The 51,217-nt window shown below is 73.1% G+C and carries 50 protein-coding genes and 1 pseudogene; 36 read left to right on the top strand and 15 right to left on the bottom strand.

Annotation, left to right across the window (positions count from 1 at the left end; genetic code table 11):
* The first annotated feature begins 27 nt into the window (after positions 1–27).
* From EAD98_RS16865 to EAD98_RS16765, 21 genes and pseudogenes are all read left to right on the top strand, one after another.
* Positions 28–1,746 carry a penicillin-binding protein 2 gene (locus EAD98_RS16865; RefSeq protein ID WP_233583858.1) on the top strand — a complete coding sequence of 573 codons (1,719 nt, stop codon included), beginning with the start codon at positions 28–30 and terminating at the stop codon, positions 1,744–1,746.
* A 52-nt stretch (positions 1,747–1,798) separates the two neighbouring features.
* Entirely contained in the window at positions 1,799–3,361 is a 1,563-nt protein-coding gene (locus tag EAD98_RS16860) for a UDP-N-acetylmuramoyl-L-alanyl-D-glutamate--2,6-diaminopimelate ligase (protein WP_199723437.1), read from the top strand.
* Positions 3,358–4,761, top strand: a complete 1,404-nt coding sequence (murF, locus tag EAD98_RS16855; protein ID WP_121655011.1) for a UDP-N-acetylmuramoyl-tripeptide--D-alanyl-D-alanine ligase — start codon at positions 3,358–3,360, stop codon at positions 4,759–4,761. Before EAD98_RS16860 ends, murF begins: the two co-directional genes overlap by 4 nt.
* On the top strand, positions 4,758–5,882 hold the full coding sequence (mraY, locus tag EAD98_RS16850) for a phospho-N-acetylmuramoyl-pentapeptide-transferase (protein WP_121655010.1): 1,125 nt from the start codon (positions 4,758–4,760) through the stop codon (positions 5,880–5,882). The genes murF and mraY overlap by 4 nt, the downstream gene beginning before the upstream one ends.
* 399 nt (positions 5,883–6,281) lie before the next feature.
* Complete coding sequence (locus EAD98_RS16845; protein ID WP_368666160.1) at positions 6,282–7,694, top strand: FtsW/RodA/SpoVE family cell cycle protein; 1,413 nt, start codon at positions 6,282–6,284, stop codon at positions 7,692–7,694.
* Positions 7,694–8,800 (top strand): undecaprenyldiphospho-muramoylpentapeptide beta-N-acetylglucosaminyltransferase, encoded by a 1,107-nt coding sequence (gene murG / locus EAD98_RS16840; RefSeq protein WP_121655009.1) that lies wholly within the window; start codon positions 7,694–7,696, stop codon positions 8,798–8,800. The genes EAD98_RS16845 and murG overlap by 1 nt, the downstream gene beginning before the upstream one ends.
* Positions 8,797–10,359: a UDP-N-acetylmuramate--L-alanine ligase gene (gene murC, locus EAD98_RS16835; RefSeq protein ID WP_121655008.1), complete on the top strand. Its 1,563-nt coding sequence runs from the start codon at positions 8,797–8,799 to the stop codon at positions 10,357–10,359. The genes murG and murC overlap by 4 nt, the downstream gene beginning before the upstream one ends.
* Positions 10,356–11,174, top strand: coding sequence for a cell division protein FtsQ/DivIB (locus EAD98_RS16830; protein WP_121655007.1), 819 nt, complete (start codon positions 10,356–10,358; stop codon positions 11,172–11,174). Before murC ends, EAD98_RS16830 begins: the two co-directional genes overlap by 4 nt.
* A 255-nt stretch (positions 11,175–11,429) precedes the next feature.
* Entirely contained in the window at positions 11,430–12,545 is a 1,116-nt protein-coding gene (gene ftsZ / locus EAD98_RS16825; RefSeq protein WP_089019751.1) for a cell division protein FtsZ, read from the top strand.
* A gap of 9 nt (positions 12,546–12,554) precedes the next feature.
* Positions 12,555–13,298 (top strand): YggS family pyridoxal phosphate-dependent enzyme, encoded by a 744-nt coding sequence (locus EAD98_RS16820; RefSeq protein ID WP_121655006.1) that lies wholly within the window; start codon positions 12,555–12,557, stop codon positions 13,296–13,298.
* Between the two features lie 191 nt (positions 13,299–13,489).
* Complete coding sequence (locus tag EAD98_RS16815) at positions 13,490–14,182, top strand: cell division protein SepF (RefSeq protein WP_121655005.1); 693 nt, start codon at positions 13,490–13,492, stop codon at positions 14,180–14,182.
* Positions 14,183–14,210: 28 nt separating this feature from the next.
* Positions 14,211–14,516, top strand: coding sequence for a YggT family protein (locus EAD98_RS16810; RefSeq protein ID WP_030334503.1), 306 nt, complete (start codon positions 14,211–14,213; stop codon positions 14,514–14,516).
* A 44-nt stretch (positions 14,517–14,560) separates the two neighbouring features.
* Entirely contained in the window at positions 14,561–15,364 is an 804-nt protein-coding gene (locus EAD98_RS16805) for a DivIVA domain-containing protein (RefSeq protein ID WP_074318798.1), read from the top strand.
* Between the two features lie 80 nt (positions 15,365–15,444).
* Positions 15,445–16,155, top strand: a complete 711-nt coding sequence (locus EAD98_RS16800) for a hypothetical protein (RefSeq protein ID WP_121655004.1) — start codon at positions 15,445–15,447, stop codon at positions 16,153–16,155.
* A 10-nt stretch (positions 16,156–16,165) separates the two neighbouring features.
* Complete coding sequence (locus tag EAD98_RS16795; protein WP_121655003.1) at positions 16,166–16,471, top strand: DUF167 domain-containing protein; 306 nt, start codon at positions 16,166–16,168, stop codon at positions 16,469–16,471.
* 49 nt (positions 16,472–16,520) lie between these two features.
* On the top strand, positions 16,521–18,020 hold the full coding sequence (locus EAD98_RS16790; RefSeq protein ID WP_121655002.1) for a potassium/proton antiporter: 1,500 nt from the start codon (positions 16,521–16,523) through the stop codon (positions 18,018–18,020).
* Positions 18,021–18,245: 225 nt separating this feature from the next.
* Positions 18,246–18,665, top strand: coding sequence for a TraR/DksA C4-type zinc finger protein (locus EAD98_RS16785; RefSeq protein ID WP_121655001.1), 420 nt, complete (start codon positions 18,246–18,248; stop codon positions 18,663–18,665).
* Between the two features lie 64 nt (positions 18,666–18,729).
* Complete coding sequence (gene lspA, locus EAD98_RS16780) at positions 18,730–19,344, top strand: signal peptidase II (protein ID WP_121655000.1); 615 nt, start codon at positions 18,730–18,732, stop codon at positions 19,342–19,344.
* A complete protein-coding gene (locus EAD98_RS16775; protein ID WP_121654999.1) occupies positions 19,341–20,285 on the top strand; it encodes an RluA family pseudouridine synthase in 945 nt (314 codons plus the stop codon). The genes lspA and EAD98_RS16775 overlap by 4 nt, the downstream gene beginning before the upstream one ends.
* A gap of 42 nt (positions 20,286–20,327) precedes the next feature.
* Positions 20,328–21,356 (top strand): hypothetical protein, encoded by a 1,029-nt coding sequence (locus EAD98_RS16770; RefSeq protein WP_121654998.1) that lies wholly within the window; start codon positions 20,328–20,330, stop codon positions 21,354–21,356.
* 74 nt (positions 21,357–21,430) lie between these two features.
* Positions 21,431–21,679, top strand: a pseudogene (locus EAD98_RS16765) (ATPase); the annotation flags it as partial.
* Positions 21,680–21,946: 267 nt separating this feature from the next.
* Here the strand turns inward: EAD98_RS16765 and lexA are convergent.
* Positions 21,947–22,732: a transcriptional repressor LexA gene (gene lexA, locus EAD98_RS16760; RefSeq protein ID WP_121654997.1), complete on the bottom strand. Its 786-nt coding sequence runs from the start codon at positions 22,730–22,732 to the stop codon at positions 21,947–21,949.
* A gap of 589 nt (positions 22,733–23,321) precedes the next feature.
* Between lexA and nrdR the strand changes: the two genes are divergently transcribed.
* The 3 genes from nrdR to EAD98_RS16745 all read left to right on the top strand — a co-directional run bounded on the left by nrdR (position 23,322) and on the right by EAD98_RS16745 (position 27,981).
* On the top strand, positions 23,322–23,828 hold the full coding sequence (gene nrdR, locus EAD98_RS16755) for a transcriptional regulator NrdR (protein WP_121654996.1): 507 nt from the start codon (positions 23,322–23,324) through the stop codon (positions 23,826–23,828).
* 63 nt (positions 23,829–23,891) lie between these two features.
* Entirely contained in the window at positions 23,892–26,783 is a 2,892-nt protein-coding gene (locus EAD98_RS16750; RefSeq protein ID WP_121654995.1) for a vitamin B12-dependent ribonucleotide reductase, read from the top strand.
* Positions 26,784–27,045: 262 nt separating this feature from the next.
* Positions 27,046–27,981, top strand: a complete 936-nt coding sequence (locus EAD98_RS16745) for a DUF2332 domain-containing protein (RefSeq protein ID WP_121654994.1) — start codon at positions 27,046–27,048, stop codon at positions 27,979–27,981.
* 30 nt (positions 27,982–28,011) lie between these two features.
* On the opposite strand, the gene EAD98_RS16740 is transcribed toward EAD98_RS16745, so the two are convergent.
* The 3 genes from EAD98_RS16740 to EAD98_RS16730 all read right to left on the bottom strand — a co-directional run bounded on the left by EAD98_RS16740 (position 28,012) and on the right by EAD98_RS16730 (position 31,523).
* Positions 28,012–28,947 carry a GNAT family N-acetyltransferase gene (locus tag EAD98_RS16740; protein ID WP_121654993.1) on the bottom strand — a complete coding sequence of 312 codons (936 nt, stop codon included), beginning with the start codon at positions 28,945–28,947 and terminating at the stop codon, positions 28,012–28,014.
* The gene (locus tag EAD98_RS16735; protein ID WP_121654992.1) at positions 28,944–29,924 is read right to left on the bottom strand and encodes a MerR family transcriptional regulator; all 981 of its coding nucleotides are present in this window, start codon (positions 29,922–29,924) and stop codon (positions 28,944–28,946) included. The genes EAD98_RS16740 and EAD98_RS16735 overlap by 4 nt, the downstream gene beginning before the upstream one ends.
* A gap of 303 nt (positions 29,925–30,227) precedes the next feature.
* Positions 30,228–31,523: an MFS transporter gene (locus tag EAD98_RS16730; RefSeq protein WP_158609809.1), complete on the bottom strand. Its 1,296-nt coding sequence runs from the start codon at positions 31,521–31,523 to the stop codon at positions 30,228–30,230.
* A 179-nt stretch (positions 31,524–31,702) separates the two neighbouring features.
* Between EAD98_RS16730 and EAD98_RS16725 the strand changes: the two genes are divergently transcribed.
* From EAD98_RS16725 to EAD98_RS16715, 3 genes are all read left to right on the top strand, one after another.
* Positions 31,703–32,692 (top strand): asparaginase, encoded by a 990-nt coding sequence (locus EAD98_RS16725; RefSeq protein ID WP_121654990.1) that lies wholly within the window; start codon positions 31,703–31,705, stop codon positions 32,690–32,692.
* A gap of 44 nt (positions 32,693–32,736) precedes the next feature.
* Positions 32,737–32,991 (top strand): DUF5522 domain-containing protein, encoded by a 255-nt coding sequence (locus EAD98_RS16720; RefSeq protein ID WP_121654989.1) that lies wholly within the window; start codon positions 32,737–32,739, stop codon positions 32,989–32,991.
* Positions 32,992–33,113: 122 nt separating this feature from the next.
* Positions 33,114–33,662: a hypothetical protein gene (locus tag EAD98_RS16715; protein WP_121654988.1), complete on the top strand. Its 549-nt coding sequence runs from the start codon at positions 33,114–33,116 to the stop codon at positions 33,660–33,662.
* A 33-nt stretch (positions 33,663–33,695) separates the two neighbouring features.
* Here the strand turns inward: EAD98_RS16715 and EAD98_RS16710 are convergent, their stop codons facing one another.
* Positions 33,696–34,385, bottom strand: coding sequence for a metal-dependent transcriptional regulator (locus EAD98_RS16710; protein WP_121654987.1), 690 nt, complete (start codon positions 34,383–34,385; stop codon positions 33,696–33,698).
* 100 nt (positions 34,386–34,485) lie between these two features.
* Here EAD98_RS16710 and EAD98_RS16705 point away from each other — a divergent pair, with 100 nt between their 5' ends.
* Genes EAD98_RS16705 through EAD98_RS16695 form a run of 3 tightly spaced genes read left to right on the top strand, consistent with a single transcriptional unit; the run spans position 34,486 to position 39,147 of the window.
* Complete coding sequence (locus EAD98_RS16705) at positions 34,486–35,346, top strand: sulfurtransferase (protein WP_121655017.1); 861 nt, start codon at positions 34,486–34,488, stop codon at positions 35,344–35,346.
* A 38-nt stretch (positions 35,347–35,384) separates the two neighbouring features.
* On the top strand, positions 35,385–36,566 hold the full coding sequence (locus tag EAD98_RS16700) for an acetoin utilization protein AcuC (RefSeq protein WP_121654986.1): 1,182 nt from the start codon (positions 35,385–35,387) through the stop codon (positions 36,564–36,566).
* Between the two features lie 25 nt (positions 36,567–36,591).
* The gene (locus EAD98_RS16695) at positions 36,592–39,147 is read left to right on the top strand and encodes a bifunctional GNAT family N-acetyltransferase/acetate--CoA ligase family protein (RefSeq protein WP_121654985.1); all 2,556 of its coding nucleotides are present in this window, start codon (positions 36,592–36,594) and stop codon (positions 39,145–39,147) included.
* Positions 39,148–39,157: 10 nt separating this feature from the next.
* Here the strand turns inward: EAD98_RS16695 and EAD98_RS16690 are convergent, their stop codons facing one another.
* From EAD98_RS16690 to sigB, 4 genes are all read right to left on the bottom strand, one after another.
* Positions 39,158–39,565: a VOC family protein gene (locus tag EAD98_RS16690; RefSeq protein ID WP_121654984.1), complete on the bottom strand. Its 408-nt coding sequence runs from the start codon at positions 39,563–39,565 to the stop codon at positions 39,158–39,160.
* Positions 39,562–40,068, bottom strand: a complete 507-nt coding sequence (locus EAD98_RS16685) for an SRPBCC family protein (protein WP_121654983.1) — start codon at positions 40,066–40,068, stop codon at positions 39,562–39,564. Before EAD98_RS16685 ends, EAD98_RS16690 begins: the two co-directional genes overlap by 4 nt.
* Complete coding sequence (locus EAD98_RS16680; protein WP_121654982.1) at positions 40,065–40,442, bottom strand: helix-turn-helix transcriptional regulator; 378 nt, start codon at positions 40,440–40,442, stop codon at positions 40,065–40,067. The genes EAD98_RS16685 and EAD98_RS16680 overlap by 4 nt, the downstream gene beginning before the upstream one ends.
* Positions 40,443–40,565: 123 nt before the next feature.
* Positions 40,566–41,582: an RNA polymerase sigma factor SigB gene (sigB, locus tag EAD98_RS16675; RefSeq protein WP_121654981.1), complete on the bottom strand. Its 1,017-nt coding sequence runs from the start codon at positions 41,580–41,582 to the stop codon at positions 40,566–40,568.
* A gap of 232 nt (positions 41,583–41,814) precedes the next feature.
* Between sigB and EAD98_RS16670 the strand changes: the two genes are divergently transcribed.
* A complete protein-coding gene (locus EAD98_RS16670; protein ID WP_121655016.1) occupies positions 41,815–42,603 on the top strand; it encodes a sporulation protein in 789 nt (262 codons plus the stop codon).
* A gap of 7 nt (positions 42,604–42,610) precedes the next feature.
* Here the strand turns inward: EAD98_RS16670 and dtd are convergent, their stop codons facing one another.
* Together dtd and EAD98_RS16660 are read right to left on the bottom strand one after the other, a co-directional pair.
* Positions 42,611–43,033: a D-aminoacyl-tRNA deacylase gene (gene dtd / locus EAD98_RS16665; protein ID WP_121654980.1), complete on the bottom strand. Its 423-nt coding sequence runs from the start codon at positions 43,031–43,033 to the stop codon at positions 42,611–42,613.
* The gene (locus EAD98_RS16660; protein WP_199723436.1) at positions 43,033–44,517 is read right to left on the bottom strand and encodes a methyltransferase; all 1,485 of its coding nucleotides are present in this window, start codon (positions 44,515–44,517) and stop codon (positions 43,033–43,035) included. The genes dtd and EAD98_RS16660 overlap by 1 nt, the downstream gene beginning before the upstream one ends.
* Positions 44,518–44,621: 104 nt before the next feature.
* Here EAD98_RS16660 and EAD98_RS16655 point away from each other — a divergent pair, with 104 nt between their 5' ends.
* Positions 44,622–45,200: an HhH-GPD-type base excision DNA repair protein gene (locus EAD98_RS16655; protein ID WP_121654979.1), complete on the top strand. Its 579-nt coding sequence runs from the start codon at positions 44,622–44,624 to the stop codon at positions 45,198–45,200.
* Positions 45,201–45,217: 17 nt separating this feature from the next.
* On the opposite strand, the gene EAD98_RS16650 is transcribed toward EAD98_RS16655, so the two are convergent.
* Together EAD98_RS16650 and EAD98_RS16645 are read right to left on the bottom strand one after the other, a co-directional pair.
* Positions 45,218–45,529, bottom strand: coding sequence for a hypothetical protein (locus EAD98_RS16650; RefSeq protein ID WP_074318058.1), 312 nt, complete (start codon positions 45,527–45,529; stop codon positions 45,218–45,220).
* A 13-nt stretch (positions 45,530–45,542) separates the two neighbouring features.
* Positions 45,543–45,830, bottom strand: coding sequence for a hypothetical protein (locus tag EAD98_RS16645; protein ID WP_074318059.1), 288 nt, complete (start codon positions 45,828–45,830; stop codon positions 45,543–45,545).
* A gap of 104 nt (positions 45,831–45,934) precedes the next feature.
* Here EAD98_RS16645 and EAD98_RS16640 point away from each other — a divergent pair, with 104 nt between their 5' ends.
* Positions 45,935–46,294, top strand: a complete 360-nt coding sequence (locus EAD98_RS16640) for a DUF3099 domain-containing protein (RefSeq protein WP_199723435.1) — start codon at positions 45,935–45,937, stop codon at positions 46,292–46,294.
* 45 nt (positions 46,295–46,339) lie between these two features.
* Here EAD98_RS16640 and EAD98_RS16635 read toward each other — a convergent pair whose 3' ends face one another.
* Positions 46,340–47,239 carry a carbohydrate kinase family protein gene (locus EAD98_RS16635; protein WP_121654978.1) on the bottom strand — a complete coding sequence of 300 codons (900 nt, stop codon included), beginning with the start codon at positions 47,237–47,239 and terminating at the stop codon, positions 46,340–46,342.
* Positions 47,236–48,168: a pseudouridine-5'-phosphate glycosidase gene (locus EAD98_RS16630; RefSeq protein WP_121654977.1), complete on the bottom strand. Its 933-nt coding sequence runs from the start codon at positions 48,166–48,168 to the stop codon at positions 47,236–47,238. Before EAD98_RS16630 ends, EAD98_RS16635 begins: the two co-directional genes overlap by 4 nt.
* Before the next feature lie 90 nt (positions 48,169–48,258).
* Here EAD98_RS16630 and EAD98_RS16625 point away from each other — a divergent pair, with 90 nt between their 5' ends.
* The 3 genes from EAD98_RS16625 to EAD98_RS16615 all read left to right on the top strand — a co-directional run bounded on the left by EAD98_RS16625 (position 48,259) and on the right by EAD98_RS16615 (position 51,113).
* Positions 48,259–48,477: a DUF3039 domain-containing protein gene (locus EAD98_RS16625; protein ID WP_007456912.1), complete on the top strand. Its 219-nt coding sequence runs from the start codon at positions 48,259–48,261 to the stop codon at positions 48,475–48,477.
* A gap of 40 nt (positions 48,478–48,517) precedes the next feature.
* Positions 48,518–49,180, top strand: coding sequence for a trimeric intracellular cation channel family protein (locus tag EAD98_RS16620; protein ID WP_121654976.1), 663 nt, complete (start codon positions 48,518–48,520; stop codon positions 49,178–49,180).
* 199 nt (positions 49,181–49,379) lie between these two features.
* The gene (locus tag EAD98_RS16615; protein WP_121654975.1) at positions 49,380–51,113 is read left to right on the top strand and encodes a DEAD/DEAH box helicase; all 1,734 of its coding nucleotides are present in this window, start codon (positions 49,380–49,382) and stop codon (positions 51,111–51,113) included.
* Positions 51,114–51,217: the final 104 nt, after the last annotated feature.

Raw genomic sequence — 51,217 nt, 5'->3', positions numbered from 1 at the left:
AGATGTGTATAAGCGGCCGACCCGCGGCTGCGGCTGCGGCTCGGGACCGCGCTCACCCTGACGCTGTTCGCCGTGATCGGGATCCGGCTCATCTTCCTCCAGGCGGTGGACACCCCGGCGTACGCCGGCGGCGGCGTCGCCGACCGGACCCGCACGGTCGAGCTGCCGGCGCCGCGCGGCGCGATCTACGACCGCACCGGCGAGCCGCTGGCCCACAGCGTCGAGGCGCGGTACGTGTTCGCCGACCCGACCGAGATCGAGGACTCCGCCGCCACCGCGAAGGCGCTCTCGCCCCTGCTGGGCATCCCGGTATCGCGGCTGACCGAGCTGATGAAGCCCCGCAAGCTGGAGAACGGCAACCCGTCCCGGTTCGAGTACCTGGCCCGGGGGGTGGAGATCCCGACCGCCAAGCAGGTGGTGGCGCTTGAGCTGCCCGGCATCGGGGTGCACCGCGACGAGCGCCGCGAGGTGCCCGGCGGCGACCTGGCGGCCAACCTGATCGGCTTCACCAGCCAGGACATGGTGGGGCTGGAGGGGTTGGAGGCCCGCTACGACGAGCAACTCGCCGGGCAGGACGGCAAGCGGGTGTACGAGGCCGGCCTCGGTGACCTCGCCGCGCCGATCCCGGGCGGCTACAGCCGGACCACCCCGGCCAAGCCGGGCAGCTCGATGGCCCTCACCATCGAAGGTGACCTCCAGTTCCGCACGCAGCAGATCCTCAGCGCGGGGATGGCGCAGCAGCGCGGCGGCACCGCCGCGGCGGTGATCATCGACGTGCCCACCGGCGAGGTGCTGGCCCAGGCCAGCGAACCCACCTACAACGCGGCGAAGCCGATCCCGAGCGACCCGGTCGCCCGGGAGGACGCCGCGACCAGCTTCGTGGTCGACCCCGGCTCGGTGCACAAGGCGATCACGTTCGGCGCGGCGTTGCAGGAGGGGGTGATCACCCCGGACACCACGCTGCCCATCGCGAACAGCATCAAGATGGGCGACACCTGGTTCTCCGACACCCACCCGGCCAACGGCCGGCGGATGAGCGTGCCCGGGATGCTCGCGTACTCGTCGAACGTCGGCACCATCACGATCGCCGACAAGCTCGGCCCGGACCGGTTGATCGACTACCAGAAGCGGTTCGGGCTCGGCCAGCCCACCGGCGAGGGGCTACCGGGCGAGGCCAGCGGGCGGCTGCTGCCGGCCGACGAGTGGAGCGGATCGTCGTACGGGTCGGTGCCGATCGGGCACAGCGTGGACGCCACGCCGCTGCAGATGGCAGCCGCGTACGCCGCCATCGCCAACAACGGCACGTACGTGCAGCCGCACCTGGTCAAGGAGACGATCGGCCCGGACGGCAAACGCACTCCCGCGCCGGCCCCGGTGACCCGCTCGGTGCTCAGCCCGCAGAACGCGGCGGCCCTGCGCACCATGCTGGAGGCCGTCACCACGGTCGACAACGCCACCGGCGTGACCGCGGCGGTACCCGGTTATCGGGTCGCCGGCAAGACCGGCACCGGCTGGCGGCTGGTGGACGGCAAGAAGCAGCCCGGCGAGGTGTCCTCCTTCATCGGCATGGCCCCCGCGGAGAAGCCCCGGTACGTGATCGCGGTCTTCGTGTACGCGCCCGGCGGCGGGGGTGCGGCGATCGCCAATCCGGCGTTCCGGAGCATGATGCAGTTCACGCTGCGTCACTACCGTGTACCGCCGTCCACCGGCGGTTCGGCGCCCAAGTTCGTGGTCTATCCGCGCTGACCAGCGACGGCGGGACATCATCGGTGAGTGCCGAAGAACCACCGGGGCGGCTGTGCGGCCGGAACCGTGCGACCGGGTAGGGTCTGACGCCGTGCCCGGCAATCCACGTCCACGTACCGTGACCGGAGTCCGGCTCGGTGATCTCGCCGTCCGGCTCGCCGTCGACCTGCCGGCGGACGCCGCCGGAGTGGTCGTCACCGGGGCGACCCACGCCAGCCAGGAGGTCCGCCCCGGCGACCTGTACGCGGCGCTGCCCGGCGCGCGCCGGCACGGCGCGGAGTTCGCCGCCGGCGCCGCCGAGGCCGGCGCGGTGGCCCTGCTGACCGACCCGGCCGGCGCCGAACTGGCGGCGGGGACCGGCCTGCCCGTCCTGGTGGTGCCCGACCCCCGTGCGGCGCTCGGCGAGCTGGCCTCGGCCGTCTACGGCGACCCGACCGAAGGCCTGACCGTGATCGGCGTGACCGGCACCGCCGGAAAGACGTCCACCGCCTACCTGATCGAGTCGGGGCTGCGCGCCGCCGGGCACACCACCGGGTTGATCGGCACCGTGGAGACCCGGCTCGGCGACCTGGTGATCGACAGCGTGCGCACCACCCCGGAGGCGACCGACCTGCACGCCATGCTGGCCACCGCCCGCGAGCGGGGGGTCACCGCGGTGGTCATGGAGGTCTCCAGCCACGCGCTGGCCATGGGCCGGGTGGGCGGTGTGCGGTTCGCCGTCGGTGGCTACACCAACTTCGGCTCCGACCACCTGGACTTCCACGCCGACAGCGCCGACTACTTCGCCGCCAAGGCGCAGCTCTTCGACGGCCGGTGCGCGGTCGAGGTGCTCAACCACGACGACCCGGCGCTGGCGCCGCTGTACAAGCCGGCGACGGTCAGCTACTCCGCGGCCGGCGACCCGGCCGCGACCTGGTGGGCCGACGATGTGAGCGGCGAGGGGTACGCCCAGCGGTTCACCGCGCACGGCCCGGACGGGGTGGTCCTGCCCACCGGGGTGGCGCTGCCCGGGCGGCACAACGTCGCCAACGCGCTGCTGGCCATCGCCGCGCTGGTGGGCGCCGGGGTGGATCCGGCGACCGCGGCGGACGGCGTGGCCGCCTGCGGCGGGGTGCCGGGCCGGCTGGAGCTGGTGGACGTCGCCGGGCCGGTGCGCGGGGTGGTCGACTACGCGCACAAGTCGGACGCGATCGTGGCCGCCCTGGCCGCGCTGCGTGAGCTGAGCGCCGGCCGGTTGATCTGCGTGATCGGCGCGGGCGGGGACCGGGACCGGGGCAAGCGGCCGGTGATGGGCGCCGCCGCGGCGGAGGGGGCCGACGTGGTGCTGGTGACCGACGACAATCCGCGTACCGAGGACCCGGCGGAGATCCGCGCCGAGGTGCTCGCCGGGGCGTACCGGGCCGGCGCGGCCGCCCGGATCATCGAGGTGGCGGGCCGCCGAGCCGCGATCGACGAGGCTGTCCGGCTGTCCGCGCCGGGCGACGTGATCGCGCTGCTCGGGAAGGGCCACGAGCGCGGCCAGGAGGTGGCGGGCGAGGTGTTCCCGTTCGACGACAGCATCGAGCTGGCCGACGCGCTGCGGGCTCGCTTCGGGGACCTGGCGGGTCAGCGGTGATCGCGCTGAGCCTGGCCGAGGTGGCCGCGGCGGTCGACGGGCGGCTGGTCGCCGTCGACCCGGCCGCCACCGTCACCGGCCCGGTCGAGTTCGACTCGCGCAAGGTGGGGCCCGGGGCGCTCTTCGTGGCCTTTCCGGGGGAGAAGGTCGACGGGCACGACTACGCGGCGGGGGCGATCTCGGCCGGCGCGGTGGCCGTGCTCGGCACCCGCGAGGTGCCCGGCGTGCCGATGGTGCTGGTCGGCGACGCGCTGACCGCGATGGGCCGGCTGGCGCGCGCGGTGGTGGACCGGCTGCCCGGGCTGACCGTCATCGGCCTCACCGGCTCGTCGGGCAAGACCACCACCAAGGACCTGATCGGCCAGCTCACCGCCCGGCTCGGGTCCACGGTGGCGCCGCCCGGCTCGTTCAACAACGAGCTGGGGCACCCGTACACCGCGTTGCAGGCCGGGCCGGACACCCGCTACCTCGTGCTGGAGAAGGGCTCGCGCGGGGTGGGGCACGTGCGCTACCTGTGCGAGATCGTCCCGCCGCGGATCTCCGTGGTGCTCAACGTCGGAACGTCCCACATCGGTGAGTTCGGCTCGCAGGAGACCATCGCCGTGGCCAAGGGGGAGCTGGTCGAGGCGCTGCCGCCGGACGGGCTGGCGGTGCTCAACGCCGACGACCCGCGGGTGGACGCGATGGCGAGCCGCACCCGGGCCCGGGTGGTCCGCTACGGCGAGGCCCCGGACGCCGACGTGCGGGCCGAGGACGTCACGCTCGACGATCGCGGACGTCCGTCGTACACCCTGGTCGTCCCGGAGGGGCGCGCGCCGGTGCGGCTCGGGCTGACCGGCCGCCACCAGGTGTCGAACACCCTCGCCGCGGCGGCCGTCGCCCGGGAGCTGGGCATGCCGCTGGCCGACCTGGCCACGGCGCTCGGCGAGCTGGGGTTGGTCTCCACCCGGCGGATGGACGTCTTCGACCGCCCCGACGGGGTGACCGTGATCGACGACTCGTACAACGCCAACCCGGCGTCGATGTCGGCGGCGCTGAAGGCGCTCGCCACGCTCGGGAGGGGTCGGCGTACCGTCGCGGTGCTCGGCTACATGGCCGAGCTGGGCCCGTTCGAGCGGGACGGCCACGCTGAGGTCGGCCAACTCGCGGCCGAGCTGGGTGTCGACCGGCTGCTCGTGGTGGGCGAGCCGGCTGCGCCGATTCATGAGGGCGCGACAGCGGTAGGGAACTGGGGAGGAGAGTCGGTGCTGCTCACCGATCAGGCGGCGGCCGTCGAGGTGCTGCGGGGCGAGCTACGGCCGGGCGATGTCGTCCTGGTCAAGGGCTCCCGGTACCGGACGTGGGAGGTGGCCGACGCCCTGCGCGCCGACGCCACCACCGGGAACGGAGCTACCGCGTGAGGGCGGTGATCGTCGCCGTCGGGGTGGCCTTCCTCGTCTCGCTCTTCTGCACCCCGATCGCGATCAAGGTGTTCACCCGGCTCAAGGCCGGCCAGCCGATCCGGGCCGAGGGCCCGGCCATGCACCAGACCAAGAAGGGCACGCCGACGATGGGCGGCGTGGTCTTCATCCTGGCCACGGTGATCGCGTACGTGGCCGGGCACCTGGCCCTGACCACCCTGCCGGACGCGCAGATCGCCCAGGTCGAGCCGACCATCACCGCGCTGGTGCTGCTGGGGCTGATGGTCTTCTCCGGTGCGGTGGGCTTCCTCGACGACTTCCTCAAGGTGCGCAAGCGCAACAGCGCCGGGCTGAACAAGCGCGGCAAGCTGCTCGGCCAGATCCTGGTCGGCGCGGTCTTCGGCGTGGTGGCGCTGTACTTCCCGAGCACGATGACCGACGCGTCGGGCGCGGTGACGAACACCGAGACGGTGGGCAGCACCACGCTGAGCTTCATCCGGGACATCGACGCCCTGGAGGTCAGCAAGATCGGCGCGGTGATCATCTTCATCTTCGTGGTGATGGGCGCGACGAACGGGGTGAACCTCACCGACGGCCTGGACGGTCTGGCCACCGGCGCCTCGGTGATGGTGCTCGCCGCGTACGCGTTGATCGCGTTCTGGCAGTACCGGCACTGGTGCGCCGACCCGAGCTACACCCAGGACTACTGCTACGCGGTCCGTGACCCGCTGGAGATCGCGCTGATAGCCGGGGCGGCGGCCGGGGCCTGTGTGGGCTTCCTGTGGTGGAACACGTCCCCGGCGCGGATCTTCATGGGCGACACCGGCGCGCTGGGTCTGGGCGGTCTGATCGCCGGCATGGCGATGTCCACCCGCACCATCCTGCTGCTGCCGATCATCGGCGGGCTCTTCGTGATCATCACGATGTCCGTGGTGATCCAGATCATCTCCTTCCGGACCACCGGCAAGCGGGTGTTCCGGATGTCGCCGTTGCAGCACCACTTCGAGTTGGCCGGCTGGAGCGAGGTCAACATCGTGGTCCGGTTCTGGATCATCGCCGGCATCGGGGTGGCCATCGCGCTGGGCCTGTTCTACAGCGAGTTCCTCGCCAACATGACCTGACCGCACCCCGTTCGGGCAGGTCACCGTCCTGCGGTGAGCACGTGCTGAGAAGTAGGTGTCAGGGCCTTCGCCGACCTGCTGCTCAGCACGTGCTCACTGGCCTCCCGCGCGACGTCGGGTGTTGGGGCCGCGATCTGCACACCGGGGCGAAGCCCGACACGCCCGGTACGTCGTTGTCGGTCCGTCGGTGGGTCGAGCGGCAATGATGTCCCGGTGGGGGAGGAACCAGGCACCGAGGACAGGGCAGCCGGTCGACCGCGACGGTCACCGGGCGGGGCGCGTACCGCGGAGGCCGGCGTGTCGCCGGACGACACGCGCGGCCCCGAACCGGGTGCGGCGCCGCGCGAGGCGGAACCGGGGCCGCCGGCGCCGTTGCGCGGGCTGGACGCGGCCGGCGGGCTGGCGGCGCTGCGCGGCCTGCTGGACCGGCCGCTGGCCTCCTACTACCTGCTGCTGTCCAGCGCCGGCCTGCTGCTGCTGATCGGGCTGACGATGGTCTTCTCGGCGACCAGCGTCAAGGACTACGCCGAGGACGGCAACGCCTCGGCCTCGGTGACCAAGCAGGCCATCTTCGCGGTCATGGGCCTCGTCGTGTTCTGGGCCTGCCAGCGGCTGCCCGCCAGCACCTACCGGTCGTTGGGCCAACCGCTGCTGATCACCTCGGTGGCGCTGCTGGTGGTGCTGAACCTGCTGGTCGCCTACGCCCGGCTCACCAGACAGCGGTCGGTCGGGTTCGGGCCGGTGGAGGCGCGACTGAACTGGCTGTTCGTGGGCGGGATCCAGCTCCAGCCCTCCGAGCTGGCAAAATTCGCGCTGGTCCTGTGGGGCGCGCACCTGATCGCCCGCAAGGGCGCTGCCCTGGGCTGGTGGCGGGAGTTGGCCACGCCGCTCTTCCCGGTGATCGGGCTGCTCTTCGTCCTGGTCGGTTACAACGACACGGGCACCATGCTCTGTCTGCTGGCCCTCGTGGTGGGTCTGCTCTGGGCCGCCGGCGTCCGGATGCGGGTCTTCGGCGTGTTGACGGTGGTCGGTCTGCTCGGCGTCGGCCTGCTCATCGCGGTGGCATCGCTGGGCGCCGGCTCCGGCGAGCAGGGCGAGGAGAACTACCGCTTCGCCCGGCTGGCCATGTTCTTCAACCCGCCGGACCCGGAGAAGTGCAAGCTCGACGGTTGCCTCCAGTTCTACCAGGGTCGACTGGCCATCGAGCACGGCGGCTGGTTCGGCGTCGGGCTGGGCAAGAGCAGCCTCAAGTGGGACTGGCTGCCCGAGGCGCACAACGACTTCATCTTCGCGATCATCGCCGAGGAGCTGGGCGTGATCGGCTGCGTGGTGGTGCTCGCGCTCTTCGCGGTGCTCGCGTACACCGGGCTGCGGATCGCCCGGCGGGTCGACGACCCGTTCCGGCGGCTCGCGGCCGCCGCGGTCACCACCTGGCTGGTGAGCCAGGCCGTGATCAATATCGGTGGGGTGGTCGGGCTGCTGCCGATCACCGGCCTGCCGCTGCCGTTCATCTCCGACGGCGGAAGTGCCCTGGTCGTGACGTTGGCCGCGATCGGCATGCTGGCGTCCTTCGCCCGCGCCGAACCCGATGCGGCCAGAGCACTGCATGCCCGTCCGCCGGCCCGGTGGGTCCGACTACTCTGGGCCCCGTTGCCGCCGCTTCCCGGCCGGCGTCGCCGCCCGGCGACGCCACCGGCTGGCCGAGGGTCCGTGCCCCGGTCCCGGGAGCGGCGCCAGGATGACCAGGCCGCACCGCGCGGGGTCCGGCAGGACCGGAGCCGCAAGGGTACGGCGAGCGAGAGGAGACGCTGATGGGTCCGCTGCGTTCGGTGGTGCTCGCGGGAGGTGGCACCGGGGGGCACGTCTACCCGCTGCTCGCCTTCGCCGACTGCCTGCGCCGACACGACCCGGGCGTCCGGATCACCTGCCTCGGCACACCACGCGGGATGGAGAACGAGCTGATCCCGCCGCACGGCTACGACCTGCGGCAGATCCCGGCGTACCAGCTGCCGCGCTCGGTCAACATGAACCTGGTCCGCACCCCGGGCCGGATGTGGACCGCCGCCCGCGCCGCGGGCAAGGTGATCGACGAGGTGCGCGCCGACGTGGTGGTCGGCTTCGGCGGGTACGTCTCGGTGCCGGCCTACCTCGCCGCCTGGCGCCGGGAGCTGCCCATGGTGATCCACGAGGTGAACGTGCCGCCGGGGGTGGCCAACCGGCTGGGCATGAAGTTCACCAAGAACGTCGCGGTCGGGTTCCCACACCAGCCGAGCCAGGCCGAGGCACTGCGGGACGCCACCGTGGTCGGCGTGCCCCTGCGCCGCAGCATCGCCGGGCTGGACCGGTACGCGCTGCGCAACGCCGCCCGCGCGCACTTCGGGCTCCGCCCGGACCTGCCGGTGCTCTTCGTCGCCGGCGGCTCGTCGGGCGCCCGCTCGATCAACCTGGCGGTGTCCGGGGCGGCCAAGGAGTTGGCCCGCAACGGCGTGCAGGTGCTGCACGTGATGGGCGCCCGCAACGAGCCGGTGCCGATCCCCACCGACCTGCCGGTGCCGTACGTGACCCTGCCGTACCTGTCGGAGATGGAGCTGGGCTACGCCGCCGCCGACCTGATGCTGGGCCGGGGCGGGGCGATGACCTGCGCCGAGGTGGCCGCGATCGGGTTGCCCACGATCTACGTGCCGTACCCGCACAGCAACCAGGAGCAGAAGCGCAACGCGCTGCCCGTGGTGGAGGCCGGCGGCGGGCTGCTGGTCGACGACTCGGAGCTGACCCCGGCCTGGCTGGAGCGCACCGTCATCCCGCTGATCCGTGACCCGCAGCGGCTGTACGCGATGGGCGCGGCGGCGTCCGCGTACGGGCGGCGCGACGGTGACGAGGCGCTGCGCTCGTTCGTCATCGAGGCGGTGGCCCGATGACCGCGCAGTTCACCCCGGCCGGCACGCTCACCGCCGAGGACCTGGGCGCCGTTCACCTGATCGGAGTGGGTGGGGTGGGCATGCTCGGCGTGGCCCGGCTGCTGCTCACCCGGGGCATCCGGGTGTCCGGCAGCGACCTGCGTGAGTGGCCCTCACTGGCGGGGCTGCGGGCGCTCGGCGGCACCATCTACCTCAGCCACGAGGCGACCAACCTCGATGGCGTGGACACCGTCGTCTACTCCTCGGCCATCTCGCAGGATCACCTGGAGCTGGTCGAGGCCCGCCGGCGCGGTCTGCGGGTGCTACACCGCTCCGAGGCCCTCGCGGCGGCCATGACGGGCCGCCGCGCGATCGCGGTCGCCGGCACCCACGGCAAGACCACCACCACCTCGATGGTGACCATGGTGCTCCAGCAGGCCGGGGTGGACCCGTCCTTCGTGATCGGCGGCGAGATCTCCGAGGTCGGTTCGGGCGCCCACCACGGCACCGGCGAGCACTTCGTGGTCGAGGCGGACGAGAGCGACCGCTCGTTCCTCATCTACCGCCCGTACGTCTCGATCATCACGAACGTCGAGGCGGACCACCTGAACACGTACGGCGACTACGCGACGCTGGAGGCCGCGTTCGTCGAGTTCGCCCGGCTCACCGACCCGGACGGGTTCATCATCACCTGCGCCGACGACCCCGGTGGGCGGCGGCTGGCGGAGACCCTGCGCGCCGAGGGGCGGCGGGTGCACACGTACGGCGAGGCGGCCGACGCCGACCTGCGGCTGACCGAGATCGTCTCGTCCGCGCGCGGGGTGCGCTATCTGGCCGCGATCGACGGCCGGTCGCTGGGCGAGTTCCGGCTGCCGGTGCCGGGGCGGCACATGGGCCTGAACAGCGCCTCCGCGGTGCTGACCGCGTACCTGCTGGATCTGCCGCTGCCGGCGGCGGAGGCCGCGCTGGCGGTCTTCCCGGGTGTGCGGCGGCGCTTCGAGCGCAAGGGTGTCGCGGACGGCGTGCTGGTCTACGACGAGTACGCCTACCACCCGACCTCGATGACGCTGGCGTTGCAGACGCTGCGCGAGGTGGCCGGGGAAGGGCGGCTGATCGTGGTCTTCCAGCCGTACCGGCTGTACCGCACCCGCGACTCCCAGGCGGAGATCGCCGAGGCGCTGGCCATCGCCGACGAACTGGTGCTGCTGGAGGTCTTCGGGCCGGGCGAGCTGCGCCAGCCCGGTGAGGGCTCGGCGGCGCTGATCGAGGCGGTGGCGCTGCCCGCCGACCGGAAGGTCTTCGTCGACTCCTGGGAGGAGGCGCCGGTCGAGGTGGTCCGGCGGGCCCGCCCGGGGGACGTGGTGGTGACCATGGGCGCCCCGCCGATCTCGCTCATGGGTGACGAGCTGCTGGCCGGCCTGCTGGCGCGCGCCGGCTCCGCGCCGCCCGCGATCGTCGACCCGGTGGCCACCGCCCCGGCGGTCGGTGGTCCGGTGCCCGGCGGGGCCACCGCCGGTGGCGACGGAGCGGCCCTCGGTGGCACCGCCGCACCGGACGGCGCGGCGCCTCCGGCCGGATGAGTCCCGGCCCGGCCCGAGGGCGGACCAGCGCCGCCGACGGCGGCGCTCCGCGACGTGGTCCGGTCCGGCGCTGGCAGCTGGTCCGGGCCGGCCGCGACGCCGTGCCACCGTCGACCCGCCGGTTCATGGCCCGGGCCCGCCAGCGCCGGATGCGCGCGGCGCTGCCGTGGGCGGTGGCCGCCGGAGTTCTCGCGCTGGTCGGGCTGGTCGCCTGGACGGTGCTCGGCACGGGGCTGTTCGGGGTGCGCGAGGTGAAGGTGGAGGGCGCCGCCCTGGTCACCCCGGTGCAGGTGCGCGATGCGGTCGGGGTGCCGGACGGGGTGCCGCTGGCCCGGGTGGACCTGGCCGCCGCCGCCCGTCGGGTCGGTGCGTTGGCGCCGGTGGAGCGGGCCACGGTGTCCCGGGACTGGCCCGGCGCGCTGGTGGTCCGGGTGACCGAGCGGACTCCGGTGGCGGCGGTGCCGCAGGGGGAGGGGCTCGCCCTGATCGACCGGACCGGGGTGGCGTTCCGGACGGTCGCCCGACGCCCCGCCGAGCTTCCGGTGGTGAAGGTGGCCCGGCCGGCCGCCGACGATCCGGGCACCCGGGCCGCGCTCGAGGTGCTCGTCGCGCTGACCCCGGAACTGCGCGCGGAGCTGGTGGACGTGAGTGTGGAGGGGTTGGCCCGGATCAGCCTGCGGTTGCGCGGTGACCGGACGGTGGTCTGGGGCGACGCGACCCGGAGCACGGACAAGGCGCGGGTGGCCACCGCGCTGCTCGGCGAGGACGCCGACCGGATCGACGTGAGCGCGCCGGACGTCGTCACCTTCCGCTGACCGAGGGGCGTGCCGCGAGGTGCGGAAAGGTGACTCGTTGCGCTCCGGGCGGCGACACGCCGGTCGGGTCCTTGGCTCATCGCGCGGCGGCGCTTACGTTGCCCCGAAGAGGATCAGTGGTTGACATAACTGTAAGCCTCTAGTAGAGGGTGAGGGTTCAGCTCTGATCCTCGCTGGTGACAGCTGTCGTCGGCCGCTGGTCTGGCCACGCCGTAGCCGGTCGGCCGAAGCCAATCTCGAAGGAAAGGACCGGAGATGACACCTCCGCACAACTACCTGGCGGTCATCAAGGTCGTCGGCATCGGGGGCGGCGGCGTCAACGCCGTCAACCGGATGATCGAGGTTGGGCTCAAGGGCGTCGAGTTCATCGCGATCAACACCGATGCCCAGGCGCTGCTGATGAGTGACGCCGACGTCAAGCTCGACGTCGGCCGCGAGCTGACCCGGGGGCTGGGCGCCGGCGCCAACCCGGACGTCGGCAAGAACGCCGCCGAGGACCACCGGGACGAGATTGAGGAGGTGCTCAAGGGCGCCGACATGGTCTTCGTGACCTGTGGCGAGGGCGGTGGCACCGGCACCGGTGGCGCGCCCGTGGTGGCGAACATCGCCCGCAAGCTCGGCGCGCTGACCATCGGCGTGGTGACCCGCCCGTTCTCCTTCGAGGGCAAGCGCCGCCAGGTGCAGGCCGAGTCCGGAATAGACGAACTCCGCAACCAGTGCGACACCCTGATCGTCATCCCGAACGACCGGCTGCTGGCGCTGGGCGACCGGGGCATCAGCATGATGGACGCGTTCCGCACCGCCGACCAGGTGCTGCTCTCCGGCGTGCAGGGCATCACCGACCTGATCACCACCCCGGGTCTGATCAACCTGGACTTCGCCGACGTCAAGAGCGTGATGAGCGGCGCCGGCAGCGCGCTGATGGGCATCGGCAGCGCCCGCGGCGAGAACCGCGCGGTCGAGGCGGCCGAGGCGGCCATCTCCAGCCCGCTGCTCGAGCAGAGCATGGACGGCGCGCGCGGGGTGCTGCTCTCCATCGCCGGCGGCTCCGACCTGGGCCTGTTCGAGATCAACGACGCGGCCCAGCTGGTCACCGACGCGGCCCACCCGGACGCCAACATCATCTTTGGCGCCGTGATCGACGACGCGCTCGGCGACGAGGTGCGGGTGACGGTCATCGCGGCGGGCTTCGACGGGGGCGCGCCGGCGTACAAGGCGGCCGAGCCGGCCCGTAAGACCAACACCAACCAGCCGGCGGCGCAGAGCGCCCCGGTCCCGGCGCCGGCCACCATGCCGGCGCCGACCCAGTCGCCGCGCCGGGTGCTCTTCGACGACGTCGACGTGCCCGACTTCCTCAAGAACGGGTCCTGAGCACCGCCGATGACCGACAGCTCAGCCACGGTACGACCGGACCGGCGCGCCGAACTCGCGGCCGGCCTGGCCCAGGTTCGGGCCCGGATAGCCGACGCGTGCGCCGTCGCCGGCCGGGATCGTGCCGACGTCACGATGATCGCGGTGACCAAGACCTACCCGGCCGGCGACGTGCTGGCGCTGGCCGGGCTCGGGGTGACCGACGTGGGGGAGAACCGCGACCAGGAGGCGGCCGGCAAGGCCGCCGAGGTCGCCGCGGCCGGGGTGAGCCCGCGCTGGCACTTCATCGGGCAGTTGCAGCGCAACAAGGCCCGCTCGGTGGTCCGGTACGCCGACGTGGTGCACTCCGTCGACAGTGTCCGGCTGGCCCGGGCGTTGGGCACCGCGGCGGCCGGCCGGGAGCGACCGCTGGACGCCCTGGTCCAGGTGAGCATCGACGGCGACCCGGCCCGGGGTGGCGCGTTGCCGGGCTCGGCCGACCCGGGCGTCGGGTTGGAGCCGGTGGCCGAGGCGGTGGCCGACTCGCCGACGCTGCGGCTGGCGGGCCTGATGGCGGTGGCGCCGCTGGGTTGGGCGCCGGAGCGGGCCTTCGCCCGGCTGGCCGAGGTGGCCGAGGCGTTTCGCTCGGTCCATCCGGGAGCGGTCGCGTTGTCCGCCGGAATGAGCGGCGACCTGGAAATCGCGATCCAATACGGCGCGACACATGTCCGCGTCGGTAGCGCGTTGCTCGGAATGCGCCCCACGCTGCGGTAGCCTGACCGCGAGAGAAGCAAATTACATCAGTGTTGTTTCAGGAACGGCGTCTCCTAGTCGGGGGTCGTGGCGCGTGACGCGAATCGCGCGCCAGGGAGATTGCCGTTCCGGTCCGATGGGCATGGTTGTCCACTCGCGACGGGCGACATGGCACGGGGGCGCGTGCCGCACGGCGGACGGAAGGGCGCGGGATGGGTGCACTGCGCAAGGCGGGGGTCTGGCTCGGTCTGGTCGAAGAGGACGATGAGCGGGCCTACGACGACGGTGGCTACGACAAGGGTGGCTACCGCGACTCGCGTTACCGGCAGAGCCGGTACGCGGAGGAGTTCGCCGACGAGGACGACGACGACACCGAGGAGCCGCCGGCTCCCCGGCCACGGTCCAGCGAGCGGGGTCGGCTCTCCGAGCGCTCGAACGGGCGGGTCGGCGAGTCGGACCGGGGCGACGGCGAGCGTCCGGAGCGGGTCGAGCGGTCCAGCGTCCGGTCGATCACCCGGTCGTCGGCGGGCGAGACCTCTGGCGCGCTGACCTACCACACGCGTGACAACCTGGCCCTCGCGCCGCAGGTCACGGCACGTGAGCGGGCGATGCCCGAGGAGGAGCAGCGTTACCAGATCACCACTCTGCACCCGACCACGTACCGCGAGGCGCGCACCATCGGTGAGCACTTCCGCGACGGGGTCCCGGTGATCATCAACCTCACCGAGATGGATGAGGCCGATGCCCGCCGTCTGGTTGACTTCGCCGCCGGTCTGGCGTTCGGGCTGCGCGGTACGATCGAGCGCGTGACCAATCGGGTGTTTCTGCTCTCACCGGCCAATGTCCAGGTCACCGCGGAGGACAAGGCCAAGATCGCTGAGGGCGGCTTTTTCAGTCTGAGTTGATCGCCCGACCCGAGGGACGTCGCTGACCGTGTTGTCGATCTTGCTGCAAGTGTTGTACCTGATCCTTTATGTCTTCCTGCTCCTTCTTCTGTCCCGGTTTGTGCTGAGCGCCGTCCTTCAGTACGGCCGCCGGTGGCAGCCGGGGCGTGGGGCATCGGCAGGACTGGAATCCGTGTGGAGCGTCACTGATCCCCCTCTCAACGCGTTGAGGCGTGTGATCCCTCCGCTGCGAATTGGTACCGTGAGCATCGACCTGGCCTCCCTTGTGCTCCTGGTTATCCTGTTCGTGCTGATGGAGTTCGTGTTAGGGCCGTCGATCAGGGCATCTGCCTGATGACCGACGCGCTTTCGCGGCCGCAACTGACCCGAGGAGTTTCGATGCCGCTGACCCCGGCCGACGTACACAACGTCGCCTTCAAAAAGCCGCCGATCGGCAAGCGGGGGTATGACGAGGAGGAGGTCGACGCTTTCCTGGACGAGGTTGAGCGCGAGCTCGCCCGTCTCATCGAGGAGAACAACGAGCTGCGCGCCCAGGTGGAGCGCGGCGGCCGTGGCGGTGCCCCCGCCGGCCCCGGCGGCGACGCCCGACTCGCGGCGGAGCTCAACGACGTCAAGGCACAGCTGGACCGGGTGCAGCGCGACAAGGCGGCGGCCGAGCAGGCCGCCCGCGCCATGCAGTCCGAGCTGGAGCAGGTCCGCGCGACCGGTGGCCCCGGCGCGGTCACCGGTGACGGTGAGCAGCAGGCCCTGCGGGTGCTGATGATGGCCCAGCGCACCGCCGACGACCACGTGTCCGACGCGCGCCGCGAGGCCGACCAGCTCCTGTCCGAGGCCCGCAGCAAGGCCGAGGAGGTGACCCGCGAGGCTCGCGCGAAGGCCGACGCCCTGGAGCGGGACGCCCGCCAGCGGCACCAGGAGGCCATGGGCGGCCTGGACGCCAAGCGCACGGCCCTGCAGAAGCACATCGAGGAGCTCAAGCAGTTCGAGCGCGAGTACCGCACCCGGCTCAAGGCGTACCTGGAGAGCCAGCTGCGGGACCTCGACGGTCGCGGCCAGGGCCTCGAAGCCGAGATGACCCGCTCCGAGGCAGGTCGGGTCGCCGGCGGCAACGGGCTCGCCGCCGCGGGTCTCGCCGGTTCGTACGGCGGCGGGCGCTCCGGCGCCCTCGAAGCCGGACGCTGAGCACCGGCCGGCGATCGCTGTCCGCAGATGGTGACGGTCGCCGGCCCCGGCTGGACGGTACGAAGCGGCGGGGGTGAGCCGTGATAGTCGCGAGTCTCCTGCTCATCCTCGTCGCGGTGGTGTTACTGGTGCTCGGCCTGGCCGGTGGCTCCAGCTTCATGTTGATCATCTCCATCGCGGCCAGTCTGCTGGCCGCCGTGGCGTTGGTGGTGGGCGCCCGCCAGGCAGCCGCCAACCGCGGCACGGCGGAACCCGGCCGGACCGGCCGGCGGAGCCCCGGAGCGCCCCGCACGGCCAGCCAGGCTGGACCGGGCTTCGCGTACGGGCCACCGCTGGTCGAGCCGGAAGTGCCGGTCCAGCACGTGCCCACGACGGTCGGTACCGGCGGCACCGGGTGGCGGCAACCACCCGAGCCGCCGGCCGACCAGGGGCCGCCGTTCGTGGCCCCGACCGATCCCGCCTCCGACCACGCCTCGTCCGGTCAGGCGTCGCCCTTCGCGGCGCCGGCCGACGAGGCGTCTCGCGTCGGTCCGTCGGCGGCCGACGTCCCGGCGGACGAGGAGCCGGCCGCGCAGCCGGTCACCCCCGCCGAGGCGGCCCGGGTGGCCCGGCTGCCCGATCCCGTGCAGGTGGTCGACGGTCGGCCCCGCTACCACCTCGCCAGTTGCCCCCACCTCGTCGGCCGGGTGTCCGAGACGCTGCCGGTCGCCGAGGCCGTCGAGCTCGGCTTCACCCCGTGCGCGGACTGTGCGCCGGCCACCGCCCTGCTCGCCGACGCCCGGCCGATCTGAAGCGGCGCCGGTGCCCGCGCAGGACACGCTCACCGTGGCGGTACGGGTGAAGCCCGGCGCCTCCCGGGACCGGGTCGGTGGTCGCTTCAACGGCCCGCACGGCCCGGCGCTGGTGATCGCGGTGCACGCTCCGGCCGTGGACGGTCGGGCCACCGAGGCCGCGCGCCGGGCACTGGCCGGCGCGTTGGGCGTCCGGCCGGCCGCGGTGTCGCTGCGTACCGGCGCGGCCAGCCGGGACAAGCTCTTCCTCGTCGACCGTCCCGGCCCGGAGTTGTCCGAGGTGCTGCGCCGGCTGCGCGACGGATCCGCGGGGTGAGGAGCGCCCGGGTCAGGGCCAGGGACGTCGACACAGGTCCTCGGCAACCGTGACGCCCGGGCTGGATATCGCGCTGCTGCTCGGCGCGGGGGTGCTGTTGGTGGCGGTCGGCGCGGTCCGGCTCTCCACCCGGCTCGGGGTGCCCAGCCTCCTGGTCTACCTGGCGCTGGGCGTGGCGATCGGCGAGTCGGGGCTGGGCATCCGCTTCGACGATGTCGAGCTGACCCGGACCCTCGGCTTCTGCGCGCTGATCGTGATCATCGCGGAGGGTGGCCTGACGGCCCGGTGGAGCACGTTGCGGCCGGTCCTCGGCCTGTCCGCCGTACTGTCCACAGTGGGCGTGGCGGTCAGCATCGTGGTGGTCGGCGTGGCCCTGCACCTGCTGCTCGGCCTGGACTGGCGGCTGGCGCTGCTCTACGGCGCGGTGCTCTCGTCCACCGACGCGGCCGCCGTCTTCGCGACCCTGCGCCGGCTGCGCCTGCCGCCCCGGCTGGTGGCGACCCTGGAGGCCGAGTCGGGCATGAACGACGCCCCGGTGGTGCTGCTGGTGGTGCTGCTGTCCCACGAGGGCTGGGCGCACCCGTGGTGGTACGAGGCCGGCCTGGTCGCCTACGAGCTGGGCGTCGGGGCCGCGGTGGGCGCGGGCGCCGGTGTCGCCGGGACCTGGGCGCTGCGCCGCGCGGCGCTGCCCTCGGCCGGGCTCTACCCGATCGCCGCGGTGGGGATCACGGTGCTGGCGTACGCGGCGGGGGCCGTGCTGCACGCCTCGGGGTTCCTCGCCGTCTACGTCGCCGGGGTGCTGCTGGGCAATGCCCGGCTGCCGCACCGGCAGGCGATCCTCGGTTTCGCCGACGGGCTGGCCTGGCTCGCCCAGATCGGTCTGTTCGTGCTGCTCGGGCTGCTGGCCTCGCCGGGCCGGCTGGACGCGGCGGTGCTGCCGGCGGTGGTCGCGGGGCTGGCGCTGGTGTTGCTGGCCCGGCCGCTGTCGGTGGTCGTCTCCGCGCTGCCGTTCCGGGTCGGCCTGCGCGAGCAGGCGTTCCTGTCCTGGGCGGGGCTGCGCGGGGCGGTGCCGATCGTGCTGGCCACCATTCCGCTCTCCGAGCGGGTGCCCGGCGCGGAGCGCCTCTTCGACGCGGTCTTCGTGCTGGTGGTGATCTTCACGCTGGTGCAGACCGGGACGCTCGGTCCGCTCTCGCGGCGCCTGCGGATCGCCGCGCCGGCCGAGGCCACCGAGATCCACGTGGAGACCGCGCCGTTGGAGCGGATGCGGGCCGACCTGCTGCAACTGGAGGTGCCGCCGGGCTCGCGGTTGGCCGGCGTGCACGTCGACGAGTTGCGGTTGCCGCTGGGCGCCTCGGTCACCCTGGTGCTGCGGGACGGGGTGGGCTTCGTGCCCGCTCCGGACACCCGTCTGAAGACCGGCGACAGCCTGTTGATCGTGGCCACGGGCGGTGTGCGGGACGCCGCCGAGCGCCGGCTGCGGGCGGTCAGCCGGCGGGGTCGGCTGGCCCGGTGGTTTGGTGAGTACGGGGATGAGGCGGAGCTTTGATCTGCTAGCGTTCCCTTTGCCCCAGTTAGGCAGGGATCGGGGCTGTTAAGCGGTGCGACGGTGCGGCACGTTGTCGGACGCCTGTACGCACCGTATTCTTGCCAACCTCCGGAGTGCGCGGCCATCGTCGCCGTGCGCCCCTTTTCGTACATAGGGGACGCCCTGGTCGGCGCCCCCTGACCAGGCGCCGCGGACCACGCGGTTCCGCGGCCGAGGGAGCGACCCATGGCGAAGCCAGCCGACACCAGGACCGCCAGCCGCAAGCCGGTGGTCAAGGCCACCCGCAGCGCGGCGGAGACCGAGAAGATCCGGGCGGCCTTGGCGGCGCGGCGGGACGAGCTTCGCGCCGAGTACGATCAGACGCTGAGCGAGATCACCGAGCTGCAGCGCGATCGGCTGACCGACTCGGCCGGGGACGACCAGGCCGACACCGGCACCAAGACGCTCGAGCGGGAGCAGGAGATCTCTCTCGCCAACAGCATCCTGGAACGGATCACGCAGGTCGAGCGCGCTCTCGAGCGCCTCGACGAGGGTGGTTACGGCTGGTGTGAGCGGTGCGGCAACCCGATTCCGGTCGAGCGCCTCGCCGCCTTCCCGTCGGCGACCCTCTGCGTGACGTGCAAGCAGCTGGAGGAGCGGCGCTGAGGTCCGCTCCCCGGCGGCGATGAGACGGTGAGCGATCACCGCCGAGACTGTCGATGGGGAGCGCATGACCGCAGCACCGTCCGCCGAACCCGGCCGCACCGACCCGGGCGGCGACAAACGCCGGCCGAGGGCCGTCGCGATCCTCGCCGGGGTCGCCCTGGTGGCCCTGCTGGCCGACCTGGTCACCAAGCACCTCGCACTGGCCACGCTGACCGACCGGGAGCCGGTCCGGCTCCTCGGCGGGCTGGTCTACTTCAGCCTCACCCGCAACAGCGGCGCCGCGTGGAGCATCGGCGCCGACCACACCTGGATCTTCCCGCTGATCACCATCGGCGTGGTCGGCTGGATCGTGTGGATGGCGCTGCGGCTGCGTTCGCTGCCCTGGGCGATCTCCCTCGGCCTGGTGCTCGGCGGCGCGCTGGGCAACCTCGTCGACCGGATCTTCCGGGCGCCCGCGCCGTTTCACGGGCACGTGGTCGACATGATCAGCCTCTTCGACCCGTACGGCCAGGTCTGGCCGGTGTTCAACCTGGCCGACAGCTCGCTGGTCTGCGGCGTGCTGCTGGCCGTGCTGCTGGAGCTGACCGGCCGCCAGCGTGACGGCCGGCGGGTCGGTCGCGACGGCCACCCCGTCGATGCCAGCGCCACCCAGGGCGCCGACCAGCGGGAGCGGGCGTGACCTCCGCGTTCGCCGCCGGCGGCGACCACCGCTCACTGCCCGTGCCGGACGGGCTCGACGGGATGCGCCTGGACCAGGCGGTGGCCCGGCTGTTCGGGCTCTCCCGCACCGCCGCCGCGGCCCTGGTCGATGCCGGGGACGCGCTGGTCGACGGCGCCGCACGGCCCAACTCGCACAAGGTCAAGGCCGGCTCCTGGCTGGAAGTCACGCTTCCCGCGCCGGTCGCACCACCGACCGTGGTGCCGCAGGCGGTGCCGGGTCTGCGGGTCGTGTACGCCGACGACGACATCGTGGTGGTGGACAAGCCGGTCGGCGTGGCCGCGCACCCGAGCCCGGGCTGGACCGGCCCGACGGTGATCGGCGCGCTCGCCGCGATCGGGCACCGCATCTCCACCAGCGGCGCGGCCGAGCGGCAGGGCGTGGTGCACCGGCTCGACGTGGGCACCACCGGGATCATGGTCGTGGCCAAGAGCGAGCAGGCGTACACCGCGTTGAAGCGGGCCTTCAAGTACCGCGAGGTGGACAAGGGCTACCACGCGGTGGTGCAGGGGCACCTGGACCCGCTGCGGGGCACCGTCGACGCGCCAATCGACCGGCACCCCACCCACGACTACCGCTGGGCCGTGGTCTCCGGCGGCAAGCCGAGCATCACGCACTACGACACGCTGGAGGCGTTCCCGGCGGCGAGCCTGGTCGACGTCCGCCTGGAGACCGGCCGGACCCACCAGATCCGGGTGCACTTCTCGACCATGCGGCACCCCTGTGTGGGCGACCTCACCTACGGCGCCGACCCCACCCTCTCGGCCCGGCTCGGGCTGGCCCGACAGTGGCTGCACGCCCGCGAGTTGAGCTTCCTGCACCCCCGAACGGGGGACGAGGTCCGGTTCGTCAGCGACTACCCTGACGATCTGAACCGCGCGCTTCAGATCCTGCGTGACTGAGCGGCGACCGCCCGACACCGACCCGACGAGGGGATCCCGCCCGTGCGCGCCGGCGACCTGCTGCGGCAGCTGGACCAACGGCTGCTGCCGCCGCTGACCCGGGCCGTGGCCCGGCTGGGTGACCGGTCGTCGCGGTCCGGGGTGCTCACCTGGGCGGCGGTGCTCTCCTCGGCCGCGGTGCTGGGCACCGCGGTCTGGGCCACCGACGACGCTCCGATCGGCGACCGGACGGTGGGCGAGGTGACCCGGGTCGGGGTGGTCGACGGCGACTCGGTCCCCGGCTACCTGCGGTCCGCCGCGGCCGACCTGGCCACGCTGCCCACGGCGGCCCCGGTCGCCGGCGAGGGGACCTACGCCCTGGTCACGCTGGACGCCTACCTGCCGCCGCAGCGACTGGCGGCGGTGCTCGGCGACGTGTCGGTCTCGACGGTGTTCGGGCGGGTGCCGCTGCCCGGCCGGCAGACCGAGATCGTCAAGATTCCCGCGCTGCGGGTGCCGGACGACGTGGTCGCCGGGATGGCGCAGGTGGCTGTCCGCAAGGACACCGAGGCCGCGGACTACCGGACGAGAGCCGCCGCGGTGAGCGGCAACGGCGCGGACGAGCGGGAGCTGCGCGAGCGGTACGTCAGTGGCGCGGACGTGGCGGCGGCCGAGGCGGCCGCGTACCGCGCCGGCTGCGCCTGCGTCTACGCGGCCGTGGTGCGGGCGGCGCCGGTGGCCCTGCGCGGCGTGGCGAGCCGACCGGACGTGCGCGCGGTCGACCCCGCCCCCGAGGTGTACCGGCTGGACCGCACGGTCTTCACGCCGCCACTGCCCGAGCAGCAGGACGTGGTCCGCCCGCCGGCCGACACCGGGCCGAGCGCGGAGGCGACCCCGACGGCGGCGGTCGAGCCGACGCCGGTCGCGCCGGCGCCCTCGGCGTCGATGGGCGAATCGTCGGAACCCGCACCGGTCGTGACGACCCCGTCACCCGCGCCGTCGCCGACCGGGCCCACCGAGGTGGCCACGCCGAGCGTCACCACCTCCCCGGACGCCACCGACGCCGGGCCGCCGACACCCTCCCCGTCGTGATCTGCGCCGGGTGGTGTGCATGCCGTGGTGTGGTCCGAATAGGGTTTCCTTCGTAGCCTGTCAGACGGAGATCGATGGCGCTGGGAGGGCGGGCCGTGGAGGGCAGTGAGACCGGCTGGGGCCGGCCGGCCGAACCAGCGCCGAGGTGGAGGGCGCTGCTGGACCGCGCCCGGCACGGCGCCCGCGCCCCCGAGCAGGCCGAACCCGACCGGCGAGCCGACGAGCCGCCGCCGGATCCGCTGCCACGGCGCGCGGCCCCCAACGGTAACGCCGGGCGGGCGTCGGCCATCGGGCATCCCGCCGAGCTGTCGTACGGCGCGGAGCCGGGTTACCGGGCCGAGCCGGCCTACCGGGTCGAGCCGGCCTACCGCGCCGAGCCGGGTTACCGGCCGGAGCCGGACTACCGGGGTCAGCGGCCCGGTCGCCGGCGTGACGAGGACCCGCCTGCGGACCCGTACGGGCAGTATCCCGGTGGCGGGCGCGGCCACCGGGGCGACCGCTACTGACGCCTCCCGGACCGGTGCCCTGAACGGTTGCTTCGCCGCTGGGCGGGCGCGGGTGAGTGCCGTGGGCACCCACCCGCGGACCGGTCAGATCCGGCGCAGCACCGCCACGACCCGGCCCATGATGGTGGCGTCGTCACCAGGAATCGGATCGAAGGCGGGATTCTGCGGCATCAGCCAGACATGCCCGTCGCGCCGCCGGTAGGTCTTGACGGTCGCCTCGCCGTCGAGCATGGCGGCCACGATCTCGCCCGAGTCGGCGGTGGGCTGCTGCCGGACGACCACCCAGTCGCCGTCACAGATGGCCGCGTCGAGCATCGAGTCGCCCTTGACCTGGAGCATGAAGACCTCGCCCTCGCCCACCAGCTCGCGGGGGAGGGGGAAGATGTCCTCTACCGCCTGCTCGGCGAGGATCGGCCCACCGGCGGCGATCCGGCCGAGCATCGGCACGTACGCCGGGGTGGGTCGCTGCGCGCGGGACAACTCGTCGTCGATGGCCTCGCTGGGCGCCCGGACGTCCACCGCGCGCGGGCGGTTGGGGTCGCGGCGCAGGAAGCCCTTCTTCTCCAGCTCCTTGAGCTGGTAGGCGACGCTGGACGGCGACACCAGGCCGACCGCCTCGCCGATCTCCCGGACGCTCGGCGGGTAGCCGTGGCGCTCCACCCACGTGCGGATGAACTCCAGGATGCGGCGTTGGCGGGCGGTCAGGTCGACCGTCGCCGGGTCGGGGAAGGTGCTGACCACCGGGGTGACCGGGCGCACGGCGGGCTGACCCGTCCGGCTGCGCGCGGCGCTGCGGCGTCGGGTGGCCGGCGGGCCCGCCTCGGTGATCTGCTGCGGGCTCTTCGGCCGGCTGGCCCGGTCCTCGGTCACGTCCGTCCTCCCTGGTCGGCGCTGGGTGCCTCGTCGGCTCGTGGTGCGTGCGGTGGTGCCACGACAGTGCTGAGGGTGGTGCGTCGCCGGGACCGGTGAAGATCCACCGCGCCCGGTTGTTCCTGACCGTATAGGTGAGATCGGTCATTTTCAAACATCTGTACGACCTCTCACCGGCGTGTCGGGGTGAAAACCGCTCCTGTCGTACGGATGTTCTGATAAATGGTACGTCGGATAGCACGCGTGTTCGATCCTCGGCTGTTTTCCGGCTGGTTCGGCCCGTCGGCCGGTAACTCCGGAGGGGGCTCGGCGTTGGGTCTTCCGGCGGAGCAGGTGGGTGCGGATGACCGGATGGTCCGTGACGCGCCGGACACGCCATCAACTTGACCCGGGTTCGCCAGCGACATACGGTCAACCCCTAGATGTAGTAGTGACACGGGCGTAAGTTGCCTACAGGTTGGGTCCGACTACCGACCGCACTCCCGTAACGTCGACCACGGCGGGGGCCGTCTCCGGATGGCACCGTCGTGGCGAGTCGTGCCCGGGAGTGCCCGGCGGGCCGCAGTTGATCATGATTAGGAGGTAGGCGATGCGGTGTCCGTACTGCCGGCACGCCGACTCCCGCGTGGTCGACTCGCGCGAGGCCGACGACGGTCAGCTCATCCGGCGGCGACGGTCCTGCCCGGAGTGCGGCAAACGGTTCACCACCGTCGAGGAGGCGGTCCTCGCGGTCGTCAAGCGCAGCGGGGTGACCGAGCCGTTCAGCCGTACGAAGATCATCGGCGGGGTGCGCAAGGCGTGCCAGGGCCGGCCCGTCGACGAGGACTCGATCGCGCTGCTGGCCCAGAAGGTCGAGGAGACCGTGCGGGCCAAGGGCGCGGCCGAGATCCCCAGCCATGACGTGGGGCTGGCCATCCTGGGTCCTCTCCGGGACCTGGACGAGGTGGCGTACCTGCGGTTCGCCAGCGTCTACCGGTCCTTCGACTCGCTCGCCGACTTCGAGCAGGAGATCGAGACATTGCGGGCCGCCGCCCGCGCCCGGGAGGGCGCGGGCCAGGCCGGGGCGGCGGCGGGGACCGCCGGCCGTACCAACTGAAGTTTTGTGTTGCTGACAGGTGGAAGCGCGGCGGGTGGCCGCGTGGACGAGGGGGCGGATGAGATGTCGGGGGATGGTGTGACGACAAGCAGGTCACGGAGCAAGGCCAGCGCGAGTGCCGGGCTGAAGATCGAGCGGGTGTGGACGACCGAGGGGGTCCACCCGTACGACGAGGTCACCTGGGAGCGCCGCGACGTCGTGATGACGAACTGGCGGGACGGCTCGATCAACTTCGAGCAGCGCGGGGTGGAGTTCCCGGAGTCGTGGAGCGTCAACGCGGCGAACATCGTGACCACCAAGTACTTCCGGGGCGCGGTGGGGACCCCGGAGCGGGAGTGGTCGCTCCGGCAGTTGATCGACCGGGTGGTCAGCACCTACCGCACCGCGGGTGAGGAGTACGGCTACTTCGCCAGCCCGGCCGACGCCGAGATCTTCGGGCACGAGCTGACCTGGATGCTGCTGCACCAGGTGTTCAGCTTCAACTCGCCGGTCTGGTTCAACGTCGGCACGCCGTCGCCGCAGCAGGTCAGCGCCTGCTTCATCCTGTCCGTCGACGACTCGATGGACTCGATCCTGGACTGGTACAAGGAGGAGGGGCTGATCTTCAAGGGCGGCTCCGGCTCCGGGGTCAACCTGTCGCGGATCCGCTCGTCCCGTGAGCTGCTCTCCTCCGGCGGCAACGCCTCCGGCCCGGTCAGCTTCATGCGCGGCGCGGACGCCTCGGCCGGCACCATCAAGTCCGGCGGCGCGACCCGGCGGGCGGCCAAGATGGTCATCCTCGACGTGGACCACCCGGACATCCAGGAGTTCGTGGTCACGAAGGCGCGCGAGGAGGACAAGATCCGCGCGCTGCGCGACGCCGGGTTCGACATGGACCTCGGCGGCTCCGACATCGTCAGCGTTCAGTACCAGAACGCCAACAACTCGGTCCGCGTCTCCGACGAGTTCATGACGGCCGTGGAGAACGGCGGCGGCTTCGACCTGCGCGGCCGGCTGGACGGCTCGGTGATCGAGACCGTCGACGCCAAGAAGCTGTTCCGCTCCATCTCCCAGGCCGCCTGGGAGTGCGCCGACCCGGGCCTGCAGTACGACGACACCATCAACGACTGGCACACCTGCCCGGAGACCGGCCGGATCACCGCGTCGAACCCGTGCTCGGAGTACCTGCACCTGGACAACTCCTCGTGCAACCTGGCCTCGCTCAACCTGATGAAGTTTCTCCGCGCCGACGGTGGCTTCGAGGTGGAGAAGTTCGTCAAGTCCGTCGAGTTCGTCATCACCGCGATGGACATCTCGATCTCCTTCGCCGACTTCCCGACCGAGAAGATCGGTGAGACCTCCCGCGCCTACCGACAGCTCGGCATCGGCTACGCCAACCTCGGCGCCCTGCTGATGGCCACCGGCCTGCCGTACGACTCGGAGCAGGGCCGCTCGGTCGCCGCGGCGATCACGTCCCTGATGACCGGCACCGCCTACCGCCGCTCGGCCGAGCTGGCCGGCGTCGTCGGCCCGTACGACGGCTACGCCCGCAACGCCGAGCCGCACAAGCGGGTCATGCGCAAGCACGCGGCGGCCAACGACGAGATCAAGCCGACCAGTCCGGTGGCCACCGCGATCGTCCGCGAGGCGACCAGGCAGTGGACCCAGGGCAACAAGATCGGCGACAAGAACGGCTGGCGCAACTCGCAGGCCAGCGTCCTCGCGCCGACCGGCACCATCGGCTTCATGATGGACTGCGACACGACCGGCGTGGAGCCGGACCTGGCGCTGGTCAAGTTCAAGAAGCTGGTCGGCGGCGGTTCGATGCAGATCGTCAACCAGACGGTTCCGCGCGCCCTGCGCAGTCTCGGCTACCCCGAGGAGCAGGTCGAGGCGATCGTCGAGCACATCGCCGACCACGGCCACGTGGTGGACGCCCCCGGCCTCAAGCCGGAGCACTACGCGGTCTTCGACTGCGCGATGGGGGAGCGGTCGATCGCCCCGATGGGCCACGTGCGGATGATGGCGGCCATCCAGCCGTTCGTCTCCGGCGCTATCTCCAAGACGGTCAACATGCCGGAGGCGGCCACCGTCGAGGACGTCGAGAAGATCTACTTCGAGGGCTGGAAGCTCGGCCTCAAGGCCCTGGCGATCTACCGGGACAATTGCAAGGTCGGCCAGCCGCTCTCGGTGGCCAAGTCCAACAAGGCCACCGAGCCGGCCGCCGTCGAGGCCGCCACGGCCGCGCCGGTCGTCGAGAAGGTCGTCGAGTACCGGCCGGTGCGCAAGCGCCTGCCGAAGAAGCGTCCGTCCGAGACGGTCTCCTTCTCCGTCGGCGGTGCCGAGGGCTACCTCACCGCGTCGTCCTACCCGGACGACGGCCTCGGCGAGGTCTTCCTCAAGATGTCCAAGCAGGGCTCCACCCTGGCCGGGGTGATGGACGCCTTCTCGGTGGCCATCAGCATCGGTCTGCAGTACGGCGTGCCGCTGGAGACGTTCGTCAGCAAGTTCACCAACATGCGCTTCGAGCCGGCCGGGATGACCGACGACCCGGACGTGCGCATGGCGGCCTCGGTGATGGACTACATCTTCCGTCGCCTGGCCCTGGACTTCCTGCCCTACGAGCGCCGCGCCGAGCTGGGCATCTTCACCGCCAGCGAGCGGGCCGCCCAGCTGCGGGCCGAGGCCGACGCGGAGAGCGCCGCCGTGACCGGTGCGGAGCTCACCGCGATGGCGTCCTCGGCGCCGGTGGAGGCCCCGGCCAAGCCGGAGGCCGTCGCCCAGCCGGCGCAGGAGATGGCCGAGGTGGCCGCCGCCAAGCCGGCTCCGAGCGTGGGTTCCAGCACCGAACTGCTGGAGGCCGTGATCGGCAAGGCCGCCGACGCGCCGCTCTGCTTCACCTGCGGTACGAAGATGCGCCCGGCCGGTAGCTGCTACGTCTGCGAGGGCTGCGGCTCCACCAGCGGCTGCAGCTGACCTACGCGACAACGGCGCTGCCCCGACCTCATCGAGGTCGGGGCAGCGCCGTTTCCGGCCGTGTTGAGCCTGGAGGAGGACGGGTGTCGCGAGCCGCGTATACCTCAGAGGCATATTTATGACCCTGAGGTATACGGCTCACCGGAGTGGGCGCTCCCGGACGCTCACCGCTTGCCGGCAGGCCGGTCCGAACCGCGCGGGCGGTGAGTGGCATCGGGGACACGGGTGTGACGTGCCGGCGGATGGCTGCGACGATCGGGGCATGACGACCGCTGAGGCGTACACCAGGTTCGCCGGCCGCGAGGTGCGCGGGGTCTCGCCCGCGTACGAGCGGCTGTCCCGGGCGGTGTCCCGTGACGACGAGGTGCTCGCCCTGCTCGACGGGCTCCCGCCGGCCAAGCGGCAGCCGAACCTGCTGTTCGGCGTCGTCCGGTGGCTCGGTGGCCCGGTCGAGGACCCGGCCGCGTTCCACGACTACACCCTGGCGAACTGGCCGACCATCGAGGCGCAGGTACGGGTCCGGGCCACCCAGACGAACGAGGCCGGCCGGTGTGCGGTCCTGCTGCCGGTGCTCGCCGCGCTGCCGCAGCCGCTCGCTCTGCTGGAGGTCGGCGCGTCCGCAGGGCTCTGCCTCTATCCCGACCGGTACGCGTACCGCTACGGCGAGCACCGGGTCGGCTCCGGCGAGCCGGTCCTGGAGTGCGTGGCCAGCGGCTTCGCGCCGCCGGCCCGCGTACCGGAGGTGGTGTGGCGGGCCGGCCTGGACCTCAACCCGCTCGACGTGACCGACGCCGGCGACGTGTCCTGGTTGGACGCGCTGATCTGGCCCGAGCACGAGCACCGGCGGGCCCGGTTGCGGGCCGCGGCGGCGGTCGCGGCGGCCGATCCGCCGCTGCTGGTCCGCGGTGACCTGGTGGACGACCTGCCGGCGCTGGCCGCGCGGGCGCCCGCCGGCGCGACCCTCGTGGTGTTCCACACCTCCGTGCTCTACCAGGTGCCCACGCCGCGCCGGGAGGCGTTCGTCCGGCTGGTCCGGGGGCTGCCCGGGCACTGGGTCGCCAACGAGGCGCCGGAGGTGCTGCCGTACGAGGGGCTGCCGGAGCCGCCGGAGGAGGGGCTGCACAACGTCCTCGCCTTGGATGGGAAGCCGCTGGCGTGGACCCGGGGGCACGGCCAGGCGATGACCTGGTTCGCCTGACGCCCCCCGGGGCTCGATGCCGGATACGGGTCAGAGCGAACGGCTGAACTCCATCCGGTCGGCGAAGTTGTCGTAACCCGCGCGCTGAAATCCCTTGAACATCGCGATGTTCTGTACGTCGCAGTCGCCGCGGATCTCTGTGGCGCCGTTCGCCGCCAGGATCGCCGTACCCCGTGCCACGACCGACGAGCTGTAGCCCTTGCCCCGGTGGGCGGGAGCGACACCGACGAAGCCGATCACGGGAAAGGCGGGGCTGTGCGCCGGGAGGCTGATCACGGCCGGGGTGCCGTCGGCGTCGTACCCGATCTCCCACCACTGCGGCTCGTGGTGGAGTCCGGCTGATTCCTCGAACAGCAGCTCCGCGGCCTTGCGCTGGCCGTGACGGCGTACGTCTTCGGACAGCCGGGCGTCGGCGGTGTCGGCGAGCAGGGCCTCCAGCAGGTCGACGAAGGGTTCGGGGCCCAGGTCGGCGAGGGATCGGAATCGAAGCCGCTCGTCCTGTGCGGGCAGTTCCCCGCCGGCCAGCCAGCGGAAGCGCCGGCCGTCGCGGGCCACGGTGAATCCAGCCCGGCGCAGCAGTTCACCGCGCCGCTCGGGATGGCGCTGAAACTGTGGTGCCTGGGCCGGGGAATCCACCACGTGCCCCAGTTCCGTGGCACCGAGCGTCCTGGCCAGGGTGGCCATCTCCGCGAGCAGGGCGAGCCCGACGGTCAGGTCGGGGTCGTCCCAGGGGGCTTCCAGGAGCACGACATCGCTCGGCATGTCGTGGCCCGGCACGGTCCACCCGGCGACGCTGCCGATCAGACGGTCGCCGTCCTCGGCCACCAGGCACCACTCCGGCCGCGTGCAGCCCTTGATGAGTAGGTCGGTCAGGTAGGTGCTGGTCGCGGCATTGCGTCCGGCATCGTTCGGGTACTGGACGAGCCCGGGGATTTCGTCGGAGCGGGCGGCACGGATCGTGGTCACAGGACGGGCCCTTCGGTGTGGGTGTGGGGCAGCTTACGCAAGTTTCGGATCGGCATCCGACCGCGCAGGGCCCGGATGAACCAGTCCAGCGCCGGCGCGGTCTGCCCGCCCGTCGGCCAGCCGTTGACCACCGCGAGCAGGTCGAGGTAGCGGTCCCGGCGGGGATCGTTCGCGGTCTCCAGCCGGCTCAGCAGTCGACGCCGTAGATCGGCGCCGTCGGACTGGCCGCTGAGCTGCGCGTACCGGCCGGTGACGGTCGCCACGATGGCGTCGGCGGCCGGCGAGGTCGGGTCGACGCCGGCCGCCAGGGCGGGTGCCACGGCGTCCCGGACCACAGCGACAGCATCCGGGCGGGGCAGCCCCGGGACGTCTTGGTCGGCGGCGTACTGCCGCACCAGTCGCCGCATGCCGGCACGGAAGTCCGGGTCCCGGGCCAACTCGGCCAGCTCCACCCACGCCTGTATCTGCGCCGCGCTGGGCTCGTCGGGTAGCTCCGGGGTCAGCGATCGCATGATCCCCGGGTACACCGGCACGGTGGCCAGGCCGTCGAAGACGGCGTCGAGGAAGTCGTCGACCAGCCGGCGACGCTCCTGCCCGGAAAGCCGGGCCAGGGTGTGCAGCAGCTCCAACTCGTCGGCTCCGCCGCCGCGCCGGGTCGCCGTGGTGAGCACCGCGTGGCGTAGCCGCAGGACGCGGATCTGCACCGCCAACGCCTCGGCGTGTGCGGCGGCCACCTCTGCCAGCGGCACCTCATGGTCGACCACCCGACGGATGGCGGCGAGGTCCACGCCGAGGTCGCGCAGCGTCCGGACCAGCTCCAGCCGGGCGACCGCGTCGGGGCCGTAGCGGCGGTAGCCGGCCGGACTCCGGTCGGTGGGCGGCACGATTCCCCGGTCGGCGTAGTACCGGATGGTCTTGACGCTCAGGCCGGTACGCCGGGCCAGGTCGCCGATCGTGTAGCGCGTTTCCCCGTTCATGCCCCCACCCTGCTGTCTCCCCCCACTGGAGACTCAATCCGACACCGGCGGCGGCCGCTGACCACGTCCCGGCCGGCGCCGCCGACGGCCGGGAGCGCCGCCTGCGCTGACCCGCCGCCGGCCGGGCCCGGCACCGCGCGAGTGTGGTGCCGTCGGGCGCGGCGAAGGTGGCCATGAGTACACCCTCCCAGGACGGTTGGCCCGTGTGGAACCGTCCGGGCGACGTGGGCCAGCGGGCCCCCTCGTGGCACAGCAGGACGACGCCGTTGCCGAATACCCGGCTGCCGGGCGAATCGTCGGACCCTACGACGAAACCGTCGGATCCTTCGACGGCACCGGCGGCATGTCCCGCATCCGGCGCAGCGGGGAGCAGACCACGAACAGGCACGCGGCCCAGGTGCCCAGCACGCACACCCACAGCGCCCCGCGCAGCCCCAGCTCGGTGCCGAGCGCGCCGCCGGTCAGCGCACCGAGCGGGATCACCCCGAGGCAGATCCACAGGAACGCCGCATTGACCCGGCCGAGGATCGCCGGTGGGGTGATCCGCTGCCGGTACGACATCGCCGCCACGTTGAACAGCACCGCGTTCGCCGAGAACGCGGCCAGCCCGACCCCGTAGACCAGCAGTCCCCAGCCGGGCCGCGCCAGCGGCATGAGCAGGTAGAACGGACCCGGTGCGGCCATCGCCACCCAGATCACCCGGGCCGAGCCGAGCCAGGCGGTCAGCCGGGCGGCCAGCACCCCGACGACCAGCCCGCCGACCGCGCTGACCGAGAAGACCAGCCCCACCTGCACCGGGCTGGCGTGCAGCTCCCGCACCAGGAAGGTCACCTCGATCGAGCCGGACGCCATCACCCAGAAGTTCGACCAGGTGGTGCATGCCAGGATGCTGACGAGGATCGGTTGCCGCCGGATGAAGGTGAGCCCGTCGGTCAGCTCCACCCGCAGGGGCACCCGGGGGGTCGGCTCGCGGCGCACCGGCGCCTCCCGGATGAGGACCAGCGTCAGCGCGCTGACCAGGAAGGCGAACCCGTTGGTCAGGAACGCCCGGGCGGCGCCGACCAGTCCGATCAGGACGCCGCTGACCGTCGGGCCGACGAGTTCGGCGGCATCCTCGCTGATGGTGAGCTTCGCGTTGCCGTCGACCAGCAGGTCCGCCGGCACCAGCCGGGGCAGCAGGCTCTTGTACGCCACGGTGAACAGCACGGTCAGCACCCCGCCGAGCCCGACCACCACGTACAGGAAGGGCAGGGTGAGCTTGCCGATCAGGGCGGCCACCGGCAGCGACAGCATGAGCGCGGCCCGACCCAGGTCACACGCGATCATCAGCCGCCGCTGGTCGAGCCGGTCGGCGAGGATGCCCGCCGGCAGGGAAAAGAGCAGATACGGCAGCCAGGCCAGGACGGTCAGCAGGGAGACCTGGAAGACGCTGGCGTCCAGGACGTTGGCGGCGAGCAGCGGCACCGCCACGTTGGCGATCCGGGTGCCCAGCTCGCTGACCGTCTGACCGCCCCAGAGCAGGAGGAAGTTCCTGCTGCGCCAGAGCGACGGGCCGGGCCCGGTCGGGGTCGTTGGAGCCTGGGCCACCTGCTGGGTCACGGTCACAGCCTGTCTGTGCGGTCACGCGTGCCGCCGGCCGACGGCCCGGGGACCCTATCGGGGCCGCGTTCGCACACGACACCGCTTTTCGCGCCGCCCGGTCGGGTCCCCGGCCCGCTCGACGGAGCGGGTACGGTCCCAGGGCCGCGGCCCCTCGACGGCGAAAGGAAGGTCCACGCGTGTCCATCGCCCTGATCACCCTCGGTGGCACCATCGCGATGGGCGGCGTCGACGCCGGCCGTCCGGGCGTGGTCACCCGGCTCACCGGCGCGGACCTCACCGCCGGCGTGCCCGGCCTCGCCGGGCTGGGCGTGCCCGTGGACGTGCGGGACACCCACGCGGTGCCCAGCGCCAACCTCACCGGTCGCCACCTGCTCGACGTGGTCGCGGAGGCGTCCCGGGCGGTGACCGGCGGCGCGATCGGCGTGGTGGTCACCCAGGGCACCGACACGCTGGAGGAGACGGCGTTCCTGGCCGACCTGGTTTGGCCGCACGCCGCCCCGCTGGTGTTCACCGGCGCGATGCGCAATCCCACCCTGGCCGGCGCGGACGGGCCGGCCAACCTGCTCGCGGCGCTTCGGGTGGCCGCCGCGCCGGCCGCCCGTGACCTCGGTGTGCTGGTCGCCGTCAATGACGAGGTGCACGCCGCCCGCTGGCTGCGCAAGACACACAGCACCAGCACCGCCACCTTCACCGCGCCGAACGCCGGCCCGATCGGGCAGGTCATCGAGGGGGAGGTGCGGGTGCTGACCCGGCCGCGGCGGTACGAGCCGCTGCCGCCGGTCGACCCGGCCCGGCTCGACGCGACCCGGGTGGCCCTGTACGTGGTGACGCTGGAGGATGACGGGCTGCTGCTGGACGGGCTGGCCGACACCCATCAGGGCCTGGTGGTGGCCGGCTTCGGAGTGGGACACGTGCCCGCCGCCCTCGCCCCGGTGCTCGGGGCCCTCGCCGACCGGATGCCGGTGGTGCTCACCTCCCGGTCCGGGGCGGGTTCGGTGCTGCGGCACACGTACGGGGCGGTCGGCTCGGAGACCGACCTGCAACGGCGCGGGCTGCTCAACGGTGGGTTGCTCGACCCGTACAAGGCGCGGGTGCTGCTGCGCCTGCTGCTCGCCGTTGGTGCCGGACGGGACGAGGTGGCCGCCGCGCTGGCCCGGCACGGGTGAGGCGGGTGCCGATGCCACCCGGACGACGTCCCTAGACTGCTGCGGTGACCGGAGAGCGACGACCCCTGGCGGACCGGCCGCTCACCGAGCCGCACCCGTCCCGGCTGCCGCCCGAGCACCCCGACCGGTCCCGGATTCTCGCCGCGCACACGGCCGCGCTGGCCGCCGGAGAGGCCGGGTACCTCGACCCCGCGTCCGGGCTGTTCGTGCTCAGCGCCGGTTTCCTGGCCCGCCGGGGCACCTGCTGCGGACGCGGCTGCCGGCACTGCCCGTACGTGGACGACCCGCCCGCCGGATGAACATTGGTGGGTCGCCGGCGGACCCGCCGAACGAGGGCTTCCGCCGGGCCCGGACACCCCGTACGGTGTCCGACGGACATCCGGCGGGCACCTTCCGCCGTCGGTCGGCGAGAGGGTGGAGCGTGCGCGGGCGGATCGTGGTCGCCGGGCTGGCGGGGCTGCTGGTGAGCGGCTGCGCCGCCGAGGTCGAGCCGGTGGCGGTGCCACCGCCGGCGCCGATCGCGGTGGACGTGGCGGCGGCGTCGTCGGGTGGCGCCTGCCGCCTGCTGGACTTCACCGTCATCGAGCAGCTGGTCAAGGTGCGCTTCGACGTGGCCGCCGCCAGCGAGCGGGGCGACACGTACACCTGCGTCGTCCGGACCGAACGCGCGACGCTGCCGGAGCTGACGCTGAGCGTGACCGACGCCAAGATCGACAAGACCACCTTCGGCGCGGACGTGGTGCCCGACAAGGCGGCGAAGGTCACCGCGGTGGGTCAGCAGGCGTACCGGCGGACCCTCGCCGCCGCGAGCGGGCACGGGCCGGTCGCCGAGGTGGGGTGGCTGACCACCGAGGGACGGCTGGCCACGCTGAGCTGGACGGCGGCGCGCGGCGCCGAGCGTTCGGCGGTCGAGAAGGTGACCGGTGACCTGGTCGCACTGGCCAAGAAGGTCGACACCCGGGCGCTGTGACGCCCGGTGCCGGCCCTCCTGGCCGGCGGTTGGTCAGTTGGCCGCGACGAAGACCCGGGACGCGACCTCGCGGGGCAGCCGGACGCGGTCACCGGAGCGGTCGATCGACACCCCGTCGCGTTCCTGGGCCACGGTCACCGTGGCGCCCGGGTCGACACCGGCGGCGTGCAGCTGACGCAGCACGTCGGCGTTGGTCTGCACGCTCTCGCAGATCCGGCGCACCACGACCGGCCCGGAGAGGCCGGGGAAGGCCAGGTTGCGCTCGCCCTCGCCGGCTTCGGTGGTCTCCGGCTCGGGCGAGCCCAGCTCCTCCAGCCCCGGGATCGGGTTGCCGTACGGGGAGCGGGTCGGCCGGTTGAGCAGGTCGTACACCCGCTTCTCCACGGCGTCGCTCATCACGTGCTCCCACCGGCAGGCCTCTTCGTGGGCCTCCTCGTAGGGCATCCCGATGACGTTGACCAGCAGCAGCTCGGCGAGGCGGTGCTTGCGCATCACGGACACGGCGCTGCCGCGACCCTGCGCGGTGAGCATCAGGTGCCGGTCGCCCTCGACGGTGAGCAGGCCGTCACGCTCCATCCGGGCGACGGTCTGGCTCACGGTGGGGCCGCTCTGCTTCAGACGCTCGGCGATCCGCGCGCGCAGCGGCGGCACACCCTCCTCCTCCAACTCGAGGATGGTGCGCAGGTACATTTCGGTCGTGTCGACCAGGTCGTGAGACTTCATGACGTCAGCGGCCCTCCGGTGCACGATGGTACCTCGCAGAACGGCGATCGACCGCCGCCGAGCCGCGAGCCGACGACCCGGATGGTGTTGGATGGTCGGCATGTCCGGTACCCAGGAGCCGCTGGTCGAGGCCGACCGGCTCGCCGCCGAGCTCGACCGCGCTGATCCGCCCACCCTGCTCGACGTCCGCTGGCGGCTCACCGGTCCGCCCGGCCGCGACGATTACCTCGCCGGTCACGTGCCCGGCGCGGTCTTCGTCGACCTGGACACCGCGCTCTGCGGGCCGCCCGGCGCCGGCGGCCGGCATCCGCTGCCCGACCCGGCCGCGTTGCAGGCCGCGCTGCGGGCCGCCGGCGTCCGGGCGGGTCACCCCGTGGTGGTGTACGACGGCGGCGACGGGTTGGCCGCCGCCCGGGCCTGGTGGACGCTGCGCTGGGCGGGGCACCGACCGGTCCGCCTGCTGCACGGTGGCTATCCGGCCTGGGTCGCCGCGGGTCAACCCGTCTCCACCGCGGCGCCCACCCCGGTCCCCGGCGACGTCGAGGTGCGCCCCGGCGACCTGCCGGTGCTCGACGCCGGGCGGGCCGCCGCGCTGGCGGCGGCGGACGATGCCGTGCTGCTCGACGTGCGGGCCGAGCCCCGCTACCGGGGTGAGGTCGAGCCGATCGATCCGGTCGCCGGGCACGTCCCGGGCGCGGTGAACCTGCCCGCCGGGACGTACGTCGGCCCGGACGGGCGCTTCCCGGCGGCCGACGTGCTTCGGAAACGGTTCGCGGCCGCCGGCGTGACCGGGGAGCGGTCGGTGGGGGCGTACTGCGGCTCCGGGGTGACCGCCGCGCAGGCCGTGCTCGCCCTGCACCTGGCGGGCCGACCGGACGCGGCGCTCTACGTCGGATCGTGGAGCAACTGGGTGGCCGACCCGGGCCGGCCCGTCGCCTCGGGTCCGACACCCGGCCGCTGACCAGCGCGTGCGGACGGTCCTCGTGCGACGATGGGCCCATGTCCGACGACACGGTGGTGGTGTGGGACGAGTCGCTGCTCGCCTACGACATGGGTGACCATCCGCTCGACCCGGTCCGGGTGGAGTTGACCGTCGCGCTCGCCCGCGAGCTGGGCATCCTGGACCGCCCCGGGGTCCGCCTGGTCAAGCCGGAGCCCGCCGACGACGCCCTGCTCACCCGGGTGCACCACCCGGCCTACCTGGCCGCGGTGCGCGCCGCGCCGCGCGACCCGCTCTTCGCGGGGTACGGGCTGGGCACCTCCGACAACCCGGTCTTCGAAGGGATGCACGAGTCCAGCGCGCTGATCGCCGGCGCCACGGTGGCCGCCGCCGAGGCGGTCTGGCGGGGCGGCGCCCGGCGGGCGGTGAACGTGGCGGGTGGCCTGCACCACGCGATGCCCGCCCGAGCCTCCGGCTTCTGCGTCTACAACGACCCGGCGGTGGCCATCGCCCGCCTGCTCGACCTGGGCGCCGAGCGGATCGCGTACGTGGACGTGGACGTGCATCACGGCGACGGGGTGCAGCAGATCTTCTGGGACGATCCCCGGGTGCTCACGGTCAGCGTGCACGAGACCCCGCTCGCGCTCTTCCCGGGCACCGGTTTTCCGGACGAGACGGGTGGGCCGGGCGCGCAGGGCACCGCGGTCAACATGCCCCTGCCGCCGGGCGTCGACGACACGGGCTGGCAGCGGGCGTTTCACGCGATCGTGCCGTCGGTGCTGCGCGCGTTCCGGCCGCAGGTGTTGGTCAGCCAGTGCGGCGCCGACGGGCACCGGCTGGATCCGCTCGCCGACCTGAACCTGACGGTGGACGGGCAGCGGGCCACCTACGTGGCGTTGCGGGCGCTCGCCGACGAGCTGTGCGACGGCCGCTGGGTCGCCACCGGCGGTGGCGGGTACGCGCTGGTCGAGGTGGTGCCTCGGGCCTGGAGCCACCTGCTGGCCGTGGCAACCGGCGATCCGGTCGACCCGGCCACCCTCACCCCGGCGGCCTGGCGGGAGTTGGCCGCGGCCCGTCATCCGGGTCGGGAGGTGCCGCTGCGGATGACCGACGACGCGGACCCGTCGTATGAGCCGTGGCAGCCGACGGGCGAGCCGAACGCGGTGGACCGGGCGATCGCCGCCACCCGCAAGACGGTCTTTCCGCTGCTCGGGCTCGACCCGCACGATCCGCGGGACTGAGCCGGGCCGGGGGGAGACCGCGCCGGTGACCACCGTGGACCAGCCGTTGGACGTGTTGCTCAGCGACGGCAGCACCGTCCAGTTGCGACCGATTGGGCCGGATGACGCGCCGGCCATCGTGGCGATGCACGGCCGGTTCTCCGAGCGCACCCGTTACCTGCGTTACTTCTCGCCGTACCCGCGTATCCCCGAGCGGGATCTGATCCGCTTCGTCACCGTCGACCACCGCGACCGGGAGGCGTTCGTGGTGCTGGCCGGCGACCGGATCGTCGCGGTCGGCCGCTACGAACGGCTGGGCCCGCAGGCACCGGAGGCGGAGGTCGCCTTCGTGGTGGAGGACGCCTACCAGGGCCGGGGCATCGGCTCGGTGCTGATGGAGCACCTGGCCGATGCCGCCCGCCGCAACGGCATCATGAGCTTCGTCGCCGAGGTGCTGCCGGCCAACGGGCAGATGCTGCGGGTCTTCGCCGACTTCGGCTACCAGGTCCAGCGTGAGTTTGCCGACGGGGTGGTGCACCTCACCTTCCCGATCGCGCCGACCGAGGCGACTTTGGAGGTGCAGCGCGGCCGGGAGCACCGCACCGAGGCGCGCTCGATCGCCCGGCTGCTCGCCCCGCGCGGCATCGCCGTCTACGGCGCGAGCGCGACCGGCCAGGGCGTCGGCGCGGCGCTGCTCGGGCACCTGCGCGACGGCGGCTTCACCGGCGCGGTGGTGCCGGTGCACCCGAGCGCCTCGACCGTGGCGGGGCTGCCCGCGTACCAGTCGGCGGTCGACGCCGGGGTGCCGGTGGACCTGGCGGTGGTGGCGGTCCCGCCGGAGGCGGCGACCACGGTGGTGGCCGACGCGGCGGCCGCCGGGGTGCACGGCCTGGTGGTCATCTCCGCCGGTTTCGCGGAGGCCGGCCCCGAGGGCGCGGCGGCGCAGCGGTCACTGGTCCGCGCGGCGCACGCCGCCGGGATGCGGGTGGTCGGCCCGAACTGTCTCGGCGTGGCCAACACCGACCCGGCGGTACGCCTCAACGCCACCCTCGCCCCGGCGCTGCCGCCGGCCGGCCGGGTCGGCATCTTCAGCCAGTCCGGCGCGTTCGGGGTGGCGCTGCTCGCCGAGGCGGACCGGCGCGGCCTGGGGCTGTCCAGCTTCGTCTCGGCCGGCAACCGGGCGGACGTCTCCGGCAACGACCTGCTCCAGTACTGGCAGGACGACCCCGGCACGGACGTGATCATGCTGTACCTGGAGACCTTCGGTAATCCGCGCAAGTTCGCCCGGCTGGCCCGGCGGATCGGCCGCGCCAAACCGGTCGTGGCGCTCGCCTCGCCGGCCCGCCCGGTCGGGTTGGGCGACACCGCCGGGCCGGACGAGGTGGCCGTGGCCGCACTGTTCGCCCAGTCCGGGGTGATCCGGGTGGACACCGTGCCGGAGCTGCTCGACGTGGGGGTGCTGCTGGCCAACCAGCCGCTGCCCGCCGGTGGCCGGGTCGGCGTGGTCGGCAACTCCTCGGCTCTCACCGGCCTGGCCGCCAGGGCCTGCGCCGGGCAGGGCCTCACCGTCGTCGACGGGTACCCGCGCGACGTCGGGCCGCGCGCCGGCGCCGCCGAGTTCGCGACCGCGCTGGCCGAGACGGCCGGCGACGAGCGGGTGGACGCCCTGGTGGTCGTCTTCGCCCCGCCGCTGCCCGGTCAACTGACCGACGTGGACGCCGACGTCACCGCCGCGCTGCCGGCGGTTCTCGCGTTGGGCAAGCCGACCGTGGCGACCGTCCTGGTCGGACGGCTGCCGGCGGGCGTGCCGGCGTACGGCGGCGTGGAGGAAGCGGTGCGGGCCCTCGCCCGGGTGCACCGGTACGCCGAGTGGCTGCGCCGACCGCCCGGGATGGCGCCCGAGCTGCCCCGGATCGACCGGGCTGCCGCGCAGGCCGCCGTGCGTGCCGACACCACCGACCCGGCCGCGCTGCTGGCCGCGTACGGCATCGACGTGGTGGCGTCGGAGCCGGTCGACTCGGTCGACGGTGCGGCCGACGCGGCGGCGCGGTTGGGTTTTCCGGTGGCGCTCAAGGCCGCCGCACCCGGCCTGCGCCACCGGCTCGATCTCGGCGCGGTCCGGCTCGACCTGGCCGACGAGCCGGCGGTCCGCCGGGCGTATGCCGAGATGGCGGCGGTCTTCGGCGCGGACGTGCTGGTGCAGCCGATGGTCGCGCCCGGCGTCGCCTGCGTGGTGGAGCTGGTGGAGGATCCGGCGTTCGGGCCGGTGGTCGGCTTCGGTCTCGGCGGCGTCGCCACCGAGCTGCTCGGCGATCGTGCCTGGCGTGCGGTGCCGTTGACCGACCGCGACGCCGCCGAGCTGGTCGACGAGCCCCGGGCGGCGCCGTTGCTGCGCGGGCACCGTGGCGCCGCCCCGGTCGACCGGGCGGCCCTGGCCGACCTGCTGCTGCGGGTCGGTCAGCTGGCCGACGAGCAGCCCCGGGTGCGTTCGCTGGTCCTCAATCCGGTGCTCGCCCGCCCGGACGGCATCTCGGTCCTGCACGCGCAGGTGGGGGTGGGCGGCGTGGTCGCCCGTCCGGACACCGGCCCCCGCCGCCTGTGAGCGTGGCCGGTCAGGCGCGGCTGGAGATCTGTTGGACGCCCCAGCTGTTGCCGTCCGGATCGGCGAAGAAGACGAAGCCGACGTTGTCCATCGGGTGCGGCGTGGGGCTCGGGTTGACGCCCAGCACCTGGATCTCGCTGACGTCCACACCACGTTCGACCAACTGCGCGCGGGCCCGCTCGATGTCGGGCACCACCAGTTGCAGGCCCTTGAGCGAGCCCGGCGGCATGTCCGGGACGGCGCCCTTGCCGATCACGATCGAGCAGCCGGAGCCGGGCGGGGTCAGCTGGATGATGCGCGCGTCGTCGCTGATCACCGTGTCGTGGTCCACCGTGAAGCCCAGCTGGTCGGCGTAGAACTTCTTGGCCCGGTCCAGATCGGTGACCGGCACGATCACTACTTCCAACGTCCAGTTCATGATTGCTCTCCTCGTTCCGTCATGGTCGTGTGCAGCACCTCGGCGAGCCGTGTGTAGCTCTGCCCGACGCCCCGGGCCATCGGGTAGCGCAGCACGGTGTCCCGCCCCTCGGGGGTGGCGTAGCGCAGGGTGGTGGTGACCGTCGTGCGGCCGGCCAGCTCGGTGAACTCGTGGCTGACCAGCGTCTCGCCGGGATAGGACTGGTCGTCGAAGAGTTCGGTGCAGACCAGCCGGTGCGGTGGCTCGATCCGCCGGTAGACCCCGGCCTGGACCATCCGGGCCCCTTCCGGGCCCAGTGACACGAACCGCCACCGCCCGCCGACCCGCAGGTCGACGTCGCACTGATCCAGCCGCCAGCCGCGCGCGCCGTACCACCGGACCAGCAGCGTGGGCTCGGTGAAGGCGGCGAACACCAGGTGGGCCGGCGCGTCGAACAGCCGACTCAGCACGATCTCCCGGTCGCCCACGGTGTGTACGACGAGCGGGTCGTCGACGCCGGTCATCCGCCGGCCCCGTCCCGTGCGGCGTGCCGGCGATCGGCGTCGGTCCGTTCGACGGCCTGGAGTTCGTCGAGCAGGGCGTCGAGGCGCTGGTAACTCTCCGCCCAGTAGTCGCGGTAGTCGGCGAGCCAGGCCGTGGCCTCCCGCAGCGGTCGGGCCTCCAGCCGGCACGGCCGCCGCTGGGCGTCCCGTCCCCGGCTGACCAGGCCCGCCCGCTCCAGCACCTTGAGGTGCTTGGAGATCGCCGGCTGGCTCATCGTGAAGGGCTCTGCCAGCTCCGTCACGGTCGCCTCACCGGCCGCGAGTCGGGCGAGGATGGCCCGCCGGGTCGGGTCGGCCAGCGCCGCGAAGGTCGCGTCCAACAGTTCGGTGCCCACCGCGCATAACCTCCTGGTTTTATAACCGTGTGGTTTCTATCGCGGATCGGTGCCTCAGTCAAGCACCGGAACAGCATGGAAGGCCCCGGCGAACCGCCGGGGCCTTCCATGGGAACCGGTGCGTCAGCAGGCGTACGCCTCCAGGCGCTGGGCCCGCTCCGGCGCGCGCAGCTTCAGCAGCGTCACCTTCTCGATCTGCCGGATCCGCTCCCGGGACAGGCCGAACTCCCGGCCGACCTCGTCCAGGGTGCGCTGCCGGCCGTCGTCCAGACCGAACCGGAGCCGGATGACCGCCTGCTCCCGCTGGGACAGGGTGGCCAGCACGATGCTCACCTCGTTGCGCAGCTCGCCCTGCGCGGCCGCGTCACCCGGCTCGCCGCGCGGGTCCACCGCGGCCACGAAGTCACCGAGCGCGCTCTCGCCGTCGTCGCCGACGGCCTGGTCCAGACTGACCGGCTCCCGGTCGTACGAGATCAGTTCGATGACCTGGAACTCGGGGATGTCCAGCGCCCGGGCGACCTCGGCGACGTTGGGTTCGCGGCCCAGCGTCACCGCCAGCTCGCGGCGGGCGCGCACCATCCGGTTGACCTGCTCGACCATGTGCACCGGAATGCGGATGGTGCGGGCCTGGTCGGCCATCGCCCGCGTGATCGCCTGCCGGATCCACCAGGTCGCGTACGTGGAGAACTTGTAGCCCTTGGCGTAGTCGAACTTCTCGACCGCGCGGATCAGGCCGAGGTTGCCCTCCTGGATCAGGTCGAGAAACGCCATCCCGCGTCCGGTGTAGCGCTTGGCGATGCTGACCACCAGCCGCAGGTTCGCCTCCAGCAGGTGGTCCTTGGCCGCCCGGCCCTCGGCGACGATCAGCTCCAGATCGGATCGCAGCTCCGGCGAGACAGGGGTGCAGGTGGCGAGCTTCTCGTCGGCGAACAGGCCGGCCTCGATCCGCCGGGCCAGGTCGACCTCCTGAGCGGCGGTCAGCAGCTTCGTCCGGCCGATTCCGTTGAGGTAGGCCCGGACCAGGTCGGTGGAGATGCCGCGCTCGTCGGTGGCGTCCAGGTCGACGAGGACCTCGACACCCCCGTCGGTGCTGGTGCTGGCGGCCGGGCGCGTCCGGTTTTCCGTCATCTGCAGGACCATCTCTGTCTCTCCCCGTGTCCACGTCTGTGCCGTGTCTCCGGCCCAGTGGTGCCGGTGTGACACACAGCTTGGCGGGCGGGGCGTAAAACGGGAGTGAGGCGATCGGGCACCCGACAGGAATCCGGTCGGATCGCGGGCGCGGTGTGTGTCGCCCCGGTGTCCTTGCCCGCCCCGGTTACCGTGCCGACGGTCGGCCACCCACGGTCGGCCGTGACAGGAGATGGAGAACGACGTGGTCTTCAAGCGGCTCATGCAGGCGATGGGAGTTGGCGGCCCGTCGGTGGAGACGGTGCTGGCCGACGCGAACTGCCGACCCGGCGGCGAGTTGGAGGGCCGCATCCAGGTGGTCGGCGGTGACCACCAGGTCGACATCGACCACGTGGCACTGGGCCTGGTCACCCGGGTCGAGGTGGAGAGCGGCGACAACGACTACGACACCACCCAGGAGTTCCACCGCCAGCAGGTCACCGGCGCGTTCCGGCTGGAGCCCGGGCAGCGCCACGAGCTCCCGTTCCGCTTCGACGTGCCCTGGGAGACGCCGGTCACCGAGCTGTACGGGCAGCACCTGCACGGCATGACGATGGGGCTGCGTACGGAGCTGGAGGTGGCCCGCGCCGTCGACAAGAGTGACCTGGACGCGGTGGCGGTGCACCCGCTGCCGGCACAGGAGCGGCTGCTCGACGCGTTGCTGCGGCTCGGGTTCCGGTTCGCGCGCGCCGATGTGGAGCGTGGGCACATCTACGGCGTCCGGCAGACGCTGCCGTTCTACCAGGAGATCGAGTTCAGCCCTGCCCCGCAGTACGCCCGCTCGATCAACCAGCTGGAGGTCACCTTCATCGCCGACCCGCAGCGGATGCAGGTGGTGCTGGAGGTCGACAAGCGCGGCGGTGTCTTCACCGAGGGCCGGGACGCCTTCGGCCGCTTCACGGTCGACCACGCCACCGCCGACCGCACCGACTGGACCGCCGAACTCGACGGCTGGCTCCGCCAGTCCCTCCAACGCCGAGGCCTCTTCTCCTGACCCGCTGTCACAGGTCGAGCAGGATTGTGCGGGGGCCCACGTTGACGCTCTCGACGAGCATGTGGGCGCGGAAGCGGCCGGTCTCCACCTTCGCGCCGCGCTCGCGCAGCGCCTCGACCACCGCCGTCACCAACGGCTCGGCCACCTCGGCCGGGGCGGCGGCGGTCCAGGTCGGACGGCGGCCCTTGCGGGCGTCGCCGTAGAGGGTGAACTGACTGACCACCAGGACCGGCGCGCCAGTGTCGGCCGCGGACCGCTCGTCATCGAGGATCCGCAGCTCGTGCACCTTGCGCGCCATCGTCCGGGCGGTTTCCGTCGTGTCGGTGTGGGTCACTCCGAGCAGCACCAGCAGCCCGTCCTCGATCGCGCCGACCACCACGCCGTCGACCGTCACGCTGGCCCGGCCGACCGTCTGCACCACCGCCCGCATCAGCCGGTCACCGGCTCGATGAGGCCCCGCTCCACCAGGTGCGCGACGATCGGCCCGGCCGCCTCGGCCAGCTCGTCCGGCTCGACCTCGTGGGCGGCGGCCAGCAGGGCGAGCTGGTCACGGAGCGGCAGCCGGCCGTCGGCCCCGCCCACCAGGGCGAGCACCAGCGGGTCGACCTCCTCGGTCCACCGCAGGCCGTGCGGCATCGCGAGAACCTGCCGGTCCACCGCCCAGCCCTCGTCGCCCATGGTGGCCTCCTGCCGCAGTTGAAGGCCGTCGGCGGCCCGGTAGCGCTCGGCGAGCAACGCCTCGGTGTCGCGTACCCGCAGGAAGTCCTGGCGGTCGAACCAGGCGGCGACCTGGTCGCCCAGCGGCGGCTGCACCCGCTGGCGCAGGTCCTCCACCCGGACCACCGGGTCGGCGTGCCCGCTGCGGCGCAGCGACACGATGCCGAAGCCGATCGCCTCCACCTTGTGCGCGTCGAACCAGTCCAGCCAGGCGGCCATCCGCTCCGGGTCGGCGCTCTCGCCGACGTCGGTGAGCCACAGGTTGACGTACGCCATGGGGTCGGCCACCTCGCGCTGGATCACCCAGGCGTCCAGGCCGGTACCGGCGAACCAGCCGGCGACCCGCTCGTCCCACTCCTCACCGGCGACGTGCACCCAGTTGGCCAGGTACTGCATGGTGCCGCCCTCGGTGAGCAGGCCGGGGGCGGCGGCGGCCAGTTCGGCGCCGATCGCGTCGCCCACCCGGCCGGAGTCGCGGTAGACGTGCGTGGTGGTGCCCGGGCCGACCACGAACGGCGGGTTGCTCACCACCAGGTCGAAGCGGCGGCCGGCCACCGGCGCGACCATGTCGCCGCGCAGCAACTCCCAGTCCTGGCCGTTGAGGGCGGCGGTCGTCGCGGCGAAGCGCAGGGCCCGCTCGGAGAGGTCCGTGGCGGTCACCGAGGCGGCGTGGGTGGCCAGGTGCAGGGCCTGGACGCCGGAGCCGGTGCCGAGGTCCAGTGCGGTCCCGACCGGCCGGCGGACGGTCGCGCCGATCAGGGTCTGGGTGGCCCCGCCGATGCCGAGCACGTGCTCGGAGTGCAGCGGTCGGCCCGGTCGGGCGCTGGCCGGCACGTCGGCGAGCACCCACCAGTCGTCTCCGTACGGCTCCAGGTCGACGCCGGCGCGCAGGCCGTCGCCGTGCCGCTCGACCAGCCCGCCCGCCACCGCCTCCGCCACGCTCAGCGGCGCCAGCGCGGCGGCCACGGTCGCCTCCGACTCGGTCTGGTCGCAGATGAACACCCGGATCAGGGTGGCGAGCGGGTCGCGGTCCTCGGTGGCGCGCAGTGCCGCCCGGTAGTCGTTGCGCGCGACCCCTCCGGTGGCCTGCGAGCCGAGCCGGCCGGCGATGCCGTTGCTGGTGAAGCCGGCCCGGGTCAGCGCGGTGCGCAGCGCGTCGACGCCGGCGGGGGAGAGCAGCATGTCGTGTTCGTCCACGTCGCCATCCTGCCCCCCGCCGCGTTCCCCGTCGGCGCCACCCGCCGGATCGAACCCGGAGCGTCGGTGTTCACCCCGGGGCGGCGGCGGGGCAGGATGGTGACATGACGCTCGTGCTGCCCATCGACCCCGAGGCCAACCGGCTGCTGGAGCGCAGCCCGCTGGCCAGGCTCCTCGGCATGGTTCTCGATCAACAAGTGCCGATGGAGAAGGCGTTCTCCTCGCCGTACGTGCTGGCGCAGCGGCTCGGCCACGAGCTGGACGCGGCGGAGCTGGCCGGGTACGACCCGGAGGCCCTGGTCGCGCTCTTCGCCACCCCGCCCGCGCTGCACCGGTTCCCGAAGGCCATGGCGGCCCGGGTGCAGGAGGTGTGCCAGGTCCTGGTGGACCGCTACGACGGCGACGCCGCCCGGCTCTGGTCCGACGTCGCCGACGGGGCGGAGCTGTTCCGCCGGGTGGCCGAGCTGCCCGGCTTCGGCAAGCAGAAGGCGCAGATCTTCGTGGCCCTGCTCGGCAAGCGGTTCGGGGTGACCCCGCAGGACTGGCGGGAGGCGGCCGGCGGCTACGGCGACCCGGGCGCGTACCGGTCGGTGGCCGACGTCACCGACGCCGACTCGCTGCGTCGGGTGCGGGAGTACAAGCAGCAGATGAAGGCAGCGGCGAAGACCAAGGCCGCCGGCTGACCTGACGGAGTCGTCGCTCAGGCGGCGGTGGGGTGGGCCAGCGAGGCCAGCGCGCGCCGGACGTCGGCGAGCGAGACGGTGGCCGAGTCGTCCAGGTCGGCCAGGCCCGCCTCGATCCACTGCCGCATCAGCGTGGTGACCCCGATGCCCCGGGCGTCGGCGGCGGCCCGCACCCGCTCGTAGGTCTCCAGCGGCAGCCGGACCGACCGGCTCACCATCGGCACGTCGGTGTCGGGGGTGGGCAGGTCCACCGCCGGGCTCTCGTCGATCAGCTCGGCGATCCGGTCGTCGCCGCTGTGGAACTGCTTGGTCGCGTCGTTACGGTGCATCGTCACGGCCTCCTCATCGGCGAGATCTCCGCACGGCCTCGTCGTAGCGCTTGGACTCGACGTCGCTCAGCTCGCGGGCGGAGAGGATGTCCCAGTCGTTGTCGGTGCCGTCGGCCTCGGCGAGCAGCACCGCCAGTCGGCGGCCCCGCCGGGCGGCGGCGTAGACCACCATCACGTCGTCGCCCAGGTGGCGGATCACCCGTCGGGCGCTGTGCAGCGCCTCCCAGACTTCCCCGGGCGTGACGTCGTAGACCCTCAGGTTGGCCAACGCCTCGTCGGTGAAGCTGAACCTGCTGCCCACGTGGCGGAGCGTACCACGGGCGTAACACGCAGGGCGATGAGTCGAATTTCGCTGATCAAGCCTCTGCGGTGACAGGATGAGTCGTAATCCCCTTGAGGAGGTTCATGGTGAAGCGTCAGGCGTACCAGCCGATTCTGATCACCGACGCCTCGCGCAGCCAGAACGATCAGCTCACCAGCCGTCAGCGCCGCTATGTCCTGATGATGGGCATCCGCGTGGCGTGCATTGTTCTCGGCGCGATCCTGGTCGGCGCGAACGCCCCACTGCTCTGGCTCTGGCTGCCGCTGTGCGCCCTGGGCATGGTGCTCATCCCATGGCTGGCCGTGCTGCTGGCCAACGACCGGCCGCCGAAGGAGGAGCACCGGCTGGCCAACCGGTTCCATCACCGGCACACCGACGACACCCCGCCGATGAGCCTTACGGCCGAGGAACGCCCGCACAAGGTCATCGACGTCGAACCCTGACCCGCGAAACGGGCCAGGGTCCGAGCAGTCAGAGCCGTCGAGCGGTCAGGGCCGCGGTCGGGCGCCGACGGTGGAGACGGCCAGGGCCCCCAGGTCGGTGGCGCGGTTCAGAGCGGCCGTCGGGGTGGCGCCGGCGAGCCAGGCGGTGAGCAGACCGGCCGCGAAGGCGTCGCCCGCACCGGTGACGTCCACCACCGCCACCCGCCGGGCCGGCGCCACGCAGACCGGGGCCGTGCGGTCCACCCAGACCGCGCCGGCAGCGCCGCGCTTGACCACCACCCGCCGGGCCGTCGCCGACAACGCCCGCCCCTGCGCCGCCGGGTCCAGCCCGCCGGCCAGCACCGTCGCCTCGTCCGCGTTGACCAGCAGCAGGTCGACGTCGCGTACCCAACCCAGAAACGCCGCCGCACCGACCCGCCGCAGCGGCGCCGCGGAGGCCGCGTCGACGCTGGTGGTCAGCCCGCGCTCGCGGGCGGCCGCCAGCGCCCGCAGCCCGGCGCCGCGCGACCCGGCGTCCAACAGGGTGTACGCGGACAGGTGCAGATGCCCAGCGTCGGGCACCGCCGCGAGGGCCCCCTCGACATGCTCGACGCCGAGCCGCAGGTTCGCGCCCCGCTGGCTCACCATGGTGCGCTCGCCGTCGGTGGCCAGCACGATCACCGTGCCGGTCGGTACGCCCTCGACGCGGTCGATCGCGCAGTCGACACCCGCACGGTCGAGCTCGGCCACCCGGTCGCGCCCCGCGGCGTCGTCGCCGACAGCGCCGACGAGCGTGACGTCCACCCCCTGCGCGGCGATCCAGGCGGCCGTGTTGGCCGCCTGGCCGCCGCCGCCGAGGCTGATGTCGGCCGCGGTGTCCGAACCCGCCGCGAGCGGCCCGGACAGCACCGCGACCACGTCGGTGATCACGTCCCCGACGACGACCACCCGGGCCGGTCGGGTCATGCCGGGACGGCGCTGGCGCGGGCGGCGGCGACCGCGATCCGCGCGGCCAGGTCGGCGTTGCGCAGGATGATCCGGACGTTCACCGCCAGGCTCGCGCCCTCGGTGGCCGAGTGGAAGTGCGCCAGCAGGTACGGGGTGACGGCCTTGCCGGTCACCCCGTCCCGCTCCAGCAGGGCCAGACCGTCGGACAGGGTCCGGTCGTGCAGTTCCGGGTCGAGCTGCTCGTCGACCGGCAGCGGGTTGGCGACGATCAGGCCGCCGGCGTGCACGGCCTGCCGGTCACGGGCGGCGAGCACGGCGGCGACCTGCTCCGCCGAGTCGACCGACCAGTCCAGGTCGAAGCCGCCGTCGGTCAGGTAGAAGCCGGGGAACCGGCGGGTGCGGTAACCGACGACGGCGACCCCGAGGGTCTCCAGCCGCTCCAGCGTCGCGCCCACGTCGAGGATCGACTTGACCCCGGCGCAGACCACCGCGATCGGGGTCCGGGCCAGCGTGATCAGATCCGCCGACTCGTCGAAGGTGTGCGCGGCCTCCCGGTGCACCCCACCGAGCCCTCCGGTGGCGAACACCCCGATCCCGGCCGCGGCGGCCACCGCACTGGTCGCGGCCACGGTGGTGGCGCCGTCGGCGCCGGTCGCCGCCGCCACCGCGAGGTCGCGGACGGAGAGTTTGGTCACTCCATCGACGGTGGCCAGGCGGGTCAACTGCGCGTCGTCCAGGCCGACCACCAGCTCGCCGCCGATCATGCCGATCGTTGCCGGGACCGCTCCCGCGTCCCGGACCGCCTGCTCGATCTCCCGAGCCACCCGAAGGTTCTCCGGCCGGGGCAGGCCGTGCGAGACGATGGTGCTCTCCAGGGCGACGACGGGCCGGCCGTCGCGCAGGGCGTCGGCCACCTCGGTGCCGTAGCTGATGCGAAAGTCAGTCACGGTGGGCCACGGTACGGGGTCGGGCCCGGGCCGGCCTCAAGTGGACCCGGCCGTGATGACCTGCCAAACTTGACGGTCGGAGGTGCAGACGTGAGCACAGAGGTTCTCGAGCGTCCGGAGCTGAAGGACGCCGACACCGGTCCCGAGATGTTCCACTACGTCCGCAAGGAGAAGATCGCCGAGAGTGCCGTGATGGGCACCTTCGTCGTCGCGCTCTGTGGGGAGACCTTCCCGGTCACCAAGGCGGCCAAGCCGGGTTCGCCGGTCTGCCCCAAGTGCAAGGAGATCTACGACTCGTACCGCGAGTGAACCGCGGCCGGCGTTCCGGCCGGCGACGTAGCCTGCGGCGGTGACCACCTCCACCGCCCTGCTCGTCGCCGACCTGACCGGGGTGGCGGTCTTCGCCGCGTCCGGGGCCTCGGCCGCGGTGGCCAAGCGGCTCGACCTGTTCGGCGTCGCGTTCGTCGGCTTCGTGGCCGCCCTCGGCGGCGGGATCCTCCGGGACCTGGTCATCGACGAGGTGCCGCCGCTGGCCTTCGCCGACTGGCGGTACGTGGCGACCGCCGCGGTCACCGCGCTCGCCGTCTTCTGGCTGCACCCGCAACTCGCCCGGCTACGCACCACGGTCCTGGTGCTGGATGCGGCGGGCCTCGGGCTCTTCACCGTGACCGGCACGCTCAAGGCACTCGACGCGCGGGTGCCCGCGGTCGGCGCGTGCCTGATCGGCATGCTCACCGCGATCGGCGGCGGGCTCGGCCGGGACCTGCTCACCGCCGAGATCCCGGTGGTGCTGCGACGGGAGATCTACGCGGTGGCCGCCCTGGTCGGATCGGTCGCGGTGGTGCTGCTGTACGTCACCGGGCTGACCGGACCGATACCGCTCACCGCCGCCGCCGTGCTGGTCTTCGGGCTGCGCCTGGTCGCTCTGCGCCGACGCTGGTCCGCTCCGGTGGCGACGTTGCGCCCGCCGCGTATCGGCGGGGCGGATCCGCGCACCGACCGGGAGTGGTGAGGCGAAACCGGGGCTTCCGGGACGGCTCGGGCGGGGGTGGCCGATGTGACCAGCGTGGCGTCGCCTGGGCCGTTGGGCCCGCGCTGGTTATGCTGAGTCGGCCTTCGCGGCAGCTTCTGCGCGGAGGCGTTTTCATGGGCGGCGATACTCGTGGCCCTCGCCCGGGGTCCGCCGTCGTGCGGTCGGAGAGGAGCTTCGCGTGGCAGCCCGGACGCCGGTGCTCGAGACGTTCCCGGCACTACGTGCCTGGCAGCGCAAGGCCCTGGTGGAGTACCTGCGCCGCCGCGGCGAGGACTTCACGGCGGTCGCCACGCCCGGCGCGGGCAAGACCACCTTCGCCCTGCGGATCGCGGCCGAACTGCTCGGTGACGGCACGGTGGAGGCGGTCACGGTCGTCGCCCCCACCGAGCACCTGAAGAACCAGTGGGCCGAGGCCGCGGCCCGGGTGGGCATCCAACTCGACGCCGCGTTCCGCAACGCCGACGTCCACTCCGCGGCCGACTTCCACGGCGCGGTGATCACCTACGCCCAGGTGGGGATGGCCCCGCAGGTGCACCGGCGGCGCACCATGACCCGACGCACCCTGGTCATCCTCGACGAGATCCACCACGCGGGCGACTCCCGGACCTGGGGTGACGGGGTGAAGGCCGCCTTCGAGCCCGCCGTACGCCGGCTGATGCTCACCGGGACGCCGTTCCGCTCCGACGACAACCCGATCCCGTTCGTCAGCTACGAGCGCGGCGGTGACGGGCTGCTGCGGTCCCGCGCCGACTCGGTGTACGGGTACTCCGACGCCCTGCGCGACGGCGTGGTCCGGCCGGTGCTCTTCCTGGCGTACTCGGGGGAGACCCGCTGGCGGACCAACGCGGGGGAGGAGTTGGCGGCCCGGCTCGGCGAGCCGATGACCCAGGATCTGGTGGCGCAGGCGTGGCGTACCGCGCTGGACCCGGCCGGGGACTGGATGCCCCAGGTGCTGCGCGCCGCCGACGCCCGACTCACCGTGCTGCGCAACGCCGGGATGGCCGACGCCGGTGGTCTGATCATCGCCACCGACCAGCAGTCCGCCCGCTCGTACGCCAAGCTGATCGAGCAGGTGACCGGCGAGAAGGCCGCCGTGGTGCTCTCCGACGACCAGGGCGCGTCCGCGCGGATCGCGACGTTCGCGGCCTCGCAGCAGCGGTGGCTGGTCGCGGTGCGAATGGTGTCCGAGGGGGTGGACATCCCGCGGCTCGCCGTCGGGGTCTACGCCACCAGCGCCAGCACCCCGCTCTACTTCGCCCAGGCGATCGGCCGGTTCGTCCGGGCCCGCCGGCCCGGGGAGACCGCGTCGGTCTTCCTGCCCAGCGTGCCGCACCTGCTCGGGCTGGCCAGCGAGATGGAGATCGAGCGGGACCACGTGCTCGGCAAGCCCAAGGAATCCGACGGTTTCGACGACGATCTGCTGGAACGGGCGCAGCGCGACGATCAGGCCAGCGGTGAGCTGGAGAAGCGATTCGCCGCGCTCTCCGCCACCGCCGAGCTGGATCAGGTGATCTTCGACGGGGCGTCGTTCGGCACCGCGGCCCAGGCGGGCACCCCCGAGGAGGAGGAGTACCTCGGCCTACCCGGCCTGCTCACCGCCGACCAGGTTTCCCTGCTGCTGACGAAGCGGCAGGCCGAGCAGCTCGCCGCCCAGCGTCGCCGAGGCGCCGAGCGGGCCGCTCAGCCGGCCGGTGCGCCCGTCGCGGCGCCGCCGGCACCAATGAGTGCCGCCCAGCGCCGGGTGGCGCTCCGGCGGCAGCTGAACGCTCTGGTGGCCGCCCGGCACCACCGCACCGGCCAACCGCACGGCAAGATCCACGCCGAGTTGCGCCGGCTCTGCGGCGGCCCGCCGAGTGCCCAGGCCACCATCGAGCAGCTTGAGGAACGCATCGCCACCGTGCAGACCCTCTGACCCACCGGCACCGTCGGTCCCGCGCCCGACCCCGGGTTAGCCGTCGCCGGGCCGGGCGGGGTTGGGCACGCGGGTCCAGGTTGGAGCCGGCAGCGGCGGAGCCC

The sequence above is a fragment of the Micromonospora sp. CV4 genome (assembly GCF_003667455.1).
Lineage (GTDB): Bacteria > Actinomycetota > Actinomycetes > Mycobacteriales > Micromonosporaceae > Micromonospora.
The sequence above is the reverse complement of the archived record's forward strand: the minus strand, read 5'-3'. Positions and strand labels throughout refer to the sequence as shown.

Coding starts and splice junctions, on each gene's coding strand:
- EAD98_RS16685 (WP_121654983.1), bottom strand. CDS start 40,068: ATGACCGGCGTCGACGACCCGCTCGTCGTACACACCGTGGGCGACCGG.
- sigB (WP_121654981.1), bottom strand. CDS start 41,582: ATGGTCCTGCAGATGACGGAAAACCGGACGCGCCCGGCCGCCAGCACC.
- EAD98_RS16745 (WP_121654994.1), top strand. CDS start 27,046: ATGACGACCGCTGAGGCGTACACCAGGTTCGCCGGCCGCGAGGTGCGC.
- EAD98_RS16700 (WP_121654986.1), top strand. CDS start 35,385: ATGTCCGACGACACGGTGGTGGTGTGGGACGAGTCGCTGCTCGCCTAC.
- EAD98_RS16815 (WP_121655005.1), top strand. CDS start 13,490: ATGGGTGCACTGCGCAAGGCGGGGGTCTGGCTCGGTCTGGTCGAAGAG.
- lspA (WP_121655000.1), top strand. CDS start 18,730: ATGACCGCAGCACCGTCCGCCGAACCCGGCCGCACCGACCCGGGCGGC.
- dtd (WP_121654980.1), bottom strand. CDS start 43,033: ATGCGGGCGGTGGTGCAGACGGTCGGCCGGGCCAGCGTGACGGTCGAC.
- EAD98_RS16705 (WP_121655017.1), top strand. CDS start 34,486: ATGTCCGGTACCCAGGAGCCGCTGGTCGAGGCCGACCGGCTCGCCGCC.
- EAD98_RS16640 (WP_199723435.1), top strand. CDS start 45,935: ATGGTGAAGCGTCAGGCGTACCAGCCGATTCTGATCACCGACGCCTCG.
- EAD98_RS16690 (WP_121654984.1), bottom strand. CDS start 39,565: ATGAACTGGACGTTGGAAGTAGTGATCGTGCCGGTCACCGATCTGGAC.
- murC (WP_121655008.1), top strand. CDS start 8,797: ATGACCGCGCAGTTCACCCCGGCCGGCACGCTCACCGCCGAGGACCTG.
- EAD98_RS16785 (WP_121655001.1), top strand. CDS start 18,246: ATGGCGAAGCCAGCCGACACCAGGACCGCCAGCCGCAAGCCGGTGGTC.
- EAD98_RS16655 (WP_121654979.1), top strand. CDS start 44,622: ATGACGCTCGTGCTGCCCATCGACCCCGAGGCCAACCGGCTGCTGGAG.
- murG (WP_121655009.1), top strand. CDS start 7,694: ATGGGTCCGCTGCGTTCGGTGGTGCTCGCGGGAGGTGGCACCGGGGGG.
- EAD98_RS16635 (WP_121654978.1), bottom strand. CDS start 47,239: ATGACCCGACCGGCCCGGGTGGTCGTCGTCGGGGACGTGATCACCGAC.
- EAD98_RS16820 (WP_121655006.1), top strand. CDS start 12,555: ATGACCGACAGCTCAGCCACGGTACGACCGGACCGGCGCGCCGAACTC.
- nrdR (WP_121654996.1), top strand. CDS start 23,322: ATGCGGTGTCCGTACTGCCGGCACGCCGACTCCCGCGTGGTCGACTCG.
- ftsZ (WP_089019751.1), top strand. CDS start 11,430: ATGACACCTCCGCACAACTACCTGGCGGTCATCAAGGTCGTCGGCATC.
- EAD98_RS16830 (WP_121655007.1), top strand. CDS start 10,356: ATGAGTCCCGGCCCGGCCCGAGGGCGGACCAGCGCCGCCGACGGCGGC.
- EAD98_RS16750 (WP_121654995.1), top strand. CDS start 23,892: ATGTCGGGGGATGGTGTGACGACAAGCAGGTCACGGAGCAAGGCCAGC.
- EAD98_RS16805 (WP_074318798.1), top strand. CDS start 14,561: ATGCCGCTGACCCCGGCCGACGTACACAACGTCGCCTTCAAAAAGCCG.
- EAD98_RS16650 (WP_074318058.1), bottom strand. CDS start 45,529: ATGCACCGTAACGACGCGACCAAGCAGTTCCACAGCGGCGACGACCGG.
- EAD98_RS16710 (WP_121654987.1), bottom strand. CDS start 34,385: ATGAAGTCTCACGACCTGGTCGACACGACCGAAATGTACCTGCGCACC.
- EAD98_RS16735 (WP_121654992.1), bottom strand. CDS start 29,924: ATGAACGGGGAAACGCGCTACACGATCGGCGACCTGGCCCGGCGTACC.